Origin of the sequence: Streptomyces justiciae (assembly GCF_015163075.1) — a bacterium.
GTDB lineage: Bacteria > Actinomycetota > Actinomycetes > Streptomycetales > Streptomycetaceae > Streptomyces > Streptomyces justiciae.
In genome coordinates this window covers 449,354-505,750 of the sequence record NZ_JADDXU010000003.1, presented here as the reverse complement: position 1 = coordinate 505,750, position 56,397 = coordinate 449,354, and the positions used below count along the sequence as shown (strand labels likewise).

51 protein-coding genes are annotated in these 56,397 nt (G+C 70.4%); 31 read left to right on the top strand and 20 right to left on the bottom strand.

Features of this window, described 5'->3' with window-relative positions:
- Window positions 1-85: 85 nt before the first annotated feature.
- From IQ210_RS10630 to IQ210_RS10620, 3 genes are all read left to right on the top strand, one after another.
- The gene (locus tag IQ210_RS10630; RefSeq protein WP_194078662.1) at window positions 86-751 is read left to right on the top strand and encodes a response regulator; all 666 of its coding nucleotides are present in this window, start codon (window positions 86-88) and stop codon (window positions 749-751) included.
- A gap of 49 nt (window positions 752-800) precedes the next feature.
- Entirely contained in the window at window positions 801-1,223 is a 423-nt protein-coding gene (locus tag IQ210_RS10625; RefSeq protein ID WP_194078661.1) for a pyridoxamine 5'-phosphate oxidase family protein, read from the top strand.
- A 92-nt stretch (window positions 1,224-1,315) separates the two neighbouring features.
- The gene (locus tag IQ210_RS10620; RefSeq protein WP_194078660.1) at window positions 1,316-2,332 is read left to right on the top strand and encodes a phosphotransferase; all 1,017 of its coding nucleotides are present in this window, start codon (window positions 1,316-1,318) and stop codon (window positions 2,330-2,332) included.
- 108 nt (window positions 2,333-2,440) lie between these two features.
- On the opposite strand, the gene IQ210_RS10615 is transcribed toward IQ210_RS10620, so the two are convergent.
- Window positions 2,441-4,006: a protein kinase domain-containing protein gene (locus tag IQ210_RS10615; protein ID WP_194078659.1), complete on the bottom strand. Its 1,566-nt coding sequence runs from the start codon at window positions 4,004-4,006 to the stop codon at window positions 2,441-2,443.
- A gap of 336 nt (window positions 4,007-4,342) precedes the next feature.
- Here IQ210_RS10615 and IQ210_RS10610 point away from each other — a divergent pair, with 336 nt between their 5' ends.
- Both IQ210_RS10610 and IQ210_RS10605 read left to right on the top strand, forming a co-directional pair.
- Window positions 4,343-5,962, top strand: a complete 1,620-nt coding sequence (locus IQ210_RS10610) for a protein kinase domain-containing protein (protein WP_194078658.1) — start codon at window positions 4,343-4,345, stop codon at window positions 5,960-5,962.
- An 87-nt stretch (window positions 5,963-6,049) separates the two neighbouring features.
- Window positions 6,050-6,469, top strand: a complete 420-nt coding sequence (locus tag IQ210_RS10605; RefSeq protein ID WP_194078657.1) for a hypothetical protein — start codon at window positions 6,050-6,052, stop codon at window positions 6,467-6,469.
- 97 nt (window positions 6,470-6,566) lie between these two features.
- Here IQ210_RS10605 and IQ210_RS10600 read toward each other — a convergent pair whose 3' ends face one another.
- Window positions 6,567-7,547, bottom strand: a complete 981-nt coding sequence (locus tag IQ210_RS10600) for a BRO-N domain-containing protein (RefSeq protein WP_194078656.1) — start codon at window positions 7,545-7,547, stop codon at window positions 6,567-6,569.
- A 118-nt stretch (window positions 7,548-7,665) separates the two neighbouring features.
- On the opposite strand from IQ210_RS10600, the gene IQ210_RS10595 reads away from it, so the two are divergent.
- Complete coding sequence (locus IQ210_RS10595; RefSeq protein WP_194078655.1) at window positions 7,666-8,124, top strand: GNAT family N-acetyltransferase; 459 nt, start codon at window positions 7,666-7,668, stop codon at window positions 8,122-8,124.
- 51 nt (window positions 8,125-8,175) lie between these two features.
- On the opposite strand, the gene IQ210_RS10590 is transcribed toward IQ210_RS10595, so the two are convergent.
- Entirely contained in the window at window positions 8,176-9,075 is a 900-nt protein-coding gene (locus IQ210_RS10590; RefSeq protein ID WP_228047430.1) for a D-alanyl-D-alanine carboxypeptidase family protein, read from the bottom strand.
- Window positions 9,076-9,260: 185 nt separating this feature from the next.
- Here IQ210_RS10590 and IQ210_RS10585 point away from each other — a divergent pair, with 185 nt between their 5' ends.
- Both IQ210_RS10585 and IQ210_RS10580 read left to right on the top strand, forming a co-directional pair.
- A complete protein-coding gene (locus tag IQ210_RS10585; RefSeq protein ID WP_194078654.1) occupies window positions 9,261-9,944 on the top strand; it encodes a GntR family transcriptional regulator in 684 nt (227 codons plus the stop codon).
- Window positions 9,941-11,236, top strand: a complete 1,296-nt coding sequence (locus IQ210_RS10580) for an MFS transporter (protein WP_194078653.1) — start codon at window positions 9,941-9,943, stop codon at window positions 11,234-11,236. The genes IQ210_RS10585 and IQ210_RS10580 overlap by 4 nt, the downstream gene beginning before the upstream one ends.
- 126 nt (window positions 11,237-11,362) lie before the next feature.
- Here the strand turns inward: IQ210_RS10580 and IQ210_RS10575 are convergent, their stop codons facing one another.
- Window positions 11,363-12,187, bottom strand: coding sequence for a maleylpyruvate isomerase family mycothiol-dependent enzyme (locus IQ210_RS10575; RefSeq protein ID WP_194078652.1), 825 nt, complete (start codon window positions 12,185-12,187; stop codon window positions 11,363-11,365).
- Between the two features lie 182 nt (window positions 12,188-12,369).
- On the opposite strand from IQ210_RS10575, the gene IQ210_RS10570 reads away from it, so the two are divergent.
- A complete protein-coding gene (locus IQ210_RS10570; RefSeq protein WP_194078651.1) occupies window positions 12,370-13,167 on the top strand; it encodes a carbon-nitrogen family hydrolase in 798 nt (265 codons plus the stop codon).
- A 10-nt stretch (window positions 13,168-13,177) separates the two neighbouring features.
- On the opposite strand, the gene IQ210_RS10565 is transcribed toward IQ210_RS10570, so the two are convergent.
- Together IQ210_RS10565 and IQ210_RS10560 are read right to left on the bottom strand one after the other, a co-directional pair.
- Entirely contained in the window at window positions 13,178-13,675 is a 498-nt protein-coding gene (locus tag IQ210_RS10565) for an LURP-one-related/scramblase family protein (protein WP_194078650.1), read from the bottom strand.
- On the bottom strand, window positions 13,672-14,664 hold the full coding sequence (locus tag IQ210_RS10560; protein ID WP_194078649.1) for a GlxA family transcriptional regulator: 993 nt from the start codon (window positions 14,662-14,664) through the stop codon (window positions 13,672-13,674). Before IQ210_RS10560 ends, IQ210_RS10565 begins: the two co-directional genes overlap by 4 nt.
- A gap of 52 nt (window positions 14,665-14,716) precedes the next feature.
- Here IQ210_RS10560 and IQ210_RS10555 point away from each other — a divergent pair, with 52 nt between their 5' ends.
- Both IQ210_RS10555 and IQ210_RS10550 read left to right on the top strand, forming a co-directional pair.
- Entirely contained in the window at window positions 14,717-15,103 is a 387-nt protein-coding gene (locus tag IQ210_RS10555) for a cupin domain-containing protein (RefSeq protein WP_194078648.1), read from the top strand.
- Window positions 15,104-15,132: 29 nt separating this feature from the next.
- On the top strand, window positions 15,133-16,971 hold the full coding sequence (locus tag IQ210_RS10550) for a thioredoxin-like domain-containing protein (protein WP_194078647.1): 1,839 nt from the start codon (window positions 15,133-15,135) through the stop codon (window positions 16,969-16,971).
- A 13-nt stretch (window positions 16,972-16,984) separates the two neighbouring features.
- On the opposite strand, the gene IQ210_RS10545 is transcribed toward IQ210_RS10550, so the two are convergent.
- The 6 genes from IQ210_RS10545 to IQ210_RS10520 all read right to left on the bottom strand — a co-directional run bounded on the left by IQ210_RS10545 (window position 16,985) and on the right by IQ210_RS10520 (window position 23,334).
- A complete protein-coding gene (locus tag IQ210_RS10545) occupies window positions 16,985-17,149 on the bottom strand; it encodes a hypothetical protein (protein WP_165951232.1) in 165 nt (54 codons plus the stop codon).
- A gap of 35 nt (window positions 17,150-17,184) precedes the next feature.
- On the bottom strand, window positions 17,185-18,312 hold the full coding sequence (locus IQ210_RS10540) for a glycosyltransferase (protein ID WP_256783140.1): 1,128 nt from the start codon (window positions 18,310-18,312) through the stop codon (window positions 17,185-17,187).
- Between the two features lie 176 nt (window positions 18,313-18,488).
- Window positions 18,489-18,722, bottom strand: a complete 234-nt coding sequence (locus IQ210_RS10535) for a DUF6458 family protein (protein ID WP_194078646.1) — start codon at window positions 18,720-18,722, stop codon at window positions 18,489-18,491.
- A 59-nt stretch (window positions 18,723-18,781) separates the two neighbouring features.
- A complete protein-coding gene (locus IQ210_RS10530; RefSeq protein ID WP_194078645.1) occupies window positions 18,782-20,077 on the bottom strand; it encodes a M18 family aminopeptidase in 1,296 nt (431 codons plus the stop codon).
- Window positions 20,078-20,176: 99 nt separating this feature from the next.
- The gene (locus IQ210_RS10525) at window positions 20,177-22,003 is read right to left on the bottom strand and encodes an acyl-CoA dehydrogenase (RefSeq protein WP_194078644.1); all 1,827 of its coding nucleotides are present in this window, start codon (window positions 22,001-22,003) and stop codon (window positions 20,177-20,179) included.
- A gap of 161 nt (window positions 22,004-22,164) precedes the next feature.
- Window positions 22,165-23,334, bottom strand: coding sequence for an RNA-guided endonuclease InsQ/TnpB family protein (locus IQ210_RS10520; RefSeq protein WP_194078643.1), 1,170 nt, complete (start codon window positions 23,332-23,334; stop codon window positions 22,165-22,167).
- A 321-nt stretch (window positions 23,335-23,655) separates the two neighbouring features.
- Between IQ210_RS10520 and IQ210_RS10515 the strand changes: the two genes are divergently transcribed.
- From IQ210_RS10515 to IQ210_RS10505, 3 genes are all read left to right on the top strand, one after another.
- The gene (locus IQ210_RS10515) at window positions 23,656-24,120 is read left to right on the top strand and encodes an SseB family protein (protein ID WP_194078642.1); all 465 of its coding nucleotides are present in this window, start codon (window positions 23,656-23,658) and stop codon (window positions 24,118-24,120) included.
- A gap of 179 nt (window positions 24,121-24,299) precedes the next feature.
- On the top strand, window positions 24,300-26,249 hold the full coding sequence (locus IQ210_RS10510; protein WP_194078641.1) for an Ig-like domain repeat protein: 1,950 nt from the start codon (window positions 24,300-24,302) through the stop codon (window positions 26,247-26,249).
- A gap of 115 nt (window positions 26,250-26,364) precedes the next feature.
- A complete protein-coding gene (locus tag IQ210_RS10505; RefSeq protein ID WP_126273168.1) occupies window positions 26,365-27,336 on the top strand; it encodes a pirin family protein in 972 nt (323 codons plus the stop codon).
- An 86-nt stretch (window positions 27,337-27,422) separates the two neighbouring features.
- Here IQ210_RS10505 and IQ210_RS10500 read toward each other — a convergent pair whose 3' ends face one another.
- Window positions 27,423-28,073, bottom strand: a complete 651-nt coding sequence (locus tag IQ210_RS10500) for an HAD family hydrolase (protein ID WP_194078640.1) — start codon at window positions 28,071-28,073, stop codon at window positions 27,423-27,425.
- Window positions 28,074-28,166: 93 nt separating this feature from the next.
- Here IQ210_RS10500 and IQ210_RS10495 point away from each other — a divergent pair, with 93 nt between their 5' ends.
- Entirely contained in the window at window positions 28,167-29,237 is a 1,071-nt protein-coding gene (locus IQ210_RS10495; RefSeq protein WP_194078639.1) for an AI-2E family transporter, read from the top strand.
- Here the strand turns inward: IQ210_RS10495 and IQ210_RS10490 are convergent.
- Window positions 29,198-31,345, bottom strand: coding sequence for a SpoIIE family protein phosphatase (locus tag IQ210_RS10490; RefSeq protein ID WP_194078638.1), 2,148 nt, complete (start codon window positions 31,343-31,345; stop codon window positions 29,198-29,200). The genes IQ210_RS10495 and IQ210_RS10490 overlap by 40 nt on opposite strands.
- Before the next feature lie 183 nt (window positions 31,346-31,528).
- Here IQ210_RS10490 and aspS point away from each other — a divergent pair, with 183 nt between their 5' ends.
- From aspS to IQ210_RS10470, 4 genes are all read left to right on the top strand, one after another.
- Window positions 31,529-33,292, top strand: coding sequence for an aspartate--tRNA ligase (gene aspS, locus IQ210_RS10485; protein ID WP_194078637.1), 1,764 nt, complete (start codon window positions 31,529-31,531; stop codon window positions 33,290-33,292).
- 118 nt (window positions 33,293-33,410) lie between these two features.
- Window positions 33,411-34,289 carry an intradiol ring-cleavage dioxygenase gene (locus tag IQ210_RS10480; RefSeq protein ID WP_194078636.1) on the top strand — a complete coding sequence of 293 codons (879 nt, stop codon included), beginning with the start codon at window positions 33,411-33,413 and terminating at the stop codon, window positions 34,287-34,289.
- A 179-nt stretch (window positions 34,290-34,468) separates the two neighbouring features.
- A complete protein-coding gene (locus IQ210_RS10475) occupies window positions 34,469-35,791 on the top strand; it encodes an MFS transporter (RefSeq protein ID WP_194078635.1) in 1,323 nt (440 codons plus the stop codon).
- 86 nt (window positions 35,792-35,877) lie between these two features.
- A complete protein-coding gene (locus tag IQ210_RS10470; RefSeq protein WP_194078634.1) occupies window positions 35,878-36,813 on the top strand; it encodes an intradiol ring-cleavage dioxygenase in 936 nt (311 codons plus the stop codon).
- A gap of 64 nt (window positions 36,814-36,877) precedes the next feature.
- Here IQ210_RS10470 and IQ210_RS10465 read toward each other — a convergent pair whose 3' ends face one another.
- The 5 genes from IQ210_RS10465 to IQ210_RS10445 form a co-directional block, all read right to left on the bottom strand.
- Window positions 36,878-37,480 carry a DinB family protein gene (locus tag IQ210_RS10465; protein WP_194078633.1) on the bottom strand — a complete coding sequence of 201 codons (603 nt, stop codon included), beginning with the start codon at window positions 37,478-37,480 and terminating at the stop codon, window positions 36,878-36,880.
- Between the two features lie 37 nt (window positions 37,481-37,517).
- Entirely contained in the window at window positions 37,518-38,759 is a 1,242-nt protein-coding gene (locus IQ210_RS10460; protein WP_194078632.1) for an MDR family MFS transporter, read from the bottom strand.
- A gap of 13 nt (window positions 38,760-38,772) precedes the next feature.
- Entirely contained in the window at window positions 38,773-39,003 is a 231-nt protein-coding gene (locus IQ210_RS10455; protein WP_194078631.1) for a hypothetical protein, read from the bottom strand.
- 147 nt (window positions 39,004-39,150) lie between these two features.
- On the bottom strand, window positions 39,151-40,431 hold the full coding sequence (locus IQ210_RS10450) for an MFS transporter (protein ID WP_194078630.1): 1,281 nt from the start codon (window positions 40,429-40,431) through the stop codon (window positions 39,151-39,153).
- On the bottom strand, window positions 40,424-40,960 hold the full coding sequence (locus IQ210_RS10445) for a DUF3291 domain-containing protein (protein ID WP_228047428.1): 537 nt from the start codon (window positions 40,958-40,960) through the stop codon (window positions 40,424-40,426). The genes IQ210_RS10450 and IQ210_RS10445 overlap by 8 nt, the downstream gene beginning before the upstream one ends.
- 194 nt (window positions 40,961-41,154) lie before the next feature.
- Between IQ210_RS10445 and IQ210_RS10440 the strand changes: the two genes are divergently transcribed.
- The 12 genes from IQ210_RS10440 (at window position 41,155) to IQ210_RS10385 (ending at window position 55,002) form a co-directional block, all read left to right on the top strand.
- Window positions 41,155-42,447: an ATP-grasp domain-containing protein gene (locus tag IQ210_RS10440; protein WP_194078628.1), complete on the top strand. Its 1,293-nt coding sequence runs from the start codon at window positions 41,155-41,157 to the stop codon at window positions 42,445-42,447.
- Window positions 42,444-43,748, top strand: coding sequence for an ATP-grasp domain-containing protein (locus tag IQ210_RS10435; RefSeq protein WP_194078627.1), 1,305 nt, complete (start codon window positions 42,444-42,446; stop codon window positions 43,746-43,748). Before IQ210_RS10440 ends, IQ210_RS10435 begins: the two co-directional genes overlap by 4 nt.
- Window positions 43,745-45,238 (top strand): ABC transporter substrate-binding protein, encoded by a 1,494-nt coding sequence (locus tag IQ210_RS10430; RefSeq protein ID WP_194078626.1) that lies wholly within the window; start codon window positions 43,745-43,747, stop codon window positions 45,236-45,238. Before IQ210_RS10435 ends, IQ210_RS10430 begins: the two co-directional genes overlap by 4 nt.
- Entirely contained in the window at window positions 45,235-46,560 is a 1,326-nt protein-coding gene (locus tag IQ210_RS10425) for a lysine N(6)-hydroxylase/L-ornithine N(5)-oxygenase family protein (protein ID WP_194078625.1), read from the top strand. The genes IQ210_RS10430 and IQ210_RS10425 overlap by 4 nt, the downstream gene beginning before the upstream one ends.
- 89 nt (window positions 46,561-46,649) lie before the next feature.
- Complete coding sequence (locus IQ210_RS10420; protein WP_194078624.1) at window positions 46,650-48,041, top strand: diaminobutyrate--2-oxoglutarate transaminase family protein; 1,392 nt, start codon at window positions 46,650-46,652, stop codon at window positions 48,039-48,041.
- A complete protein-coding gene (locus IQ210_RS10415) occupies window positions 48,038-49,342 on the top strand; it encodes a SidA/IucD/PvdA family monooxygenase (protein ID WP_194078623.1) in 1,305 nt (434 codons plus the stop codon). Before IQ210_RS10420 ends, IQ210_RS10415 begins: the two co-directional genes overlap by 4 nt.
- Before the next feature lie 15 nt (window positions 49,343-49,357).
- A complete protein-coding gene (locus IQ210_RS10410) occupies window positions 49,358-49,816 on the top strand; it encodes a cupin domain-containing protein (RefSeq protein ID WP_194078622.1) in 459 nt (152 codons plus the stop codon).
- Window positions 49,816-51,024, top strand: a complete 1,209-nt coding sequence (locus IQ210_RS10405; protein WP_194078621.1) for an NAD(P)/FAD-dependent oxidoreductase — start codon at window positions 49,816-49,818, stop codon at window positions 51,022-51,024. Before IQ210_RS10410 ends, IQ210_RS10405 begins: the two co-directional genes overlap by 1 nt.
- On the top strand, window positions 51,011-51,616 hold the full coding sequence (epsC, locus tag IQ210_RS10400; protein WP_194078620.1) for a serine O-acetyltransferase EpsC: 606 nt from the start codon (window positions 51,011-51,013) through the stop codon (window positions 51,614-51,616). Before IQ210_RS10405 ends, epsC begins: the two co-directional genes overlap by 14 nt.
- Before the next feature lie 14 nt (window positions 51,617-51,630).
- Window positions 51,631-53,274: a methionine--tRNA ligase gene (locus IQ210_RS10395; RefSeq protein WP_194078619.1), complete on the top strand. Its 1,644-nt coding sequence runs from the start codon at window positions 51,631-51,633 to the stop codon at window positions 53,272-53,274.
- Window positions 53,275-53,486: 212 nt separating this feature from the next.
- Complete coding sequence (locus IQ210_RS10390; protein WP_194078618.1) at window positions 53,487-54,575, top strand: hypothetical protein; 1,089 nt, start codon at window positions 53,487-53,489, stop codon at window positions 54,573-54,575.
- Window positions 54,523-55,002, top strand: coding sequence for a rhodanese-like domain-containing protein (locus IQ210_RS10385; RefSeq protein WP_194078617.1), 480 nt, complete (start codon window positions 54,523-54,525; stop codon window positions 55,000-55,002). The genes IQ210_RS10390 and IQ210_RS10385 overlap by 53 nt, the downstream gene beginning before the upstream one ends.
- A 49-nt stretch (window positions 55,003-55,051) precedes the next feature.
- Here the strand turns inward: IQ210_RS10385 and IQ210_RS10380 are convergent, their stop codons facing one another.
- The gene (locus IQ210_RS10380; protein ID WP_194078616.1) at window positions 55,052-56,035 is read right to left on the bottom strand and encodes a helix-turn-helix transcriptional regulator; all 984 of its coding nucleotides are present in this window, start codon (window positions 56,033-56,035) and stop codon (window positions 55,052-55,054) included.
- Window positions 56,036-56,397 lie beyond the last annotated feature (362 nt).

Below are 56,397 nucleotides of genomic sequence, written 5' to 3'. Positions count from 1 at the left end.
TCACAGCCTTGCAGGAGGCCGGAGCAACGGCACGTTATCCCGGCTACCCAGGTCACCGGAAGACTTTCTGTGTTTGACTTGCTGCGTGCGCGAAGACGGAAAAATCACCGTATTTCTGCTCGACGACCATGAGGTGGTCCGGCGAGGCGTCCATGAACTGCTCTCGGTCGAGGACGACATCGAGGTGGTGGGCGAGGCCGGTACGGCGGCCGACGCGCTGGTGCGGATTCCGGCAACCCGGCCCGACGTCGCGGTCCTCGACGTACGGCTGCCGGACGGCAGCGGGGTGGAGGTCTGCCGGGAGATCCGCTCGCGGGACGAGGACATCAAGTGCCTCATGCTGACCTCGTTCGCCGACGACGAGGCGCTCTTCGACGCGATCATGGCGGGCGCCGCCGGCTACGTCCTGAAGGCCATCCGCGGCAACGAGCTGCTGTCGGCGGTACGGGACGTCGCGGCCGGCAAGTCCCTGCTCGACCCGGTGGCCACCGCGCGCGTGCTGGAGCGGCTGCGCGACGGCGGCAGCGCCAAGAGCGACGACAAACTCGCGCACCTCACCGACCAGGAGCGCAAGATCCTCGATCTGATCGGGGAGGGGCTCACCAATCGCGCGATCGGCGAACGGCTGCACCTCGCGGAGAAGACGATCAAGAACTACGTGTCGAGTCTTCTTTCGAAACTCGGAATGGAGCGGCGCTCGCAGGCGGCGGCGTACGTGGCGCGCATGCAGGTGGAGCAGCAGCGGCATTGAGGACCAAAGACCCCTGCATTCGGCGGCGCCGAGGTCCGACATTGGTTACATGCCCTCCGACGAACAGCTCGCCGTCGACCTGCTTGCCCGCACCGACTACGGCCGGGTGGCCACCAGCATGCGCGCGCTGCCCTTCCTCGCCTTCGCCCGCCACATCGTGGTCGACGGCCGCATCCTGCTGCGGCTGCCGAGGAGCGTCGGCTATCACCGGGCGTGCGTCGGCCATGTCGTCGCGTACGGCGCGGACAACCTGAGCTCGGCCCGGCCGGGCGAGGGGCTGTGGTCGGTGCAGGTGGTCGGCGCGTGCACGAAGCACGAGCCCACGCCCGCCGAACTCGCACGGTTCGGTCCCGCGCCCCGCGTCGTGGACGGCGAGCCGTACGAACCCGTCTATCTGCGCGTCGAGCCGCAGTTCGGGACCGTGCACTCCACCGACGGCGCCCTGGAAAGTCACTTCGCGCACATGCCGTGATCGATTGCGACTGTCTGTGACAACGCCCAGCTCACGGGCGCGTCGCTTGCCCTAGCATCTGGCGCGTGCCGCGCCCTTGTGTACCACCCCTAGTGCCCCACACGCCCCCGCTGAGCGCCCTGTTGAGCCAGTACGCCGCCGGCTCCGCCGTCACCTGCGAACCCGTCGAACAAGGGCTGCTGAACCGCGGCTACCGGCTCCGCACGACCCGCGGCCGCTACTTCCTCAAGCACCACTTCGACCCCGACACCGCCGACCCGGCGGCCATCGAGCGCCGGCACCGCGCCACCCAGCGCCTGGCCGACATCGGCGTCCCCGTGGCCCCTCCGCTGGCCGGCCGTGACGGCCGTACGGTCGCGGTCGTCGGCGGCCACGCCTACGCCCTGCACCCCTGGATCGAGGGCCGGCACCGCCACGGCGGCCAGCTCACCCCGGAGCAGTGCGCACGGCTCGGGGCGCTGCTGGGCGCCGTGCACGCCGCCCTGGAGCGCGTCATGCCGCCCAAGGGGCGCACCCGCCCCGCCACGAGCCCCCACCCCGTCCGCAGCGCCGACCCCACCGCCACCTTCGCCCTCATCGACGAGCTCCTCACGCGCGTGCGCCGCCACCGCCCCGCCGACTCCTTCGACGAGCTGGCCCGCCACCGCCTCCTGGAGCGCCGCGCCCTGCTGGAGCAGCACGCCCATCGACGGCCGCCGCGCGGGGCCTGCGTGGGCTGGGTGCACGGCGACTTCCACCCGTTCAACCTGCTCTACCAGGGGGACGCCCCCGCCGCGATCGTCGACTGGGACCGGCTCGGCGTGCAGCCCCGCGCGGAGGAGGCCGTACGCGCCGCCGCGATCTTCTTCGTACGGCCCGCGGGGGCGCTCGACCTGCCGAAGGTGCGGGCGTACGCGCGCGCGTACCGGCGCGCGGCCGGGGCCACGCCCTCGGAGCTGGCGGCGGCCGTGCACCGGGTGTGGTGGGAGCGGCTCAACGACTTCTGGATGCTGCGCTGGCACTACGAGCGCGGCGACACCCGCGCGGACCCCCAGTTCCCGGCGGCGTCGGCGCTGGCGGTGTGGTGGACGCGGGAGTACGAGACGGTGTGCGACGCGTTCGCCGGATGAGGGCCGCGCGCGGGGCCCGGGAAGCAGCACGCGCGCGTACGGTCCGTTTCCGGTCCGCACGCGCGCGTGGAGGTCAGGTCACAGGCCGCCGGTCGGCAGGCCCGGCCTTCAAGTGCCGTCGTTGCCCGCCGTGTCGCCGCCCGTCTCGCCGCCGCTCGTGTCGGTCGGCTGCGCGGTGTCGGTCGGCTCGGCGGTGTCCGTCGGCTCGTCCGTCGGCTCCTCGGTCGTCGGCTCGCCCGTGGGCTCCGTCGCCGTCTCCGAAGGCGTCGCCGAGGGCGTGTACGACGGCGTCGACGACGGGGTCCAGGAGGAGCCGCTGCCCGTGCCGTCGTCGGTCTGCTCCTCGGTGGCCTCGTCCGTCGGCTCGTCGCTCGGCGACTCGCTGGCCGTCTCGTCGTCCTTGGTCTGCGAGGTGGTCGGCGACTGTGTGGTGCCGTCCCCGCCGCCGCCTCCGCCACCGCCGTTCAGCGCCAGCGCGACGCCCGCCGCGATCGCGATCACCGCGAGGACGGCGAGGATCCACAGCTTGCCGCGGCCGCTGCCCCGGTTGCCGTGCCCCTCGAAGCCGCCGTCGTCCCCGCCGCCGTAGCCCTGGGGCAGGATCGGCTGCGGGATCTGGGTGGTACCGGGGGCGCCGCCGTCCGGGTGCCCCATGACCGTGGTGTTCGCGAAGCCCGCAGCCGGGGTGTGCCGGCCCTCGTGCACCGCGACCGGCCCGGTGTTCCAGGTGCCGGTGTGGCCGCCCTGCTCGTAGAGCATCTGCAGCCCGTACTGGACGAGCCCGCGCATCTCCTCGGCCGTCTGGAAACGGTCGTCCGGCTCCTTGGCGAGCGAGCGCATGACCAGGCCGTCGAGCTCCGGGGGCGTGGCGTCGGAGACCTCGGAGGGCGGCGTCGGGATGTCCTGGACGTGCTGGTAGACCACCGACAGCGGGGTCTCGCCCGTGAACGGGGGCCGCAGCGCGAGGAGTTCGTAGAGGAGACAGCCCGTCGCGTACAGGTCGGAGCGGTGGTCGACGGCCTTGCCGAGGGCCTGCTCCGGCGACAGGTACTGGGGCGTGCCCATGACCATGCCGGTCTGCGTCATCGTCGACTGCGCGCCGTGCAGGGCGCGGGCGATGCCGAAGTCCATCACCTTGACGGCGCCGTTGTTGGTGATGATGACGTTGGCCGGCTTGATGTCGCGGTGCACGATGCCGTGCTGGTGCGAGTAGGCGAGCGCCTCCAGGACACCGGAGACGATGATCAGGGCCTGCTCCGGGCCCGGCGCCTCGGCGTTGATCAGCAGATCGCGGATCGTCCGCCCCTCGACGATCTCCATGACGATGTACGGAACGGACTGGCCGTTCACATAGTCCTCGCCGGAGTCGTACACGGCGACGATCGCGTGGTGGTTGAGACCGGCGACCGACTGGGCCTCGCGCGTGAAGCGGGCCTTGGAGACCGGGTCCTCGGCGAGATCGGCGCGCAGCAACTTGACCGCGACGGTGCGGCCCAGCCGTACGTCCTCGGCGGCGAACACCTCGGCCATGCCGCCGCGGCCGAGTCTGCGTGTCAGTCGATATCGGCCGTCGCCGACCAGTCCGCCGTTACCCCACAGCTCCGGCGCATCTGACATCCCGCCGCCAGTCGCCTCGGGGTCGGACGGGCCCTGAGCGCGCTGCTGCTGTGCCATCAGTCCTCGCCGTCGTTTCTGCCCGCGGTGCGCGCGGTGTTGTTACGGTCTCCGTCGGCCACGCTACAGCCTCCGCGCAAGCCTCCGGTCCGGGATGAGCCCGGGGACCGGTCCGAGACGGACCGGCCATCAAAGCGGTAGCACGCGCTGTCGTGCAAATTCTGTGTACCGGCCGTACGGCCCCTGTAACGCTTCCGCGACGCTTCTTTCGCGTACGGTCACGGAACGGGCACCCGGCTTGACCTGTCAGTGCCGTGGGGCAGACTTGGCCGGGAATGAGCCATTCGATCAACGACAGTCGGGCCGGCGCCTGATGGCCGATGGGGGACGCGGAAGATGAGCCAGGACGGCGCACAGGGCCGGTACGCGGGGCGGGCGCTCGCCAACAACCGCTATCAGCTGCGCGACTTGCTCGGCGAAGGCGGCATGGCCTCGGTGCACCTGGCGCACGACACCATGCTGGACCGCCCCGTCGCGATCAAGACGCTGCACACCGAGCTGGGCCGGGAACAGGCCTTCCGGGAGCGGTTCCGCCGCGAGGCCCAGGCCGTGGCCAAGCTCACGCACACCAACATCGTCTCGGTCTTCGACACCGGCGAGGACAATCTCGACGGGTCGACGATGCCGTACATCGTCATGGAGTACGTCGAGGGGCGGCCGCTGGGTTCGGTGCTCGACGAGGACGTACGGCAGTTCGGCGCGATGCCCGCCGACAAGGCGCTGAAGATCACCGCGGACGTGCTGGCGGCGCTGGAGATCAGCCACGAGATGGGGCTGGTGCACCGCGACATCAAGCCCGGCAACGTGATGATGACCAAGCGTGGCGTGGTCAAGGTGATGGACTTCGGCATCGCGCGCGCCATGCAGTCGGGCGTGACGTCGATGACGCAGACCGGCATGGTGGTCGGCACCCCGCAGTACCTCTCCCCCGAGCAGGCCCTGGGCCGTGGCGTGGACGCCCGTTCCGACCTCTACTCGGTCGGCATCATGCTGTTCCAACTGGTCACCGGGCGGCTGCCGTTCGAGGCGGACTCGCCGCTGGCGATCGCGTACGCGCACGTCCAGGAGGAGCCGGTCGCTCCTTCCTCGATCAACAGATCGCTGCCGCCGGCCGTGGACGCGCTGGTCGCCCGCGCGCTGAAGAAGAACCCGAACGAACGGTTCCCGAGCGCCGAGGCCATGCGCGACGAGTGCCTGCGGGTGGCGGCCTCCTTCCAGGCGGCGCCGCCGAGCATCGTGCCGGGGGCGCAGACCGCGAGCGGCGCGGGCGTCGGCTCGGCCGTGTTCCCGCCGGTCGGCCAGACGCCCCCGCCGCCCACGAACAACGTCCAGACCCCGTACCAGCCGGCCCCGACGCCGAACCCGTACGGCACCCCGACCCCGACGCCCGCCCCCGCGTACGGCTACCCGCAGCAGGGCGGCTACCAGACGCCGGCGCCGAACGGGTACGCGTCGACTCCGCCGCCGTACAACATCACCCCGCAGCAGGCCCCCGCCTCATCGGGCGGCGGCGGCAAGAACAACAAGCCGGTGATCCTCGGCTCGATCATCGTCTCGGTCATCGCGGTCGGCGGCCTCATCGCGGCCCTGCTGATGAACGGCGGCTCGGACGACGACGCCAAGGGGAGCGACGGGGCGAGCACGTCGGCCTCGTCGCATCCGACGGGGTACCGGACCGGGGACGCGAACCGGACGATCGAGACGACCGAGTGCACCGAGCCGCTGGAGTCGAGCAACGACCCGGACAAGGTGCAGGTGCCCGACTTCACCTTCAAGAGCTGGGATTCGGTCCTCTCCTGTCTGAAGGCCGCCGGCTGGAACTACGACAAGACCCCCGTGGACGAGAACACGTGGGGCGACGGCATCGTGATCCGGCAGTCCCCCAAGGCCGGCACGGACGTCGACCCGAAGGACGTGGACATCCAGTTCGACATCTCCACGGGCAACCCGGCTTAGTCGGCGAGGAGTTGGCGTTCGTGGCATGGTCATGATCGCCGTAGAATCCCCCCGTCGAACAACCGATCTTGAGCCCAGGGGGAATTCTTGAAGAAGCAGCTCGGCCGTGCCCTCGCCGTGGGGGCCGCCGCACTCGGCGCCCTCGCCTTCTCCGTGAGTCCGGCGGCGGCCGGTGACGTCGGTGAGTCGATCTCCGGCGCCAAGGGAAGCGGGAGCTTCTACTACAACAGCAAGACCGTCGCCGGCGACATCTACCTGACGCTGACCGACACCGCTCCCGACGGCCACCACGTCCGCATCCGGGTGCAGTCCCTCACGCCGGACCGCGTGGTGACCAGCTACGCCTGGCGCAAGGTCACCGACGGCTACGGCACCTCCCAGACGTGGGTGACCTCGCTGACGGACACCCGCGGCATCTGGGCGCTGCGCATCCAGGTCTGCGTGTACGAGGGCGAGACGCAACTCGGCTGCGACGAGTCCGACTGGGACGGCAACACCTACTACTAGGCCGCGTTCATCGACGTGCCGAGACGGTAGGTTGAAAACCGAAGGGACGGCCGCAAGTTCGGATTGCGGCCGCCCCTTCATCCATTCCTGAGGCCGGTCAGGACCGCTTGAGGACGTAGACCGGCGTTCCGTCCTCCGTGCCGCCCCGGGCGTGGATGCAGGCGTGCTTGCGCAGCAGGCGCAGGCATTCGTTGACGCGCTGGACCGAGAGTCCGGTGCGGGCGGCGATGGAGGCGAGCGGCTGTCGCAGCTCGCCCTCCTCGACCAGCACGGGGGCGATGACCACGGCCACGGACCAGACGTCCGACGTCACGGAGAGCCGCTGCCGCCAGTCGGCCAGTACGGCTTCCGTGGTCGGATGCGCGACGAGGTCGGTGGTGGGGGCCGGACGGTCGACGGCGAGGACGTCGAGGCGGTTCGCGATACGGTCCATGGCCTGCGCGATGGCCTGCTGCGCGGTGAGCGTGGCCCGCTGCATCTCCAGCATCTCCCTTTGCATCTCCAGCGTCTGCCTTTGCAGCGCCAGAGATTCACGCTGTGCGTTCGCGAGGTCCTCGTCGACTTGAAGGTTGTGCGCCTCCAGCCGGACGATCGCTTCTGCGACCTGTTCCGGCATCGCGTATGCGATCGGGGCGCCCGGTTCGGTGGGTTGCACCTCGGCCTCTTCGAGCGTGTAGGAACCCTCTCGCTGGATGGTCTCGATCACCTCGGCCGCCCATTGCTTGAAGGGGGCGCAGGCCGGCTTCGTGCAGGCGTTGACGAGGAGGATGAGACCCTGCAGAGAGATGACATTCAGGTCTCGGCGCCACTCTCTACCTGCGGGAACGCTGAGACCGTAAGCTCCAGTTACGGTCTCGAGAATCTCTCGATGGTCGTCCGGGACGTGGTCGGCGAGTGCCTGACGCGAGTTGGTGTGCCCCAATTGCTTGCAGACGTCCACCGCCGGGAACCAATGCGCCCCGTCCGGCATCGTCAGCCTCCGGATGCGAGCCCCTGTGGCCGCGTACACGAAGTCGCTGACATCGATCGCGTCGCGCTGTGTCCGAGGGTCGGGCTGGTGCTTGCTGGGTTCGATCATTTGAACCACCTCCGCTGCGGAACGTAGAGCGGAGAAAGTCGAATTTGCAGGCGATATGTGGATGTTCACGATTGCGAGCGATGGATCGAACGTCTATCCGGCCAGGCATCATGGTCCGATGACCAACGTCAGGCGGGCGCGTGTTGATGATCTTCCGGAAGTTGTCGCCCTCATCGCCGAGCATGCCGTGTATGAGAAGGCCGATCCGCCTGCCAAGGGGCTGGCCGAGCGGCTGGGGTTTTTGTTGTTCGGGGAGCCCGAGCCTCGACTGATCGGGCTGGTCGCCGAGTTGAGGGAAGGCGGGCCCCTTGTCGGGTACGCCACCTGTTCCGCTGAGGTGTCCACCTGGGACGGGGAGGAGTACCTGCACATGGACTGCCTGTACCTGCGGGACGGGCATCGGGGGCTTGGTATCGGGGAGTTACTCATGGATGCCGTGCGTGGGGAGGCGCGGCGGCTGGGGCTTGGGCAGGTGCAGTGGCAGACGCCCGTGTGGAACGACGGGGCCATCCGGTTCTACGGGCGGATCGGGGCCACCTCCAAGGACAAGCGGCGGTTCTTCCTGCCGGTGCGGTGACATGCGTGAGGGGGCCCGCTGTCGCAGGCCCCCTCGTTACGTCCCTACGCGTCAGCTGATCTTCGCGTAGCCGTAGTTGATGAGCTTCTTCACGTCCGCCGTGCGGTTGTCCGCCGAGGAGGCGGTGAGGACGGCGCCCATCACCGACTCTCCGTTGTACGTGGCGGCGAAGACGAGGCAGTACTTCGCCTCGGTGCCGGAGCCGGTCTTCACGCCGAGCGTGCCGTTCCAGCCGAGCAGGGTGTTGGTGTTCTTCCACGCCGACATGGTGCGGGTGGAACCGCTGCTCGTGATCGTCTTGGCCGTGTACGACTTGGTCTTGACGACCGACTTGAACGTGGAGCTCTTCATCGCGCTGCGGGCGAGGATGGTGAGGTCCTTCGCCGACGAGTAGTTCGAGCCGTTGCTGATGCCGTCGAACGAGTCGAAGTGCGTGTTCGTCATGCCGAGGGCCGCGGCCTTGTTGTTCATCTTGGCGATGAAGTTCTTGGTGCGGGCCGCGACCGTCGTACCGCTGCCGAACTTGTCGGCCAACGCCATCGCGGCGTCACAGCCGGACGGCAGCATCATCCCGTAGAGCAGCTGACGGACGGTGACCTTGTCGCCGACGATGAGGTGAGCCGACGAGGCGCCCTTGGAGACGATGTAGTCGCTGTACGCCTTCTTGATCGTGACCTTGGCGTCCAGGTTCAGGTTCGACTGCGTGAGCACGACCTTCGCGGTCATGATCTTCGTCGTCGAAGCGGTGAGGCGGTGGGTGCCGGCGTTCTTGCTGAAGAGCGTTGTTCCCGTGGCGCTGTTCATCAGGTACCCGCTCTTGGCGGTGATGGTGGGCGTGGTGACGGCCTGCGCCGGCGCCGCGGTGAGAGCCCCGGTGGCGAGCATCGCGCCGGTCGTGAGGGCGACGGCAGCGGCTCTGCGGACACGGAGGCCCTTAGTAGCGGTTGTCAACTGAAATACCCCGAATACGTCGAATTCGCCTGTGATGCGGCCGAGTTGGAGGGGAAAGGCGAGGGGGCCGCAAGTGTGTGACACGTAAGTAGCACAGAAGGTTGTGCGGCGACTGGGGCGAGTGTTGCGGTCCGCATGATGGAACGGGATCCCTCATGCACACGTGTTGTATCTATGCTGTGCGCATGCCTTCCGCCCCACCCGCAGCCACCGACCAGCCCGCCGCCCCCACCAAGCAACCGCCCGCCGCCGACCGCGTCTACGCCCACGTCAAGCAGGGCGTCCTGGAGCGCCGCTACGAGGGCGGGACGCTGCTCACCGAGGGCGAGCTCGCCGAGGCCGTGGGGGTGTCCAGGACGCCGGTGCGCGAGGCACTGCTGCGGCTCGAGGTCGAAGGGCTGATCAAGCTCTATCCCAAGAAGGGCGCGATGGTCCTGCCGGTCTCCGCGCAGGAGATCGCGGACGTGGTGGAGACCCGGCAGCTGGTCGAGGAACACGCCGCGCGGAAGGCCGTACCGGCGTCACCGCAGCTCATCGCGCGCCTGGAGGAACTGCTCGCGCGGCAGAAGGAGCAGGCCGCCGCCGGGGACCTGGCGGGCGCCGCGGTCACCGACCGTTGCTTCCACGCCGAGATCGTCCGCAGCGGCGGCAACGAGATCCTCTCCCGGCTCTACGACCAGCTACGCGACCGGCAGCTCAGGATGGGCGTCGCGGTCATGCACGCCCACCCGGACCGCATCACCAAGACCCTCACCGAGCACGAGCAGATCCTCGAAGCGCTGCGCTCCGGCGACGCGGAGGCGGTCGTCGGGCTCATTCACGGACACGTCGAGTGGTTCTCCCACCTCGCGCGGGGTGAGGTCCGATGAGGTCCGAGGCCCTGCCCGGTGATCCTCCGGGCGGCCGCCGTGCCATGGCCGTCTGGGGCATCGGCGTCTCCGTCTACTTCGTCGCCGTCATCTTCCGCACGTCGCTCGGCGTCGCCGGCCTCGACGCCGCCGACCGCTTCCACGTCAACGCCTCCGCGCTGTCGACGTTCTCGATCCTCCAGCTGCTGGTCTACGCGGGCATGCAGATACCCGTCGGCCTGCTCGTCGACCGGCTCGGCACCAAGAAGGTGCTGACCATCGGGGTCGTGCTGTTCACGGCGGGACAGCTGGGCTTCGCCTTCTCCCCCTCGTACGGCATGGCCCTCGCCTCGCGCGCGCTGCTCGGCTGCGGTGACGCGATGACGTTCATCAGCGTGCTGCGGCTCGGCAGCCGCTGGTTCCCCGCCCGGCGCGGCCCGCTGGTCGCCCAGCTCGCGGGACTGGTCGGCATGGCCGGCAACCTCGTCTCCACCCTGGTGCTGGCCCGGCTGCTGCACGGCATCGGCTGGACGGCCGCCTTCGCGGGCAGTGCGCTCGCGGGCGTGGTGGTGCTGGTGCTGCTGCTCCTCTTCCTCAAGGACCACCCCGAGGGGTACGAGCCCGAGCCCGTCCCGCACCAGGGCGCGGCCTACGTGCGCCGTCAGATCGCCGCGTCCTGGCGGGAGCCGGGGACACGGCTCGGGCTGTGGGTGCACTTCACGACCCAGTTCCCGGCGATGGTGTTCCTGCTGCTGTGGGGCCTGCCGTTCCTGGTCGAGGCACAGGGGCTGTCCCGGGCGACCGCCGGTGAGCTGCTGACCCTCGTGGTGCTGTCCAACATGCTCATCGGGCTCGTCTACGGCCAGGTCGTCGCCCGGCACCACGAGGCGCGGCTGCCGCTGGCGCTCGGGACCGTGGGTGCGACGGCGCTGCTGTGGGCGGTGACGCTGGCGTATCCCGGTGAGCACGCGCCGATGTGGCTGCTGGTGGTGCTGTGCGCGGTGCTGGGGGCTTGTGGGCCGGCCTCCATGCTGGGCTTCGACTTCGCGCGGCCGGCGAATCCGCCGGAGCGGCAGGGGACGGCGTCCGGGATCACCAACATGGGCGGGTTCGTCGCCTCGATGACGACGTTGTTCGCGGTGGGGGTGCTGCTGGATGCGACCGGGGACAACTATCGGATCGCGTTCTCCGTGGTGTTCGTGCTCCAGGCGGTGGGTGTCAGTCAGATTCTGCGGTTGCGGAAGCGGGCGATTCGCCGGGAGCGGGAGCGGCTTGTCGCGAGCCGGGTGGAGGCAGTGCACGTTCCTGCGTGAGCGGGGCGCGTTGGTGCGGGCGGCCCTGGGGGCTCTGCCCCCAGACCCCCGGGCCTTCGCCCATCCACCACCCGACTCGCTGGGTCAAGAAGTCCTGCTCCGACTCGGTCGGCTGAAAAAGTGCCGTTACGGCGTCACCGCGAAGTTCCTGAGGATCGCCGTCGTCAGCTGGGGTTCGCCCTCCGCCTTCACCCGGTCCGCCACCTGCTCCGGCGTCACCCGGCCGCAGGCCAGGCGGACGTACGTCTCCCAGTCGAGGGTGAGGGTGGCGGCGGGGCCGAGGGCCGGGGCCGTTTCGAGGGTGCCGCGGCCCTGGATGTCGACGCGGATCGTGCGCAGGAACTCGATGGGGCCGTGGACGTCGAAGACGACCGCCGAACTGCGCGGGGCGTCGGCCTTCTCCGCGACCACGGCGGGGAGTTCGGCGAGCAGATAGTCGCGCGCGATGTGCGCGCCGGGCGAGTCGAGGTTGCCCGGGCGGCCGAGGGCGGCGCGCAGGTCCTGCTCGTGGACCCAGACGTCGAAGGCATGGCGGCGCATGGACTCCTCGAGCGTCAGTTCGCTGCCGTAGGGGCCACGCACCTTGGTGCCCGGGTCACGCGACTCGTTGCGGAGCTGGCGGTTGCGGCGGATGATCACGTACTCCAGCTCGGACGTCATCTCCGGCGCCGTGTGGTGACGGCGGACGTCGACCTGCATCTCCGTGTACCGCTGCTGTTCGTTCGTCACGTGGTACAGGTCGCGGGGCAGGGTGTGGATCGGGCGCGGGTCGCCGAGCATCTCGCAGTCCAGACCGATGACATGGGAGACCACGTCACGGACCGACCAGCCCGGGCACGGGGTGCGCCGGTTCCACTCTCCTTCCACGAGCGGGGTCACCAGCTCGGATATCGCTTCGATGGAGTGGGTCCAGGCGTCGGCGTAGGGCTGGAGGGTGGGATGCAGACTCACGGAACGGGACCCCTCGGCGGTCGGTACACGGGCAGGTGGTGGCGGCGTTGCCAGCGGGAGGTGGCTGCACTGAGCGGGTGTCTTGGGACGCTAAGTTACGCTGCTGTGAGGCACCCCGGCAGTGCTTTCGTGTGACGATCGTAGGCCCGTGTGAACGGCTCGAATGCCAGGACGGTGGTAGTGTGCGCGCCTCTCTGATCCAGATCGACGTGAACGAGGACGAATCGGTCGAGTCGCGTCGACGGCGGGTGGCTTCCCTGGTGCGGGCGCAGGCGGGCGCCGATCTCGTCGTCCTCCCCGAGCTGTGGACCACGGGCGCCTTCGCCTACGAGGGGTTCGGCAGCGACGCGGAACCGGTGGACGGGCCGACGCACGAGGCGATGGCGAAGGCCGCGAGCGACGCGGGCGTGTGGCTGCACGCGGGCTCGATCCCCGAGCGCGCCGACGACGGGACGCTGTACAACACCTCGCTCGTCTTCTCCGCCTCCGGTGATCTGATCGCCGCCTACCGCAAGATCCACCGCTTCGGCTTCGACAAGGGCGAGGCCGTGCTGATGGGCGCGGGCCGGGAGCTGGTGACGGTCCGTCTGCCCGAGACGACCCTCGGTCTGGGCACCTGCTACGACCTCCGTTTCCCCGAACTGTTCCGCGGCCTCGTCGACGCCGGCGCCGAGACCCTGGTCCTCCCCGCGGGCTGGCCGGAGCGCCGCCGGGCGCACTGGACGCTGCTGGCTCAGGCGCGGGCGGTGGAGAACCAGGCGTTCGTGCTCGCGTGTGGAACGGCCGGGACGCACGCGGGAGTTCCGCAGGCCGGTCACTCGATCGTGGTCGATCCCTGGGGCGAGGTGCTGGCGGAGGCGGGGGCCGGCGAGGAGGTCCTCACGGTCGAGTTCGACCCCGGGAAGGTCGCGACGACCCGCGAACAGTTCCCGGCCCTCAAGGACCGCGTCCTGGGCCTGGAGCCCCCGCGCAGGCCGTAGACGCCGGTCGTCAGTCCTCCTCGCGTTCCTTCTCCGCCAGGTGGATCACGCAGACCGCCACCGCGATCAGCAGCGCCGGGTCCGCGTCCTCCCGTACGACGTCCACGCCGTATGTCTCCCGGACGTGCAGCCAGCGGCGCGAGACGACGGCGAGGAGCTCCTCGTCGTACTCGATGGCGAACTCGCGGTCCAGGATCTTGCCGCTGACGTCGAGTTCGGTGCTGCCGTCGGCCAGGGAGACGCGGTAGTGGTTGCGGAGCAGGGACAGGCGTTTGCGTTTGATGCGGGCCAGGGGCTCGCCGTCCCGTTCGATCACCATCGTGTCGCGCAGGGCGAACATCTTCTGGCGGATGTCGATGAGGACGCGCCCGCGCGTGTCCTTCAGCTCGAAGGTGTCGCGCAGCCGCATGGCCTTGCCGTCGACGAGGAAGACCTTGTTGCCCTGGTCGTCCTCGATCCAGTAGTCGTCGCCGAAGCCGAGCAGCCGGTCGCGTACGAGGAATCTCATGCCATGACCGGTTCCCCGGACGCCGGGCCGAAACGCCGCCGGTACTCCGACGGGCTGAGCCCGGTCTCGCGCCGCACGCGCGCGCGGAGGTTGGCCGCCGTGCCGAGTCCGCTCCGCGCGGCCACGACATCGAGGCGCTCCTCGCCCCGCTCGATCAGCCGGCAGGCCAGCGCCACCCGCTCCCCGGTCAGCCAGGCGAGCGGCGTCGTCCCCAGCTGGGCCTGGAAGCGGCGGTGCAGCGTGGCCGGTGAGACGGCCGCGCGGGCCGCCAGGTCCGCCACGGTCAGGGGCTCGCCCAGCCGCTCCTGCGCCCACGCCAGCAGCGGCCCCAGCGACTCGTCGGCCACCTCGGGGATGGGCCGCTCCACGAACTGACGCTGCCCGCCGTCGCGGTGGGCGGCGAAGACGAGGCGGCGGGAGACGGCATTGGCGATCTCGGCGCCGTGGTCGCGTCGTACGACGTGCAGCCCGAGGTCGAGTGCGGAGGCGCTGCCGGACGCGGTGAGGATGTCCCCGTCGTCGACGAAGAGCACGTCCGGCTCCAGCCGTACCTGCGGAAACCGGGCCCGGAAGGAGTCGGCCCACATCCAGTGGCAGGCCGCCCGTCGCCCGTCGAGCAACCCGGCCTCCGCCAGCGTGAACGCCCCCGAGCAGAAGCCGAGCAGACGGGCGCCACGCGCGTGTGCCCGGCGTACGGCGTCCAGGACGCGGGGTGAGCGTGGGGTGGCGGTGTCGGGCCGGTTCGGCACGACCAGGGTGTCCGCCTCCTCAGCGGCTTCCAGTCCGGCAATGTCGGTGAGGGTGAAGAAGCCGTCCCGCATCCGGGTGCGCGGCTCGGCGGCGCACAGGGCGAAGTCGTAGAGGGTCCGCCCGAGTTCGGGCCGCCGGAGTCCGAAGATCTCGATGGCGCAGCTCATTTCGAAGGGGTTGGAGTTCTCGTCGACGACGAGCACCACCCGATGTGGACGCTGAGAGAATCCTTGCGGCATATGCGATTCCTAGCACTCGTGAACCGCCCCGGCCACCCCGGACGATGACGTCATGGAACCCATCGCGCTCTCCGCCGCCCTCGCCTCCTTCACCGAGCCGTGGAGCCCCCGCATCGTCACGGCCGTCAACGACTACGACGTCCGTGTCGCCAAGGTCGAGGGCGACCACGTCTGGCACGTCCATGACCACACCGACGAGTTCTTCCTGGTCCTGGACGGCGAACTGCACATCTCCCTGCGGGAGCCGGCCGGTGAGCGCACGGTGGTCCTGCCGAAGGGCTCGGTCTTCACCGTCCCGCGCGGCATCGAGCACAAGCCGTACGCCCCCGCACCCACCGCGATCCTCCTGTTCGAACCCACCGGCACCCTCACCGTCGGGGACCGCCATGACGACGTACCGGACCATGTGGACGCGACGACCGGGCATGCGCTGAGGTGACTGTCGGTGGCGGGTGGCACCCTTGATCCATGAGCGACTCCGCACCCCGCCGCGTCCGTGTCCGCGCCCCCGAGCTGATCGGCAAGGGCGGCTGGCTGAACACGGGCGAGAAGCAGTACAGCCTGGCCGACCTGCGGGGACGCATCGTCATTCTGGATTTCTGGACCTTCTGCTGCATCAACTGCCTGCATGTCCTCGACGAGCTGCGCGAGCTGGAGGAGAAGCACCGCGACACCGTCGTCGTCATCGGCGTGCACTCGCCCAAGTTCGTGCACGAGGCGGAGCACGGGGCGGTGGTGGACGCCGTGGAGCGGTACGGGGTCGGGCATCCGGTGCTGGACGATCCCGAGCTGGCCACCTGGAAGCAGTACGCGGTACGGGCCTGGCCGACGCTCGTCGTGATCGACCCGGAGGGGTACGTCGTCGCGCAGCACGCCGGTGAGGGCCATGTGCACGCCATCGAGCGGCTGGTGACCGAGCTGGAGGCGGAGCACGAGGCGAAGGGCACGCTGCGGCGCGGGGACGGGCCCTATGTGGCGCCGGAGCCGGAGCCGACCGTGCTGCGGTTCCCGGGGAAGGCGCTCGTGCTGCCCTCGGGGAACTTCCTGGTCAGCGACACCACCCGGCATCAGCTCGTCGAGCTGGCGGCGGACGGGGAGAGCGTCGTACGGCGGATCGGGTCCGGGCGGCGCGGCTTCGAGGACGGGTCCGCCGGCGCCGTCTCCTTCAACGAGCCGCAGGGACTCGCGCTGCTGCCGGACGGCTCCGTCGTCGTCGCCGACACCGTCAACCACGCCCTGCGCCGGCTCGACCTCGCCACCGGCGCGGTGACCACCCTCGCCGGCACGGGGCGGCAGTGGATGCAGGCCGACGCCACCTCGGGTCCCGCGCGTGACGTCAACCTCTCCTCCCCCTGGGACGTCGCCCACTGGAACGGCAAGGTGTGGATCGCCATGGCCGGCGTCCACCAGCTGTGGACGTACGACCCGGAGGAGGGGACGGTCTCGGTCGCCGCCGGCACCACCAACGAGGGACTTGTGGACGGGCCCGCCGAAGAGGCCTGGTTCGCCCAGCCCTCCGGGCTCGCCGCCACCCCGGAAAGGCTCTGGCTCGCCGACTCCGAGACGTCCGCCCTGCGCTGGGTCGACCCCGGCGGCACCATCCACACCGCCGTAGGCACCGGGCTGTTCGACTTCGGTCACCGCGACGGCGCAGCCGAACAGGCCCTCTTCCAGCACCCGTTGGGCGTCACCGCGCTCCCCGACGGCTCGGTCGCCGTCAGCGACACCTACAACCACGCCCTGCGCCGCTTCGACCCGGCGACCGGCGAGGTCACCACCCTCGCCACCGACCTGCGCGAGCCCAGTGACGCCGTGCTCGTCGGCGAGGACATCGTGGTCGTGGAGTCCGCCCGGCACCGGCTGACCCGGCTGCGGCTGCCGGAGGAGGCCGTGAAGGTGGCCTCGGTCGCTCATCGCACGCAGCGGGCCGCCACCGAAGTGGCCCCCGGCGAGCTCCGGTTGGACGTCGTCTTCCAGGCGCCCGCCGGACAGAAGCTCGACACCCGCTACGGCCCCTCGACCAGGCTGCTGGTCTCGTCGACCCCGCCCGAGCTGCTGCTCGACGGAGAGGGAGAGGGCGCGGGCACCGATCTCTCCCGCACCCTGCGCCTCGATCCGGCCGTCGGGGAGGGTGTGCTGCACGTCTTCGCGATGGCGGCGAGCTGCGACGACGACCCGGAGAACGAATACCCGGCCTGCCATGTCCACCAGCAGGACTGGGGCGTCCCGGTCCGCCTCGTCGAGGGCGGGGCGGACCGGCTGCCCCTGGTGCTGGCCGGGATGGACCCCGACCAGCGCGACCAGTAGGCCGATAAGGCCACTACCGGCGACGCGGGCGCGGGGCCAGCTTGTAGAGGGCCACGCCCGCGGCCGCCAGGGTGGTGGCCGTGACGACCAGGGCCATGCTGTTCATCCACAGGCCGGTCGCGGCCAGGGTGGCGCCTCCGGCACCGGTGGTGCCCGCGCCGATCACTCGTCCGTACATCGTGCTTCTCGCTTCTCTCGGTTGAGGGTTGAGGGTTAGGTTGCGACCCACTTCTCCTCGCTGCGGCGCAACATCCCCCACAGCGAGGTGAAGTAGACGGCGTGCTGAAAGAGGTCGTAGAGCATCTCCGGGACCATCAGCGCCGCGACCAGGACGGCCCTGGGGCCGGCCCGCCGTACGGAGACCGTCTTCTCGACGACGAAGATCAGGCCGATCCCCGTCCAGAACGGGGAGAAGCCCGGCCAGCCGTACAGCGTGGTGAACGTGGTCATGTAGACGAGGTAGACCAGGAACGACAGCGCGCCGAAGCCCATCAGGACCTGCTGGGCGAAGTAGCGGGCGGTGACCTTGGTCCAGCCGTAGTCGCGCAGGTTCTCCAGGGCGCCGCGCTGCCAGCGCAGCCGCTGGTGCCAGAGCTTGCCCAGCGTCGGCATGACCTCGGTGGTGACCGCGCAGCCGGCCGGGGACATGGCCCGGTAGCCGAGGGTCTTGACCGCCTTGGTCATCTCGTCGTCCTCGGTGAGCGAGGCGAGGCTGTAGTAGCCGCTGCCGCCGCCGATCACCCCGGCGCGGCGGGCCGCCCGCACCTCGCGCAGCACCCGGGCGCGGAACATGGTGCCGGTGCCGGTGAGGACCTGGGCCTTGCCGCCGGTGCGTTCCAGTTCCCAGGCGTAGCGGTGGAACTCCATGCGCTGGAGCAGACCGAGGAGGCCGCCGCCCTCCTCGCCGTAGAAGACCCCGCCGACGGCGCCGACCTTGCGGTTGAAGGTGGCGAGGGCGGTCTCGGCGAACCAGGGGTCGAGGACGGTGTCGGCGTCCTGGACCAGCAGCAGGTCACGGTCGTCGAGGTGGGGCAGCATCCAGGCGATGGCCTGGTTGAGGGCGCCGGCCTTCTTGTGGGTGTTGCCCTGGGTGTGGAACACCTGGGCGCCGTGCGCGACGGCGATCTCGGCGGTGTCGTCGGTGCAGTTGTCGCAGACCACCACGACGAGGTCGGGGCGCCGGGTCTGGTCGCGCAGGCCGTCGATGGCGGCGCCGATGCGGTCCGCCTCGTTGTGCGCCGGGATCAGGACGGCGAGCCGGGGGCGGGTCGGCGGCTCCTCGGGGGCCGCGTGGGCACGGCGGGCCGCGTGGCGACCGCTGGGCGCCGCGAGGTCGAGCACTGCGGGCCCCCTGGTGCGAAGTCTTGCGAGGACGAGACCCGGTAACGCTCACCCCCCGGGACCTCTGAGTCCTCACAAGTCTTCACGAAATCACTACAAGCAGACAAGCAGTCCGGTGTAACGGACTGCTCACGGTTGTCTGGATATTTCCTGTGAGACCCGTTTGTGACGGGCTGTCAGTAAGGCGGCTCCCTCCGGGTCCGCCCCTCCTCGTCGATGACCGGCGTGGTGGGCGGCACCACGACCCGCCTGCGCCGCGCGATGCTGCTGAAGGTGCTGACGCCGATCAGCCCGACGATCATCAGGATGATGCCGACCAGATCGAGGTTGACCCCCTGCATGTCCCAGTCGGTCGCGAACGTGAGGATGGCTCCCGCGGCGATGAGGATGATGCATCCGCCGAGGCCCATGAGTGTCGCCTCCCCTGCATGAAGTTTCCGTCAGGGGCGGGTAACCAGGCGTGCGGAAACTATCCCTCCAGGAACGCCACCAGCGCGTTCGCCAGCAGGTGCGGGTCGTCCGCGCCGCACAGTTCGCGGGCGCTGTGCATCGACAGGATGGCGACGCCGATGTCGACCGTCTTGATGCCGTGCCGGGCCGCGGTGATGGGGCCGATGGTGGTGCCGCAGGGCATGGAGTTGTTGGAGACGAAGGACTGGAAGGGGACGTCGGCCTTCTCGCAGGCGGCGGCGAACACCGCGCGGCCCGAACCGTCCGTCGCGTACCGGTTGTTGACGTTGACCTTGAGGATCGGGCCGCCGTTGACCCGCGGGTGGTGCGTCGGGTCGTGCCGCTCGGCGTAGTTGGGGTGGACCGCGTGGCCGGTGTCGGAGGACAGACAGACGGTGCCCGCGAACGCTCTCGCCCGGTCCTCGTACGACCCTCCGCGCGCGAACACCGAACGCTCCAGCACACTGCCGAGCAGCGGCCCGTCCGCACCGGTGTCGGACTGCGAGCCGTTCTCCTCGTGGTCGAAGGCGGCGAGTACGGGGATGTAATCGAGGTCCGAGCCGGCCGCGACCGCGGTCAGCGCGGCCACCCCGGCGTGCACGGACAGCAGGTTGTCCATGCGTGGCCCGGCCACCAGCTCCTTGTCGCGGCCCAGGTAGGCGGGCGGTTCGACGGAGTGGACCATCAGGTCCCAGCCGGTGACCTCGCCCGCGCCGAGCCCTTCCTCCTCCTCCAGGAACGCGATCAGATCGCCCTCGCGGACGTCGTCGCCGAGCCCCCAGATGGGCTGCAGATGCCGCTGCTTGTCGAGCTTGAGCCCCTCCGCCGACACCGAGCGGTCCAGGTGGATGGCGAGCTGCGGCACCCGCAGCAGCGGCCGGCCCACGTTCACCAGCCGCGTCGAACCGTCCCGCAGGGTCAGCCGGCCGGCCAGGCCCAGGTCGCGGTCGAGCCAGGAGTTCAGCAGCGGCCCGCCGTAGATCTCCACCGCCACCTGCCGCCAGCCGTGCGCCCCGGCGTCCGGCAGCGGCTTGACCCGCAGGTTGGGGGAGTCGGTGTGCGCGCCGACGATCCGGAACGGCGTGTGCGCCTCGGCGCCCTCGGGGACGTACCAGGCCACGATCGCGCCACCGCGCAGCACGTACTTGCCGCCGCTGGTCCCGTCCCAGGCGTCCGTCTCGGCGACCTGCCGGAAGCCGGCCTTCTCCAGCCGCTCGGCGGCGTTCGCCACGGCGTGGTACGGCGACGGGCTCGCCGCCAGGAAGGTCATGAGGTCGTCGGTGTGGCCGCGGTCGAAGCGGGAGGGTTCGCTCATGGGGTTCACCTTAACGACGAAGGGATTCACCTGGACGACGTACGAGAGCCCGCTCCCGGTGCGGGGAGCGGGCCCTCAGGAGAGCTGTGCTGATGTGTCCTAGAACGCGGCCTCGTCCAGCTCCATCAGGTCCAGCTCGACGTTCTGGGCGAGCTTGCGCGCACCCGTGACACCCGGCAGGACGTTGGCCGCGAAGAACTTCGCAGCCGCGATCTTGCCGGTGTAGAACGCCTTGTCCTTGGCGGAGGCGGTCTCCAGCTTCTCGGCGGCGACAGCCGCGCCCTTGAGGAGCAGGTAGCCGACGACCACGTCACCGGAGGCCAGCAGCAGCCGGGTGGTGTTCAGGCCCACCTTGTAGATGTTCTTGACGTCCTGCTCGGTGGCCGCGAGGTCGGTCAGCATCAGACCGACGATGGCCTCCAGCTCGACGGCCGCCTTCGCGAGGTGCTCGCGGGCGCCGGCCAGCTCCTCACCGCCGGTGCCGAGCGCCAGGAACTTCTTGATGTCCTCGGCGAGACCGTTCAGGGCCGCGCCCTGGTTGCGGACGATCTTCCGGAAGAAGAAGTCCTGGCCCTGGATCGCGGTCGTGCCCTCGTACAGGGTGTCGATCTTGGCGTCCCGGATGTACTGCTCGATCGGGTACTCCTGGAGGAAGCCGGAGCCGCCGAAGGTCTGGAGCGACTGGGCGAGCTGCTCGTAGCCCTTCTCGGAGCCGTAGCCCTTCACGATCGGCAGGAGCAGGTCGTTGAGCGCGTGCTCGGCCTTGGCGTCCTCGCCCGCGGCCTCCTTCACCGCGATCGCGTCCTGGATCGAGGCGGTGTACAGCACCAGGGCGCGCATGCCCTCCGCGTACGCCTTCTGCGTCATCAGCGAGCGGCGGACGTCCGGGTGGTGCGTGATGGTGACCTTGGGCGCGGCCTTGTCACCGAAGGCGGCGAGGTCGGAGCCCTGGACGCGCTCCTTGGCGTACTCCAGCGCGTTCAGGTAACCGGTCGACAGCGTCGAGATCGCCTTCGTGCCGACCATCATGCGGGCGAACTCGATGATGCGGAACATCTGGCGGATGCCGTCGTGCTTGTCGCCGATCAGCCAGCCCTTGGCGGGGTGCTGGTCGCCGAAGGTCATCTCGCAGGTGTTGGAGGCCTTCAGGCCCATCTTGTGCTCGACGTTCGTGGCGTAGACGCCGTTGCGCTCGCCCAGCTCGCCGGTCTCGAAGTCGAAGAGGTACTTCGGGACGAGGAAGAGGGACAGGCCCTTGGTGCCCGGACCGGCACCCTCGGGACGCGCGAGGACGTAGTGGAGGATGTTCTCCTCCATGTCGTGCTCACCGGACGTGATGAACCGCTTCACGCCCTCGATGTGCCAGGAGCCGTCCTCCTGCTGGACCGCCTTGGTCCGACCGGCGCCGACGTCCGAACCGGCGTCCGGCTCGGTCAGCACCATGGTCGAGCCCCAGGTCTTCTCCACGGCGATCTGGGCGATCTTCTTCTGTACGTCGTTGCCCTCGTCGTAGAGGATGCCGGCGAACGCCGGACCGGAGGAGTACATCCACACGGCCGGGTTGGCGCCGAGGATCAGCTCCGCGTACGACCAGATCAGCGACGGCGGGGCCACCGTGCCGCCGATGCCCTCGGGCAGGCCGAGGCGCCAGTACTCGGAGTCCATGAAGGCCTTGTAGCTCTTCTTGAAGGACGCGGGGACCGGCGCGGTGTTGGTCTCCGGGTCGAAGACCGGCGGGTTGCGGTCGGCGTCCGCGAAGGACTCCGCCAGCTCGTTCTCCGCGAGGCGCGTCAGCTCGTCGAGGATGCTCTTCGCGGTCTCGACGTCCATCTCCTCGAAGGGGCCCGTGCCGTACAGCTTGTCGCGGCCGAGTACTTCGAAGAGGTTGAACTCGATGTCGCGGAGATTCGACTTGTAGTGCCCCATGGCGACGGCTCCCTGGAGAGACGGGCGAGGCACTGGATCCTCGCGCTAGTTCACGTACCGACAAGTAGCTTCGATACGATGATGCTACCCGCCGGTAATAAATCGCAACCCCGATCCGGCCATCTTTGACTCCTCACCCTGCTGAGCAGGGGATTCCTGGCTCAGGCGGCCTCTGGGAGCGGCGCTCCCAGAGGTCTTACGCCCTCGGCGCCAGCCGGGGTGAGACCAGCCCGGACCAGCATCACGCGGGCGGAGTTCTTGTCTCTGGGAGAGACGGCTCCGCACGCGGTGCAGGTGTAGGTGCGTTCGGACAGCGGCAGGGCGTGCTTGGCTCTCGCTCCGCACCGTGCGCAGTCCATGGTGGTGTGGGCCGGGTGCACCAGGTGCACGATCCGGCCGTGCTTGCGGGCCATCTCCAGCAGGGCCTTCTTAGTGGCGCCGATCGCCGCGTCGGCGGCCTTGCGCGCCATGGACGACCTCGCCAGGAACCTGGGCTTGAAGTCCTCGACCGCGATCGCGTCGTGGTCCGCCACGACCTTCCTGGCCCATTTGCGGGCCGTGTCCTGCCGCTGCCGGGCGATTTTGGCGTAGGTCTTCGCCCGACATTGTTTCGCCTGGCGGTAGCCCTTGGAGGCGGCCTGGCCCTTCTTCGGCTTGCGGCGGGCCATCATCCGGTCGTATCGGCCCAGTTTGGCGCGGGCCTTCGTACCGTGCTGCGGGTGGGGGAGGTCGTGGCCGTCGGAAGTGGTGGTCGCGATCTCGCGTACGCCCCAGTCGATGCCGAGCACCTGGCCGGTCCCGGGCAGCGGCTGCACCTCGGCCGGGACCACGAAGCTTGCGTACCAGTGCCCCAGGCTGTCCTGGTACACGCGCACGCTGGACGGGGCGGCGGGCAGCTGCCGCGACCACACCGGCGTCACGACGATGCCGCCCGCGAGGTGCAGGCGGCCGTCCTTGAGCCGGAACCCACGCCGGGTGTAGTTCAGGCTCGGCAGCGCCTCGCGCTTGGTCTTCCAGCCCGGCATCCCGGCCCGCTGCCGCTGCGGCAGACGTTCCTTGATGTCTTTGAGTGACTTCGCCCTCGACTTGCCGAAGTCGCGGATGATCTGCTGCTGCGGCACCGAACTGCCCTCGGCCAGCCACGGCGTGCTGCGGCGGGCCTCGGTCAGCATCCTGTCCAGCTGGGCCGGACCGCACGTCTGCTTGCCGGTGCCGTCGGGCCGGGTCCTGTTCTGGGCGTGGACCTGCTTGGACTTGGCCACTGACTCGTTCCACAGCCACCGGCACCGGTCCCACTCCGCCCGCAGCGCGACGAGCGCGGTCGACGACATCCGCAGCCGGAACGTCCACCGCGCATGCCGGGCCTCCTCTGCGACCGCTCCCGTCGAACCCTCACCCCCTCCGCAACCCCGGACCGAGCATCCGCGGCCTGCCGACATCTTGGAATGAGACCGTAGGTGCGACAGCCGCACACCCGTACCCCGATCGCGCGACCGCCACTCCGACCAGCGATCATTGGTACGCGCGTTCGCATTCTCTGACCCCGGCGGACAGGGATTCGGGCGCTCTACGCACGAGCCTGAGGCGGCGGCACCAGGTGAACCCCCTCCGTACCGGACCACTCGCCCCGGCCGCTCGGTACGCTTGCGCCCATGTACGGCTACGACCAGAGCGCGGGTACGCAAGCGCAGTACGCCACGCCACAGCAGCAGATGCCGGGCGGGTACGGCCAGCAGCCGCCGCTGTACCCCGAGCCGTCCCCGCCGTCCCTCGCGGACGCGGTACGCGCCTTCACCACCGGCCAGCTCGCCGCCGAGGACTTCCAGCAGGTCTTCGCCACGTCCAAGGTGTACTGCCCGCGCGGCGACAACCCCGGCTTCCTCGCCCTGCACAACACCCAGCAGCCGGTGATCCCGATGTTCACCTCGCTCAAGGAACTGCGCCGGTACGCGGGCAAGGAGTCCAAGTACTTCGTGATCACCGGCGCCGAGGTGATCGACCTCCTGCCGACCGGGTACGGCTTCGTCCTCGACATGGAGGGCGAACACCGGATGGTGTTCGACGCGAAGGCCGTCGAGCAGATGGTGGAGTTCGCGATGCGCCGGATGTACGGCTAGCCGCTGCCCGGCGGAGGAAAAACCTCCACTGGATTGTCACAGTCATGCCATAGAGTGCCCCTGGCAGCCGCGCCCCGCACGCCACACCGCCCTCCGGGCGGTCCGCGTCCGGGTGCCGCGCGGCGCTCTCAGTCTCCCGGCGACCCCGGGATCTCTTGTGGGGGTTCACACCTGTGCGCATGCGCAGCACATCCACCGCGACGGCGCTCGCGGTCCTCTTCAGCTCCGTCGCGCTGACCGCCGTGACGGCCGGGACGGCCTCGGCCGCCACCACCACGGTCGGCTCGCCCGGCGGCCTCGCCGTCAGCGACTCGCTCAAGCGGGTCTTCGTCGGCGACAGCGCCAACGGCCGGATCTTCGCCGCCGACTACAACGGCAACCAGGTCGACTCCGTGACCGCCGGCGTCGAAGGCGTCTCCGAACTGGCGCTCTCCGACGACGGCACCACCCTGTACGCCGCCCTGCGCGGCACGCACGAGATCGTGGCCCTCGACCCGGCCACCCTGGACATCAAGACCCGCTACCCCGTCGCCACCGGCACGGGCCCCACGCACCTCGCGTTCGCCGGCGGCAAGGTCTGGTTCTCCTACGGCGACCAGTGGGACGGCGACCTGGGCTCCGTCGACCCGGCCGTGGACCCCGCGAGCGGCACCGACCCGGTGGCGCTCGCCCAGCTCCCGACCGAGGGCACCGGCTCCGGACTGTGGGGCCAGGCCCTCCTCGACACCGACCCGCTGCGCCCCGGCCTGCTGGCCGTCGGCGAGACCGGTGACTCCTCCGGCACCCTCGCCGTCCTCGACGTATCGGGCGCGACCCCCAAGGTGACCGCCTGGCACGACACCTCGTACGCCCTGACGAACGGCGTCTACGACGTCGACCTCGTCCCCGGCGGCGACCAGGTGCTCGTCAACGGCACCGACCGGGACGCCTTCGCCAACGGCACCTTCACCAAGGCCGGCGCCTACCCCGCCGGACAGGGAGCCGACATCGGGCCCGGCGGCCTGATCGCCCAGACCTCTGGCACCCAGGTCGCGATCTACCGGCCGGACGCAACCAAGCCGGTCCGCACCTACACCCCGGGCACCGGACCCGTGAACGACGTGGCCTGGGCCCCGGACAGCTCGCGCGTCTTCGCCCTGGTCAACTTCAGCAACGGCTACACGCTCAAGGTGTTGACCCAGCCCACGCTCAGCGTGCCGACCCTCACGGTCAGCGCCCCCGCCACGGCCCCCCGAGCCAAGCAGCTCACCGTCAAGGGCAAGATCTCGGCCTCGGTGCCGCTGCCGGCCGGCGCGCAGCTGTCGGTCACCCGCACCGACCTGGAGAGCCCGAACGGCAAGGCGCTGCCGTCGGTGACGGTCAAGGCGGACGGCACGTACTCCTTCACCAACACCCCGCCCGCCGGCGGCAAGGTGAAGTACACGGTGAAGTACGCGGGCGACACCGCCCACACGGCCGTCAGCGCCTCCGACACCGTCGACGTCTCCCGCGCCTCGACCTCGCTGAGCCTGAACAACAACGGCAAGCTGTACTCGTACGGCGCCGACGTGAAGTTCACCGCGCACCTCGGGACGACGTACAAGAACCGCTCCGTCTCGATCTACGCCGACCCCTTCGGCAGCGACAAGGGCAAGAAGCTGATCAAGACCGGCACGGTCAACTCCGACGGCAACATCAGTGCCTGGGTGGACATGACCCGGGACACCGCCGTCACCGCGGTCTTCTCGGGCGACTCCCGCTACAAGCCGAAGACCGTCAAGTCCACGGCCTACGCCAAAGTCAAGATCTCCACCGCCGTCTCCAAGCACTACAAGACGGCGAAGATCGGCTCGACGACGTACTACTGGTTCCACAAGAGCACCGACCCGCTGCTCACGACGACGATGACCTACTACCCGGGCCGCCAGCAGCGCTTCGACCTCCAGGTCTACTACCAGGGCACCTGGTACTCCTCGGACTCGGAGTACTTCCCGCTCGGTACGAGCGGCAAGTCGGCCGTGTCCCTCGGGGCACCCGGTGAGTCGGGCATCCGGGCGCGGATGCGGTCGGTGTACGTCAACGGCTCGTCCGGCGACACCGTGAACTCGACGACGTACGGGTCCTGGAAGTACCTGTACTTCAGCAACTGACGCGGGTCAGGCCCGCGTGGTGGAGCCCGGAGGGAATGTCCTCCGGGCTTCTGCCGTTAGGGGTGGCAGAAAGTTCAATGCTCAACTAAACTGGTCGCACCAAGGAGGTACCGACATGCCTGCAGTGACCGTCGAGAACCCACTGACGCTTCCCCGCGTCGCCGCCCCCGCGGACGCCGTGGCCCGTCCCGTACTCGCCGTCACGACCGCGCCGAGCGGCTTCGAGGGCGAGGGCTTCCCGGTGCGCCGAGCGTTCGCCGGGATCAATTACCGGCATCTGGATCCGTTCATCATGATGGATCAGATGGGAGAGGTGGAGTACGCGCCGGGCGAGCCGAAGGGGACTCCCTGGCACCCGCACCGGGGCTTCGAGACCGTCACCTACATCATCGACGGGATCTTCGACCACCAGGACAGCCAGGGCGGTGGCGGCACCATCACCAACGGCGACACCCAGTGGATGACCGCCGGCTCGGGCCTCCTCCACATCGAGGCGCCGCCGGAGTCGCTGGTCATGTCCGGAGGGCTCTTCCACGGCCTCCAGCTGTGGGTCAACCTCCCGGCCAAGGACAAGATGATGGCGCCCCGGTACCAGGACATCCGCGGCGGCAACGTCCAGCTGCTGACGACGCCCGACGGCGGCGCGCTGCTCCGGGTCATCGCCGGTGAGCTCGACGGCCACCAGGGTCCCGGCATCACCCACACCCCGATCACGATGATCCACGCGACGCTGGCACCGGGCGCGGAGATCACGCTGCCGTGGCGCGAGGACTTCAACGGCCTCGCGTACGTGCTGGCGGGGCGTGGTTCCGTGGGTGCCGAGCGGCGTCCGGTCCAGATGGGGCAGACGGCCGTCTTCGGTGCCGGCGGTTCCCTGACGGTCCGTGCGGACGAGAAGCAGGACTCCCACACGCCGGACCTCGAGGTCGTCCTCCTCGGCGGACAGCCGATCCGTGAGCCGATGGCCCACTACGGCCCGTTCGTCATGAACACCCGCGAGGAACTCCAGCAGGCGTTCGACGACTTCCAGAAGGGCCGGCTGGGGACGATCCCCGCCGTGCACGGAATGTCGGAGGGCGGCCTGTAAGGCGCACCGGTTCCCCGGCTCTCCAGGGCCCGAATCCGCAAGCTCGGTCTGCGGATTCGGGCCCTTGCCGTACTACGAGAAGTGATTCAGCCCTGCTCAGCGAACGCCAGGATGTCGGGGAGCGCTTCGCGGAGGGTGGGGAAGCGGCGGTGGGGGCCTTCGGGGGCGGTTGCGGTGTTCACGCTCCATACCTGCATTCCGGCGTTCAGGCCTGAGCGGATTCCGGAGGGGGCGTCCTCTATGACCAGGCAGTCCTCGGGGGGTGCGCCCAGGTGGGTGGCGGCCTGGAGGTAGGGGGTGGGGGACGGTTTGCCCTCGGGCACCGCTGCCGCGTCCACTATCAGGGACGGTAGAGGGAGGCCGGTGCGCTGGAAGCGGCCGCGGACTCGGTGTTCGTAGTTCGAGGTGACCAGGGCCCAGGAGTCCGGGGGGAGGGCGTGGAGGAGTTCGGAGGCGCCGTCGAAGGCTGAGTAGACGCCGGATCTGACGTCGGCGTCCTCCAGTTCGTGCAGAGTCGCCAGGCAGTGTTGGGGGTTCTGGTTCGGGGCGACCTGGGCGAACGTTTCCAGGGGGCGGGTGCGCAGGGCCACCTCGTAGACCTCGGTCGGGTTCAGGTCGTAGCGCTCCGCCCAGGTGGCCCAGACCCGGCGTTGGTTGTTCACCGCGTCGATCAAGGTGCCGTCCACGTCGAACAGGACGTACTTCCGGCGGCCGGGGTGGGAGGGTTCGCTCGTCACCTGTTGATCATGGCAGGTGGCCGTGGGCCGGTTCGAGGGCTCGTTCGGCTGCTTCTGCGCGACACCGGAACTGACGTATGGCCAGATGGGAGCATGCAGGAACCGTCGACTGCGCTGCTCCCGGCCCCGATTCGTCGTATCGCCGCCTGGTGTGCCGTGGTGCTGCTTGTTGCCGGGGTCGTGTACGTCGGCATCCGGCTGTGCGCGGAGTTCCGTACCGCTGTCGTGCCGGTGCTGCTCGCGCTGCTCGGGACCGCGTTGCTCGGGCCGTTGCACCGGTGGCTCATCAAGGTCAGGGTCGGGCGGTCGCTGGCCGCCGGGCTCACCTGTGTGGCGGTGGTCGGCGTGGTCGGTGGGGCCGTCTACATCGTCGTCGCGGCGCTCATCGACACCGGCGACGAGATCGTCGCCTCGCTCAAGGACGCGGCTCAGGGGATCGCCGATCACTTCGGGGCGGCCGGGACCTCGCTCGATGATCTCGCCTCCAACGCCAAGGAGTTGCTGAGCAAGTTCGGGGGGACCGCCGCGTCCGGGGTCATCAGCGGGGTGAGTGTCGTCGGGGAGGCCCTGGCGATGGCCGTCCTCGCGCTTTTTCTCGTCTTCTTCTTTCTGCGGGATTCGCATCGGGCCGTGGGTGCGCTGCGGTCGGTGGTTCCCGCCTCCTCCGGTGATCTCGTCGAGGCCATGGCGCGGCGGGCCTTCGAGGCGATGGAGGGGTTCATGCGGGGGACCACCCTCATCGCGCTCATCGATGCCACCTGCATCGCCGTCGGGCTGCTGATCCTGGACGTGCCGGGTGCCGTGGGGCTCGGGGCGCTTGTGTTCGTCGGGGCGTACATCCCCTATCTCGGCGCGTTCATCTCGGGGGCCGTCGCGGTGCTCGTCGCGTTGGCCGACCGTGGGTTCGTCATCGCCTTGTGGGCGTTGGGAGTCGTGCTCGCCGTGCAGGTGCTGGAGGGGCATGTGCTGCAGCCCGTCATCCAGAGCCGTACCGTGCAGATGCATCCGGCGGTGGTGATGCTTGCCATCACCGCGGGGGCGTCCGTGTCCGGGATTCTCGGGATGCTGCTCGCCGTGCCGCTGACCGCCGCCGCGTTCGGGATCGCGCACGAGCTGAGGGAGCGTTACGCGGGCGCGGAGGACTCGTCCGCCGTCGACTCGTAGAGCTCGAACCAGATGCTCTTGCCCTCGCCCCGCGGGTCGACTCCCCAGGCGTCGGCGAGGAGTTCGATGAGCATCAGGCCGCGGCCGGAGGAGGCGAGTTCGCCGGGGCGGCGTTTGTGGGGGAGGTCGTCGCTGGTGTCGGTGACCTCGATGCGCATACGGCGGCTGCCGGGGCCCTCGCCGTGGACCTCGGCGAGGAGGAGCGCGTCGGCGTCCGTGTGGACGAGGACGTTCGTCAGCATCTCGGAGAGGAGCAGGACGGCGGAGTCGATCTGGTCCTGGGAGGGCCAGTCGTGGAGGAGTTCCCTGAGCTGTTCGCGGGCCACTCCCACGCGTTCCGGTTCCGCCTGGGCCACCGAGAGCATCGTGCGGCGGACCTGGGGCGGGGTGACCGTGTCGCCGCAGCCGCAGCCGTCTCCCTCGCGGTGCAGGAGCAGGACCGCTATGTCGTCCTCGCGGCGGTCGGTCAGGGGGCCCGGGGTGTGGTGGGAGGAGGGGCCGTGGACCGCCTGGACCAGGGCGTCGGCGAGTTCCTCGAGGTCGTCGCCCTTGTGTTCCTCCAGGATGGTGCGGACCCGCTGCCAGCCCGTGTCGAGGTCGTGGCCGCCGGTCTCCAGGAGGCCGTCCGTGCAGACCATCATCGTCTCGCCGGGTTCGAGGGTGAGCCGGGTGGTGGGGTAGTCGGCGTCCGGGTCGATGCCGAGGGGGAGGCCGCCGTCGGTGCGGCGGGCTATCACCGTGCCGTCGGCCATGCGGATCGCCGGGTCGGGGTGGCCGGCGCGGGCGATGTCGAGGGCGCCGGTCCTGGGGTCGACCTCGGCGTAGAGGCAGGTCGCGAAGCGCAGGTCGCCGGGGTCCTGGTCGTCGTCGTACGTCATGCCGTGCAGGAACCGGGAGGCGCGGGAGAGGACGGCGTCGGGGCGGTGGCCCTCGGAGGCGTAGGCGCGCAGCGCGATGCGGAGCTGGCCCATCAGGCCCGCCGCGCGGACGTCATGGCCTTGTACGTCGCCGATGACGAGGGCGAGGCGGCCGTTGGGCAGCGGGATCATGTCGTACCAGTCGCCGCCGACCTGGAGGCCGCCGCCGGTGGGGACGTAGCGGGCGGCGACGCTCATGCCGGGTATCTCGGGGCCCAGCTTGGGGAGCATGGAGCGCTGGAGGCCGTCCGTCAGCTCGCGGGCGGATTCCGCGGCCTCGGCGCGGGAGAGGGCCTGGGCGAGCATGCGGGCGACGGTGGTGAGGACCGAGCGCTCGTCGGGGGTGAAGGCCACCGGGTAGGTGAAGGCCGCCATCCAGGCGCCCATGGTGCGGCCGGCGACCGTCAGCGGCAGGAACGCCCAGGACTGGCGGCCGAAGTGGGCGGCCAGCGGCCAGGTGACCGGGTAGCGGTCGCGGTAGCGCTCGGGGCTCGACAGGTACACCGCGCGGCCGGTGCGGACGACCTCCGCCGCCGGGTAGTCCGTCTCCAGGGACATGTGGGAGAAGGGGCCTTCGTCGCCGGGCTGCTGGCCGTGGTGGCCGATGATCTTCAGGCGGTCGCCCTCGACGCCGAAGACCGCCAGGCCGTCGGGGGAGAAGCCGGGCATGGAGAGGCCGGCGGCGACGCGCAGGACCTCTTCCGTGGAGCGGGCCTCGGCCAGGGCGCGGCCCGCGTCCAGCAGGAACGCCTCGCGGGAGCGGCGCCAGTCGCCGGTGATCGCGGTGCTGCTGCGGGCCGCCGCGGTGGTCGGCGAGGGCTCGGTGACCTCCTGCATCGCGCCGATCAGGACGAAGGCGCGGCGCTCGGCGTCGTACGACGGCTTGGAGCGGCTGCGTACGACGCGGATCACCCGGTTCTGCTCGTCCATGATCCGGATGCGGACCTCGGCGAGGGTGCCCTCGGCGACGGCGAGCTGGATCACGCCCGTGATCTCGTTCCAGTCCACGGGGTGCATGCGCGCGCGTGCCTGGACCTCGGTGAGGGTGGTGGCCTCGGCCCGCAGTCCGAGCAGCCGGGCTGCCTCGGCGTCCACGGTGACCAGGCCCGTCGCGGTGTCCCAGTGCCACAGGCCGGTAGCGAGGGCGGAGAGGACCTCCCCCACGGCGGGCAAGGGCTCACCAGTGCGCATTGCCCCACTGTAAGAAGAGGTGATCGCACCGTGCCACTGATGGCCCATGCATGCATACGACGTAAATGGTGGAGAGGCGATCTTGGGGCGGCCGGTACCCTTGGGAGGTCCGGGCACCATGGCCCGTTCCTGTCGGGGAGTGACCCTCGGCACACGCCCACACTGTAAGGACGATGAACGACGATGCATCGGTACAGGTCCCACACCTGCGGCGAGCTCCGCTCCTCTGACGTCGGCACCGACGTCCGGCTGAGTGGCTGGCTGCACAATCGGCGCGACCTGGGCGGCATCCTCTTCATCGATCTGCGCGATCACTACGGCATCACGCAGCTGGTCGCCCGCCCGGGCACCGAGGCCTACGAGGCGCTGGACAAGGTCTCCAAGGAGTCCACGGTCCGTATCGACGGCCGCGTTGTTTCACGTGGAACCGAGAACGTGAACCCGGATCTGCCGACCGGTGAGATCGAGGTCGAGGTGAGCGAGGTCGAGCTGCTCGGCGCCGCCGCCCCGCTGCCGTTCACGATCAACACCGAGGACGGGGTCAACGAGGAGCGGCGTCTGGAGTACCGCTTCCTCGACCTGCGCCGCGAGCGCATGCACAAGAACATCATGCTGCGGTCGTCGGTCATCGCCTCGATCCGCTCCAAGATGGTGGCCCTCGGCTTCAACGAGATGGCGACGCCGATCCTGTCCGCCACCTCCCCGGAGGGCGCGCGTGACTTCGTGGTGCCGTCCCGTCTGAACCCGGGCAAGTTCTACGCCCTCCCCCAGGCTCCGCAGCAGTTCAAGCAGCTGCTGATGATCTCGGGCTTCGACCGCTACTTCCAGATCGCGCCCTGCTTCCGTGACGAGGACGCGCGCGCGGACCGCTCGCCGGGCGAGTTCTACCAGCTCGACGTCGAGATGAGCTTCGTCGAGCAGGAGGACGTCTTCCAGCCGATCGAGAAGCTCATGACCGAGCTGTTCGAGGAGTTCGGCAACGGGCGTCATGTGACCTCGCCGTTCCCGCGGATCCCGTTCCGCGAGGCGATGCTGAAGTACGGCTCCGACAAGCCGGACCTGCGCGCCCAGCTGGAGCTCGTCGACATCACCGACATCTTCGAGGGCTCGGAGTTCAAGGCCTTCGCCGGCAAGCACGTGCGCGCGCTGCCGGTGCCGGACGTCTCCGCCCAGCCGCGGAAGTTCTTCGACCAGCTCGGCGACTTCGCCGTCACGCTGGGTGCGAAGGGCCTGGCCTGGGTGCGTGTGGCCGAGGACGGTTCGCTCACCGGCCCGATCGCGAAGTTCCTCACCGAGGAGAACGTCGCCGAGCTGACCAAGCGGCTGTCGCTGGCTGCCGGACACGCGGTGTTCTTCGGCGCGGGCGAGTTCGACGAGGTCTCGAGGATCATGGGCGCGGTGCGGGTCGAGGCCGCCAAGCGTGCCGGGCACTTCGAGGAGAACGTCTTCCGGTTCTGCTGGATCGTCGACTTCCCGATGTACGAGAAGGACGAGGACACCGGCGCGATCGACTTCTCGCACAACCCGTTCTCGATGCCGCAGGGCGGTCTCGAGGCCCTGGAGACCCAGGACCCGCTGGACATCCTGGGCTGGCAGTACGACATCGTCTGCAACGGTGTCGAGCTGTCCTCCGGCGCGATCCGGAACCACGAGCCCGAGATCATGCTGAAGGCCTTCGAGATCGCGGGCTACGACCGGGAGACCGTCGAGGAGAAGTTCGCGGGCATGCTCCGCGCGTTCCGCTTCGGCGCCCCGCCGCACGGCGGCATCGCCCCCGGCGTCGACCGCATCGTGATGCTCCTCGCCGACGAGCCGAACATCCGCGAGACCATCGCCTTCCCGCTCAACGGCAACGCCCAGGACCTGATGATGGGCGCGCCGACGGAGCTGGAGGAGGCGCGGCTGAAGGAGCTGCACCTGACGGTGCGCAAGCCGCAGCCGAAGTAACAAGCGGACAGGAAGGGCTCGAAACCGGCGTCGGTTTCGAGCCCTTTCGCTTGCGCCCCCTGATTCACAGCTCCCTCCGATGTTCCTGCCGGATCTCCCGCCCCTAGCGTCCCGGGGCATGACGGGAACTCAGAAAGCAGACGACAGAGGGCAGTTGAGGCGCAGGACCGTCCTGGCGGCCGGTGGTGTGACGGTGACCGCGGTGGGGGTGGGCGGCGCCTTCACCGCTACTGCGTCCGCGGGCGAGGAGACGGCCGGGGCCGACGCCTGCTACAAGCTGACCTCGGAGACCACCGAGGGCCCCTACTACATCGACGCCGACAAGATCCGCAGGGACGTCACCGAGGACCGGGAGGGCATTCCGCTGCTCCTCGCCCTCAGGGTGATCGACAACGAAACGTGCCGGCCGATCCGCGATGCCGCGGTGGACATCTGGCACTGCGACGCGGTGGGTGTGTACTCGGGGTACGAGGACATGGGCAACGGGGGTGGCGGGGGCGGCGGGCCGGCGCCGACGGAATCGCCGACCGGTACGCCCACCGACGCCCCCACCGGTCCTCCCCCGGGCGGTGGCGGCGGGCATCAGGAGCCGACCGACGACACCCGCTATCTGCGCGGCACCTGGCGGACCGACAGGCACGGGCGGGTCGCCTTCCGGACGGTGTTCCCGGGCTGGTACCGGGGCCGTACCGTGCACATCCATGTGAAGGTGCACGTCGACGGCGCGTGGACGGACGCCGGGTACGAGGGCGGGCACACCTGCCACACCGGGCAGTTCTTCTTCGACGAGGAGTCGGTGCTCGCCTCGGCGGCCGTGGAGCCGTACGCCTCCAACACGGCGGAGCGGACCACGCTCGACGAGGACACCATCTACGACGGCAGCGGCACCCAGGGTGGCCTGCTGAAGCTGCGGTACCGCAAGGACGACATCGCGAAGGGCGTGCGCGGGTCGATCACGGTCGGCGTGGACCCCGAGGCGACGAACGACGGCACCTGAGCCGACCGGGCCCCGCTTCCCCGGCCCGTCTGCGGCCGTGAGGGGGCGGGGCTCTCCTCATTGTGTCCATACATGTGGACGTCTGAACAACCCATTGACCCGCACTGTCGCCCTTCGTAAGGTCGCGCAGATACGTGAAGGCAGTTCATGTATGTGTACAACCATCGTGGGAGACAACGATGTCAGAACCCGAGAGCCGCGCCGTCGGCAAGTTCCTCCGCCGGATGATGCCGCTGCTGGTGCTGATGCTGCTGGTCAACAATCTGGACCGGACGAACATCGGGTTCGTCCAGGACGAGCTACAGGCCGATGTCGGGGTCAGCGCCACCGCCTACGGGCTCGGCGCGGGCCTGTTCTTCATCGGGTACGCCCTGTTCGAGGTGCCCAGCAACATGCTCCTCGAACGCTTCGGGGCCCGGGTCTGGCTGACCCGGATCATGATCACCTGGGGGCTGGTGATCGTGGCGATGTGCTTCATCCACAACGTCACGATGTTCTACGTCCTGCGCTTCCTGCTGGGCGTCGCGGAGGCCGGGTTCTTCCCCGGCGCCATGCTCTACATGACCCAGTGGCTGCCCGACGCCCATCGCGGGCGGGCCGGCGCGATCTTCCTGGGCGGGTCGGCCGCGGCCGGCATCGTGACCGGGCCGATCACCGGGGCGCTGCTGGAGCTGCACGGGGCGCACGGGATCGCCGGCTGGCGGTGGATGTTCGCTCTGGAGGGCGTCTTCTCGGTCGTCGTCGGGATCGTCGCCGGGTTCTTCCTCGTCTCCCGCATCGAGGACGCGCGCTGGCTCGCCGCCGACGAGAAGGCGGCGCTGCGCGCGGCGGTCGCCCGCGACGAGGACGTCCGCAGCCGGGCCCCGCGCACCTCCCGGCTCCGGCTCGTCCTCCACCCCCAGGTCGCCCTGCTCACCGGGGCGTTCTTCGCGATGACGCTCACCGGGTACGCGATCACGTTCTGGCTGCCGAGCCTCATCGAGGAGATCGGCGGGCTGTCGTCCTTCGAGGTCGGGCTGCTGTCGGCGATCCCGGCGGTGTGCTCGATGATCGCCATGTACGCGATGAGCCACTTCACCGACCGGGCACCCGACCGGCGCCCCTATCTGGCGGTCACGCTCGTCCTCGCCGCGATCGGCACGTTCCTCGCCACGCTCGGCTCGCCGTGGTTCGGGCTCGCCGCCGTCACGCTCGCCGGGGTCGGCTCCAAGTGCGCGGCCACGTTGTTCTGGCCGATGGCACAGTCCGGCCTCGATCTCAGGATCGCCGCGCCGGGGCTGGCACTGATCAACTCCATAGGAAATCTCGGCGGGTTCGTCTCGCCCTTCCTCTTCGGCTATCTCAAGGACACGACCGGCAGCACCAACGGCGGCCTCTACACGCTGTCGGCGGCGTCGCTCCTCGCGGTGGTCGCGGCGCGCTACCTCCGCGGTGCGCGGGCCGCGGACGCGACCGCGGGGACGGTCGGCGCCACCGTCGTAGCGGGACCGACTCCCAAGTAAGGCAAGGCTCACCTGGTGTTTCCCTGTGAGGGGGTCACAGCTCTCGCCTGTGGCCCTCCCAGTCTTCTTACCTAACTTCGGTGCCCATGACGGGAAACCAGCAGGGCAACGAACCGAAGCACAGGCGGGATCTGACGCGGCGCAAGGTCGTCGTGGCGGGTGCGGGTGCCGCCGTCGCGGTGGGGGCGGGCGCGGCGCTCGCCTCGGGTGCGTTCGCCGACGAGACCACGGACAGCGCCTCCGCCTCCGCGAGCAGCACCGGTTCCGCCGCCGAGACGTGCTACAAGCTGACCTCGGAGACCACCGAGGGGCCGTACTACATCGACGCCGACAAGATCCGCCGGGACATCACCGAGGACAAGGAGGGCATCCCGCTCGTCCTGAACCTCAAGGTGATCGACGCCGAGACGTGCAAGCCGATCGCGAACGCGGCCGTGGACATCTGGCACTGCGACGCGCTGGGCATCTACTCGGGGTACGAGAGCATGTCGTCCGGCGGTGGCGGTGGCGGCATGCCGACCGACGCCCCCAGCGACGGCGCCACGCCCACCGGTGAGCCGCCGTCCGGCGCGCCCTCCGGTGGCACCGGCGGCTCCATCCACGAGGAGCCCACCGACGACGAGCGCTATCTGCGCGGTACCTGGAAGACGGACAAGCACGGCAAGGTCACCTTCAAGACCATCTTCCCCGGCTGGTACCAGGGCCGCTGCGTGCACATCCACACGAAGGTGCACGTCAACGGCGAGTGGACGGACGCCGGTTACGAGGGCGGCAACACCTGCCACACCGGCCAGTTCTTCTTCTCCGAGGAGTCCGTGCTCGCCTCCGCCGAGGTCGAGCCGTACTCCACCAGCACCACCACCCGCACCACGCTCACCGAGGACACCATCTACGACCAGAGCGGCACCGCGGGCGGTCTCCTCAAGCTGAAGTACGACAAGAAGCACATCGCCAAGGGCGTCGTCGGCTCCATCACCATGGGCGTCGACCCGGACGCGGAGAACGACAACACCACCATGTGACACCGCGCGGATGACAGGGCGCCCGGGACGGTCAAGTCCCGGGCGCCCTTTGCGCGGTGGCCCCTTACAGGCCCAGCGACAGGTAGGTCGCGTCCAGTTCCGCCACGTCCAGGCCGGCCGCCTGACGGACCAGGCGGATCGCGCGGTAGATCTGGTTGATGTGGGCGATGTCGTGGCCGACCACCTTCTTGATCATGACCTCCATGGTCTCGCCGCCCTGCTCGCCGTGGTGGCCGGTGCGCTGCCAGTCCTCGGGCGGCAGGGCCGCGAGCAGGGCCACGTTGGAGGCGCGCAGGCCGGTCCAGGCGTCGAGCATCTGGCGGAACGGGAGGCGGGGCAGCGGGGCCCACTTCTCCTCGTCGTAGCCGGGGTAGACCGGGGCGTCCTCGGTGGCGACCAGGCGCCAGCGGAAGCCGTAGACGATGTCGACGTCGAAGAGGTGCCCGACGGTGAACGCGGCCGGCCACTCCCCCTCCTCCGGGACCGTCTCGGCGAGCTCGGTCGGCAGGTCCGCGAAGAGCCGCGCGGCCCACACCGGGGTCTTGGCGAGGACGTCGAACGGGTCGCGCTCGGCGGCGACTTCGAGGAGCGCGGTGACGTATGCCGCCGGGTCCTCGGTCGCGGAGGGGATGTCAATGCGGGGAACTTCGGTGCTGCTGACGGTCATCGGGGTCTCTCTGGTGTGAAGTGACGGGTGGTGCGGATCAGTTGGTGGTGGCGGACACGGGCTCGGGCGTCTGGGCCGCCGGAGTCTCCGTCTGCCGTACGCCGGGCTTGGCGCCCAGCACCAGGACCGCGCCGAGGACGGCGACGGCGGCACAGACGGTCCAGTGCAGCGGGGCGTTGATGCCGTAGAGGAGGCCGCCGACGGCCGGGCCGAGGGTGCCGCCGAGGGTGTGGGCGAGGCCTTCGGCGCCCTGGTAGCGGCCACGCAGGTGGGCCGGGGAGAACTCGGCCGGGTAGGCGTTGGCGATCGGGGTGTAGATGGTCTCGGCGACCGTCCACAGGACGACCGTCAGGGCCAGCAGCCACACCGCGTTCATCGCGCCCGTCAGCCCCATGCCGGCGCCGAGCAGCAGCAGGCCGAGGGCGATGACGCGGCGCGGGTCGCGGCGCTCGGTGTGCCGGGTGAGGGGCAGCTCGATGACCACGCACAGCAGGGCGTTCAGCCCGAGGAGCAGGCCGTAGACGGTGTTGGAGAAGCCGGCGTCGGTGACGTGCAGGGGGAGCGTCGCAGTCGTCTGGCCGTAGACGAAGGTCGCGGCGACCATCGACAGCAGGAACAGCACGTACGGGCGGTCGGTGAAGACCTCGCGGTAGCCGCCCTTGCCCGCCGCCTCGGAGGCGGTGACCGGGGCCTGTGCCGGGCGGCCGGCCGGCAGGAGCAGCAGGGCCAGGGTGCCGAAGGCGACGGAGAACAGGGCGTCGCCCGCGAAGACGTACGTGTAGGAGTGGCCGCTGAGCAGACCGCCGACCAGCGGGCCGACCGCCATGCCGACGTTGACGGCGAGGCGGAGCACCGCGAACGCCATGACCCGCTGCTCGCCGTCGACGACGTCGACGAGGAGCGCGCCGGCCGCCGGGCGGTACAGCTGGGCGAAGACGCCGACCAGGCAGACCAGGGCGGTCGTGGTGACCAGGCCGTCCGTGAAGGGGACCGCGGCGGTGGCCGCAGCCGAGCCGAACATCGACACCGCGATGGCGCTGCGGCGGCCGAACCTGTCGGCGACCGTGCCACCGATCATGTTGCCGACGAAGGTGCCGAGGCCGACCGCGGCGACCGCGAGGCCCGCCTGTGCGGTGGAGTAGCCGCGGGAGACGAGGAAGAGCACGAGGAAGACGTTGAGGAAGTTCCCGAACTTGATCAGGAACATCCCCGCGAAGATCACCCAGGCGCTGCGCGGCAGTTGGCGCAGGCGCTGGTGAAGGGGGGCGGTGTCCGCCATGGGTGGGGCTCCTTCAGGAGGGGAGGTCGGAAGGGGCGTCGGCCGCCGGTACGCGCCGCGCCGCCACCAGCACGCAGACCAGCAGGGCGTAGGCGGCGGCGGTGGTGACGGCGAAGAACGTGGCCGCGCCGTCGAGGAAGGCACCGGCGCCTTCGGTGGTCTCACCCATGGGCACGACGTAGGCCTCGAGGGTGATCTTCAGTCCCGCTCCGATGAAGGTGAGCAGGAAGGCGGCGGTGGTCATCACCAGAAGGAACTGACGAGTACGGGGCTCATACATGGCGGGCTGGTCCTTGGGGGATTGGTGACTTTGTTTCACGCCGGGCGACGGCGACCTGCGGTTTTACGGCACCCAGGTGACACAAACTCACCAATCACCTGGGCTTGGGCGTCAGCCGGCTGCCGGGGCCAGCTCCTTTTCCTCCAGCGGGGCTTCGGGCGCCGCCGTGGTGTCCGTCGGGGGTACGCGGCTGGCCAGGACCAGGACGCAGGCCGCCGCCGCGAGGGCCGCGCAGCCGAGGGTGACCGGGGTGTAGCTGTGCGTCGAGTCGGCCATCAGGGCGCCGACCTCGCTGGTGAGGGCGGTGCCGAGGGCGTGGACCGTCCACACCAGGCCCATGCCGAAGCCGCGCACCTCGACGGGCAGGACCCGGGCCGCCCACATGGTGGTGGCGATGACCGTGGCCAGGTAGCTGATGCCGAAGACGATGCCGAAGGCGATCGCGACCGTGCCGGTCGGCGTGAGGGCGACCAGCAGCATCGCCACCCCGCGCACCGCGTACGCGCTCAGCAGCACCGCCTTGATCCGGCCCCGGTCGCACAGCCAGCCCGCGAGCAGTCCGCCGGCGATCTCGAAGACGCCGAGCAGGGCGACGGCGGTGGAGGAGACGGTGTGGCCCAGGCCGTGGTCGTGCATCAGCGGGATGAAGTGCACGTCGATGAAGGCCATCGTGGCGCCGCAGGCGAACATGGCGAGCGCGAGCCGGCGCAGGTCAGCGTTGCGGGTGGTGAGCCGGAACCGCTCGGCGAAGGACAGCCGGACCGGCGACTCGTCCGGCACGGCGGCTTCCGCGTCCGCCGACGTCACCTTGCCCGACGCCCGCGCCACCAGCAGCGCGACCGGCGCCAGCACGAACAGGAAGACCAGGCCGACCACGAGCAGCACGTTCTCCCAGCTCGCCCAGGTGCCGAGCCAGGACCACAGCGGCACCAGGACGACGAAGCCGACGGCCGCGCCGTTGGTGAGCAGCGCGTACATCAGGCCCTTGCGGCCGTCGCGGAAGAGCTCGTCGACGAGGACGCCGAGCGGGACGTACGACAGCATCGTCGAGGCGAGCGCGGCGACGACGGCGTACACCGCGACGAACAGCCACAGCCGGCCGGCAAGCGCGCAGCCGACGAGGGCCGCGCCGGACAGGGCGGTGCCGACGGCGAGGGTGGCGGCGCCGCCGATGCGGTCGGCGATCGCGCCGACCAGCGGGGAGGCCACGGCGACGGTGACGGCGAAGAGCGTGGTCGCCCAGGCGAGGGCGCCGCGCGAGCCGCCGAAGGTGTCGGCCATCGGCACGAAGTAGACCTGGACGGTGTTCTTCAGCGCCGAACCGGCGAGGGTCAGCAGGAAGGCCGCGGCGCTCAGCACCAGCAGCAGAGCCCGGACGTTGGGCTTAGACATGGGTCACCTCGGGGGCGGAGGACGAGGACACGGGGCGGCCCTCGGGGTCGAAGGGCTGCCTGAAGTCGAAGGCGTGCGCGCTGGGACCGTGCGTGTCCAGGTGCTCGAGGCGCCGGCAGGCCTCGGTCCAGGTGGGGATCTCGGTGTCGGCCACCCACCAGGCCGCGTACAGCTTGTGGGGGATCTGGGCGAACCAGCGGCGGCGGTCGCGCAGCGCCTGCCGGTGCAGACCGCCGTACGCGTACGCCTTCACGGAGGCGAGGTCGGTCCACAGCGAGAGGGTGGAGGCGCGGGTGTCGGTGTCGTCGGTGCGGCCGCCGGTGTAGAAGGCGGGCGCGTCGAAGAACCCCCAGTCGCCGTAGTCCCGGCCGAAATTCGTCCACTTGGTGTCGACGACGTCGATCGCGGTGGCGCGGGCGATGAAGCCGGGGCTGGTTTCCGAGGCGCCGAAAACCAGTGGTTCGAGTGCGTTGAAGTCGTCGTTCGACAGGTGCGGATACGGCTGCTTGAGCACGGCGAACGTAGTCATGGCGATCCTTGGCATGACCTCGATGTTCCCGGTGCGGCAGCGGCGTAGGAAGGGGAACGGGCGGGCACCAAAGTGCGTGGCACAAACGTGCCAGGGGGGCTTTTCCGGTGGCCTGCTGGATCAATTGTGCCGGGCATTCTTGTGCCACCTGGAAAGTATTTTCCCGGCGGAATTCATGGACCAGAGTTTTCGCCATGACCCAGCAATCAGCGACCTCGCGATCAACCGGTGACCCCACGCTGCTCGTCGTCGGCGGCCGGATCCAGACCCTGCGCAAGGCGGCCGCCCTCGGGATCCGTTTCGTGCTGATCCAGCACCAGGACCACTTCGTGCCGGAGGCGGCGAAGCTCGCCGAGGCCGTGATCATCGCCGACTACACCGACTGGGAGACCACCCGCCCGCTGATCGAGGCCGCGCACACCGCGTACGGCTTCACGCGGGTGGTGTCGATCACCGAGCCCGGTCTGGTGCCGGCCGCGCGGATCAGCGACCACCTGGGACTCGGCGGGACGACCGAGCGGACGGCCGAACTCCTGCGGGACAAGCGGGCGATGCGTGAGCTGCTGGCCGCCTCGGAGGACACCCGGGACCTGTCGGTCGCCGCCGCCGAGGTGACGAACGCGGAGGACCTCGTCGCCTTCGGCGCCGCGCACGGCTACCCGTTCGTGCTCAAGCCCGCCGACGCCACCGCCAGCCTCGGGGTCGAGCGCATCGACGGGCCCGAGCAGGCCGCCGCCGCGTGGGCCGGAGTAGAGGCACTGCGGGCCCGCACCGACCTTCAGTGGGGGAACTTCTTCCACATCGAGCGCTTCCTCGTCGAGCAGTACATCTCCGGCCCGGAGTTCAGCGTGGAGTCGTTCTCCTTCGCGGGCCGGCACGTGGTCCTCGCGATCACGGAGAAGCTGACCGGCGGCGAGAACGGGTTCATCGAGTTCGGGCACGCCCTGCCGGCCCGGCTCACCCCCGAGCAGGAGCGGAGCGTCGAGGACACGGTCGCCCGCTTCCTGGACGCCCTCGGCCTCACGGACGGCGCCGCCCACACCGAGCTGCGGCTCACCCCCACCGGCCCGAAGATCATCGAGAGTCACAACCGCATGGGCGGCGACCGCATCTTCGACCTGCTGAACGCCGCCTACGGCATCGACGTCGAGGAGTGGATCGTGGCCTGGCAGTTCGGGCTGATCCCGGCCCTGGACGCCCGCCCGGTGCCGGGGCGCTCCGCCGCCACCCGCTTCCTGTCCGCCCGCCCCGGCACGGTCGTCGAGGTGCAGGGCGTCGAGGAGGCCAAGCAGCTGGCTGACGTCATCGACGTCGAGACCACCGTCAAGCCGGGCGACGTCCTCGGGGAGCTGCGCGGCAACTGGGACCGCGCGGGACAGGTGCTGACCACCGGTCCGGACACCACGGCGGCGATCGAGACCGCCGAGGCCCTGCTGGAGCAGATCACCGTCGTCACCGTCGAGCTGTCGCAGGAGGTCGCGGCATGAGCGGCGCGAAGATCCTGCTGATCATGCGGAACACGTACGCGTGGCACCGCGAGCACATCGAGACCCTGGAGCGGATGGGTCTGGAGATCCACCTGGCGACCGGCGTGAAGCAGGCCGCCGCCGACGGCCGCTTCGCCTCCGTGATCCCGGTCCCGGAGGAGCTGGAGGGCGAGTCGATGGCCGCCTTCTGCGCCGACGAGGCCCGCAGGCTGGGCATCGCCACCGCGATCACCTTCTACGACAGCGACATCGCCGTCACCTCCCGCACCAACCAGCTGCTCGGCCACTCCTGGCCGCGCCCCGCCGCCGACGCGATCTCCCGGGACAAGAAGCTCCAGCGCACCTTCCTCACCGAACACGCCCTGCCCGCCCCGCAGTTCGCCGGGGTGAGCGGCGTCGAGGCCGGCCTGGAGGCGGCCGAGGACTTCTCGTACCCCTTCATCGTCAAGCCCAGCGCGCTCGCCGCGAGCATCGGCGTGAGCCTGGTCCGTGACCGGGACGAGCTGGAGCGGGCGCTGACCGACGTGGCGCGGCTCGCCGAGGAGTGGGGCGGCTACTTCCCCAGCGACGGCCCCGAGATCGCGCTGATCGAGGAGTTCCTGCCGGGCAAGGAGGTCACCCTCGACGGGGTCGTCGTCAACGGCGAGTTCCACCTCGTCGGCGTCACCAACAAGATGCAGATGCCCGGCCCCTACTTCGAGGAGGACTTCTACACCCTGCCCTTCCGCACCCCGGAGGAGGAGCCGGAGCTGGTCGCGGTCGCCGAGGGCATCGTCGCCGGACTCGGCGTCGAGCACTGCCTGTTCAACGCCGAGTTCCGGCAGGACGCCCAAGGCCGGTACCGGGTCGTGGAGTTCGCCACCCGGATGAGCGGCGGCCAGAACTACCGCAACCTGCGCGAGGTGCACGGCATCGACGCGGTACGGCTGTACGCGAAGGCCGTGCTCGCCGGGGACGACGAGGCCAAGCGGGCCGCCGTCCTCGACGGCGAGGTCCGCAGGGCGGCCACGCCCCGCGCCGCGACCTGCATCAAGTTCGCCTACCGGACCGGCACGCTGGTCCGCAACAACCCCGGCGACGCCTACCACTCCCCGTACTTCCGCTCCTACATCCCCGCCTCCAAGCCCGGCGACCGGCTCCGCCGCGCCCCCGAGGGCTGGTACGAGATCGCGGGCTCCCTCGCCGTCGCCGCGCCCTACCGCAGCGTCGAGGACGTCGACCGGGTGGAGCGGATCGCCGCCGAACTCGACGAGCAGCTCGACGTCGTCATGGTGCCGCCCGTGGTCAGGGGCGCCGCGTGATCTTCCGCATGGGCATCACCGAGCCCACCGCCATCGACCCGTACAAGGCCCAGGAGGGCGAGGGGATCCTGGTCTGCAAGGCCCTGTTCACGGGCCTGCTCGCGCTCGACGAGGACGGCGGGCTGATCCCGGCCACGGCTCGGGAATGGGAGGCCGACCCGACCGCCACCACCTGGACCTTCCGGCTGCGCACCGACACCGTCTTCAGCGACGGCGAGCCGGTCACCGCGCACAGTTTCGTACGCGGCTGGCGGCGCGCCCTCGACCCCGAGGCCAACACCGAGACCGCCTACCACCTGGCGGGCGTCCGGGACTTCACGGCCGTGGACGACGCCACGCTGGTCGTCGAACTCACCGAGCCCGACGTCCAGTTCGACCTCAAGACGCTCCAGCCGGTCTTCTTCCCGGTGCCGTCCTGGACGCCGGCCGCGCTGGAGACGTCGTACAACGATCTCCCGGTCGGCAACGGCCCGTTCGTGATGGACGGACCCTGGCGGCACGGCGAGGCGATCCGGCTGCGGCGCAACGAGCGGTGGTTCGGGCCGCGGCCCGAGATCGACGAGATCCACCTCGACATCCTCGACCCGGTCACCGCCCTCGACGACGAGTACGCCCGCTTCGTCGACGGCACCTACGACTACGCCCGCATCCCGCCGGCCCGGACCAAGGAGGCTTCCGAAAAGGCCGGTTACCTGGAGCAGGAAGGCGCCGGGCTGTTCTACCTCATCCCCTTCTGCCACCAGACGCCCATGGGCTCGGTGGACGCCCGCCGGGCGGTCTCCGCCGCCATCGACCGGCAGGGGCTCATCGACACCCACTTCCACGGCAGCCGTACGGCCGCGCACTCGCTGCTCTCGCCGTGGTTCGGCAAGGCGCACACCCCGCGCGCGGAGATCGAGGACGACTGGACGGCGTACGACCCCTCCAGGGCCAGGGAAGCGGCCCGGCAGGCGGGGCTCGGGCCCGGTACCCGCGTCGACCTCGCCTACAACACCGGCGCCGGGCACGACGACTGGGTGATCGCTCTGGCCAACGGGTTGGAGCAAGTCCACGGCTGGCGGGTCGAGTTGCTGCGCACCGACGCGCGCGGACTCGTCGACCACCGCACGTCGATCGCGGCGGCAGGTCTGTGCCGCGCCGGGTGGGCCTGCGACTACCCCACCCCCGACAACATGCTCTTCCCGCTGCTGCACTCCTCGTGCACCGCCCCCGACGCCGAGGGCACCGCCCACGGCGACAACGAAGGGCGGTACGTCGACGCCGAGTTCGACGCCCTGGTGGCCCGCGCCCGCGCCGCCACCGACCCCGCCGAACGCGTCGACGCCTGGCGGCGGGCCGACCGGATCGCGATCCGCGACCTCGCCCTGATCCCCCTCTGGTACCGCACCGACCAACGCGTGTACGCGGCCGACCGCATCGGCGGCCTGCGCATCGACTTCGACGGCAACCCGACCTTCACGACTGTCACTTCAAGGAGCACTCAGCGATGACCAGCCGCACGTCCACTCCTGTCTACGACATCCTCGGCATCGGCTTCGGACCCGCCAACCTCGCCCTCGCCATCGCCCTGGAGGAGCGGAACTCACCGCTGACGGCACGCTTCCTGGAGGCCCGGCCGAGTCCGGAGTGGCAGCCCGGGATGCTGCTCGACGGCTCCGACATCCAGAACCACCCCAGCCGAGACCTGGTGACCCTGCGCAACCCGCGCTCCCGCTACAGCTTCCTCAACTACCTGCACGAGCAGGGCCGGCTGCTGCGCCACCTGAACCTGCCCTCGGAGTTCCCGCTGCGCAAGGAGTACGCCGGGTACATCCGCTGGGCCGCCGGCTTCTTCTCCCACCTCGTCGACTGCAACCAGCGGGCCGAGGGCCTGGAGGTCGTGGAGGAGAACGGGGAGCGGCTGTACGAGGTGACGACCATGTCGGGCCGCCGCTACCTCGGCCGCACGCTGGTCATGGGGCCGGGCCGGACGCCGTACATTCCGGCGCCTTACGACACGCTGCGCGGCGACCGGGTGTTCCACCTCACCCAGTACCTGCCGAAGCTGGCCTCGCTGACGGCTTCGGGCGAACCGGCCTCGGTCGCGGTCATCGGCGGCAGCCAGAGCGCGGTGGAGCTGGCGCTTGACCTCGGGCGGCGCTTCCCGCGGACGCGGGTCACGACGTACACCCGCTCCCACTCGCTGCGGCAGAAGGACACCAGCCCGTTCAGTGAGGAGGGGTACTTCCCCGAGTTCACCGACTACTACTTCCGGGCCTCGCGCGACGGCAAGAAGGCGCTCGACGCCTACATGCACCCGACGAACTACTCGTCCGCCGACATCGACGTGCTGCGGGAGCTGTACCTGGAGATCTACGAGCAGGAACTCGACGGCGACCAGCGGCTGTTCGTGCGCGGCAACCTGGAGGCCGTGTCGGTGGCCGAGGCCGACGGGCGGGTGAACATCGACTTCCGGGAGCGCAACACCGGAGAGACGGTGACGGACTCTGTCGACTTCGCCGTGCTTGCCACTGGGTTCCGGAACATGGGGCCGGGGGCGCATGAGGAGCTTTGCCCGCCGTTGATGGCCGGGCTGGCGTCGCGCTTCGCGAAGGAGAGCGACGGGCGGCTGGAGGTCTCCGGAGACTACGCGCTGATGCCGGTCGTCGACGGGACGCCGCCGCTGTTCCTCAACGGGCTGTGCGAGTCGAGCCATGGGATTGGTGACGCCGGGTCGTTCAGCTTGCTGTCGCTTCGGGCGGCGACGCTTACGGATTCGTTGAGTGCGGTGCTGTCCAGTAACGACCGGAGCGCCGTGCTGGCTGCGGCCTGATGCGCGTGTGCCGGTCCGTTGTGGCTGGTCGCGCAGTTCCCCGCGCCCCTAGGTATCCCTCACCGACGTAACTGGAGTGCTTGACCCTCATGACCGCAACCATTGATCACGCCGCTCCCACCTCCCCTGGCTACCCGGGACCCTTCGTTTCCGGCACCCTTCCCGGGCCCCGCAGCGCCGAGCTTCTCGACCGGCAGGCCGCTCGCGAATCCAACTCACGCTCCTATCCGCGAAAACTCCCCATAGCCATACGACGCGGCAAGGGGAGCTACGTAGAGGACCTCGACGGGAACGTCTTCCTCGACTTCCTCTCCGGGGCCGGCGTGCTCTCCCTCGGGCACAACCACCCCGAGCCGCTCGCCGCCGCGCACCGGCAGCTCGACGAGTTCGTGCACGGGCTGGACTTCCCGACCCCCATCAAGGACGAGTTCACCGAGCTGACCATCGGGATGCTGCCGGCGCCGATGCGGGAGCGGACACGTATCCACTTCTGCGGGCCCACCGGGGCCAACGCCGTCGACGCCGCGCTGAAGCTGTGCAAGACCGCCACCGGCCGCGAGGAGGTCATCACCTTCCAGGGCGGTTTCCACGGCGCCACGATGGCCGCGATGAGCGTGACCGGGCTCGTCGAGCAGAAGGAGCCGGTACGCGGCCGGATGCCGGGCGTGCACTTCTTCCCGTACTCCAACTGCCACAGCTGCCCCCTCGGCCTCAAGCGCGAGAACTGCGAGGTCAACTGCGCCACCTTCCTGGAGCGCGCCCTGACTGACGTCAACGGCGGCATCACCCTTCCCGCCGCCGTGATCATGGAGCTGGTCCAGGGCGAGGGCGGGGTCATCCCGGCCGACGTGGAGTTCGTGCGGCGGGTGCGTGAGGTCACCCGGCGGCTCGGCATCCCGATGATCGTCGACGAGGTGCAGAGCGGCTGCGGCCGTACCGGCACCTGGTTCGCCTTCGAGCAGTACGGCATCGAGCCCGATGTGGTGTGCGCGTCCAAGGCGCTGAGCGGCATGGGCCTGCCGGCCGCCGTCATCCTCTACGACGGGAAGCTGGACGCCTGGGCGCCGGGCGCCCACACCGGCACCTTCCGCGGCAACCAGCCCGCCTTCGCCGCCGCCGTCGCCACGATGAAGGTGGTCGAGCGGGAGCGGGTCCTGGAGAACGTCCGGGCGCGGGCCGAGCAGCTGATGGTGCACCTCCAGGGGCTGCGCGCGGTGAGCCCGTACGTCGCCGACGTGCGCGGGCTCGGGCTGATGACCGGTGTCGAGCTCAACGACCCCGTCACCGGGCAGCCCGCGACCAAGCTCGCCAAGCGCGTGCAGTGGGAGGCCGTCAGCCGCGGGCTGATCCTCGAACTCGGCGGCCGTGACGACTGCGTCGTGCGCATGCTGCCGCCCCTGAACTGCTCCGAGCAGGAGATCGACATCGCCGGACGCATCCTGCGCGAGGCCCTCACCGCCGCCGAGGAGGCCCTCCGATGAGCATGAGCCCGTACGACGTCCATGATCTCGTCGTCGCCGGGTTCGGGCCCTCCGGGATCGCGCTCGCCGCCGCCGTCGAGGACCACGACGACGCCCACGGCGGGGTGCTCAGCGCCCGCTACCTGGAGAAGGCCGCTGACTCCGCCTGGCAGCCCAACCTCGTCCTGCCCGGCACCGACATCCAGCACCACTTCCTGCGCGACTTCGCCACGCCCCGCGACCCGCGCTCCCGGTTCGGGTTCCCGAGCTATCTGCACCAGACCGGCCGCTTCTACCCGTTCACGCTGATGGGCGGCTACCCGAGCCGCCTGGAGTGGTCGGACTACGTGCAGTGGGCGGCCGGGCAGGTGCGCGGCCGGGTCGACTACCACCGCGAGGTGCTGTCGGTGGAGCCGGTGGTGGGGGACGACGGGCGGGTGCGCAGTGCCCGGGTCGTGGCGCGTGATCCCCGGGACGGTTCCGTGCACAGCGTCGAGGGCCGCAACATCGCCCTCGCCACCGGTCACGAGGCCTACGTCCCCGAGGTGTTCCGGCCCGCGCTCGGTGAACGTGTCTTTCACGCGAGCAAGTTGCTGCCCTCCCTGGCCGGACTCGGCCGGCTGGACCGCGTCGCCGTCATCGGCGCCGGGCAGACCGCCGGTGAGATCGTGCTGCACCTCGCCGGTCTCCACCCCGACGCCCACATCCACTCCCTGGTCCGGCACGCCGGCTTCCGGATGTACGAGCTGGGCCACTTCAGCAACGAGGTGTACTTCCCCGACGAGACCGACTACTTCTACGCGCTCGGCGACGAGGAGCGCGAGCGGGCTCTGAACCAGGCTCGGGCCACGAACTACGCCGCCGTGGACCCCGATGTCTCCACCGGGCTCTACCAGGCCGTCTACCAGGACCGGCTCACCGGGCGGCAACGGCTGCACATGCACCGCCGCACCGATGTGCGGGGGGTCTCCGTCATCGGGGACGTCGTACGGCTGGAGACCGAGGAGGTCTTCACCGGCGAGCGGAGCGTCATCGAGGCCGACGCCGTCATCGTCTGCACCGGCTACCGCGAGGCCGCCTTCCCCCGCCAACTGGAGGCGTTCAAGCCCTACTTGAAGTTCGACGCGCAGGGCCGCCCCGATGTCACCCGGGCCTACCGCGCCGAGACCACCGACGACTGCGAGGTGGGTCTCTACCTCGACGGCCTCACCGAGTGGCGGCACGGCATCGGCTCCGCCACCTCCTTCAGCCAGATGGCCGCCAAGGCCGACACCATCCACCGCGACCTGCGCAGCCGACTGCGGCAGCCCGTCGCCGCGTGAAACGGGGGAACCCATATGAGCGAGAAGAAGAGCTTGATGCACGTGTTCACCGCCCACGAGGACGACATGGTCTTCGAGGAGCCGTACAACGTCAGTGGCCGGCGCATCTTCCCCTGGCCCGGCGCGGTCGAGGAGCCCTTCTGGGGCGGTGCCTGGGTGGACGTGGCGCCCGGCGAGACGTCCACCGCGCACAACCACGACGAGAACGAGATGTTCTTCATCACCGAGGGCAGCGGTGTCATGCGCATCGGCGACGAGACGCGCCGGGTGCGGGCCGGGGAGACGGTGTTCATCACGCCGTACCAGGACCACGACCTCACCAACGACGGCGAGACCCGGCTGCGGTTCGTCACCATCTGGTGGGGCGGCGCCGAGGCGATCGCCCGCGAACGCGCCAAGTGGGCCGCCGTGTTCGAGATCGACGACCCGTCCGGTCCGGTCAACTCCCGTGTGGTGGCAGGGGTGTCCGCCTGATGAGTCCCATCGTGCACGCGCACGCCGACGCGGTGGTCGTCGGCGGCGGGGTGATCGGCGCGGCCATCGCGCACCAGCTCGCGCTGGCCGGACTCGGCCGGATCGTGCTGTGCGACCAGGGCCGGGTCAACGCCCAAGGCGCCACGTCCCGTTCGGGCGGGCTGCTGCGGCTGCACCACACCGCTGTGGCCGACACGCGGCTCGCCGCGCGCTCCCTGCCGGTGTTCGAGCAGTGGGCCGACGTCATCGGCGGCGACTGCGGCTACCGGCGCACCGGGTTCGTGATGATCGTCGGCGACAACCACGCCGAGGACCTGCGGCAGAACGCCGCCGCGACCACCGATGCCGCGGGGCATCGGCGGGTGGAGGTCGTCGACCCGTACGAGCTGAAGGAGATCTATCCCGGGCTCAGCACCGAGAACGTCGCGCTGGCCGCCTACGAGCCCGAGGGCGGCTACGCCGACCCGATGATGGCCTCCGGGGCGCTGCTGGCCGCCGCCTACCGGCTCGGGGTCTCCCCGTCCGAGGGCATCCGGGCGATGAAGGTCCTGGAGCACGCCGGTGTCGTCACCGGCGTCCTCACCTCCATCGGCCGCATCGACTCGCCGCTGGTGGTGCTGGCGGGCGGCGCCTGGGGCTCGGCCCCGGCCGAGTACCTCGGCGTGCACATCCCGGTGACCGCCCGCCGGATCGGCCTCGCGCAGGCCGAGCTGCCGGGGGCGGGGCGGCGCGGCTCGCGGGCCTCGGTGCCGACCTGCATCGACGACACCACCGGCTCCTACTTCCGGCCGGACGGCCTGGACCGCTTCTACTTCGGGGTGCCCAGCAAGCCGGACACCGAGCTGGGCCGGGACGTGGAGCCGCTCACGCAGGCCGAGTTGGAAGCGGCGATCAACGCGATCGCGGTCCGGGTCCCGCAGGCGGCCACCGCGCCCCTCGCCGGCACCCGCTCCGGCCTCGACGGCTACACGCCGGACAAGCGCCCGGTCGTCGGCGCCGCGGGCCCCGACGGGCTGTACCTCGCCCTCGGCTTCAGCGGCGGCGGCTTCAAGATGGCGCCCGCCGTGGCCGAGCTGGCGGCGAAGGAGATCATCGAGGGCGGCGCCGTACCCGGCAAGGCGATCCAGGAGCTCCTGGAGCCCTACCGTCCGCAGCGGTTCCTCGCGGGACGGCCGGTCAGACCGGAGGCGCCGTATGACCACATGTGAGAAGGGGCCGCGGCTGCGGGCGCTGCTCGCCGAGGACATCGCCACCGTCCTCGCCAAGGACCCCGCCGCCTCCTCCCGTGCCGAGGTGCTGCTCTACCCGCACATCCACGCCCTGTGGACGTACCGGGTCGCGCACCGCCTCTGGCAGCGCGGGCACCGCTTCACCGCCCGCGCCCTGTCGCTGCTGGCCCGCGCGGTCAGCGGCATCGAGATCCACCCGGGCGCGCGGATCGGCCGCCGCTTCTTCGTCGACCACGGCACCGCCGTCGTCATCGGCGAGACCGTCCGCATCGGCGACGACGTGATGCTCTACCACCAGGTCACGCTCGGCTCGGTCGGCTGGTGGAAGGACCTGCGCCGCCCGGCCGGGTCCCGCCGCCACCCCGTCGTCGGCGACCGCGTGATCATCGGCACCGGCGCCAGCGTCCTCGGCCCGGTCACCGTCGGCTCCGACTCCCGCGTCGGCGCCCACGCCATCGTCCTGGACGACCTCCCGCCGCACAGCCGCGTGGTGGCACCGACCTGCGAGGTGCTCCCGGCGCTCGACACGAGCGCCGTGCCGGAGCCCGCCCTCAACCAGCTCGCATCGTAAGGACTTCGAAGACCATGACCTCGTACGTCGTCACCAGCGCCCCGCCCAACCCCAACGGCGACCTCCACCTCGGCCACCTCTCCGGCCCGTTCCTCGGCGCCGACATCCTCAGCCGGCACCTCCGCCAGCGCGGCCACGACGTCCGGTACGTCGGCTACTCCGACGAGCACTCCTGCTACGTCCCGCGCCGCGCCGCCGAGATCGGCTCCACCGCGTACCCGACCGCGAAGCTGTTCGGCGACCGCATGGAGCAGACGCTGTCGCTGGGCTCCATGCACCACGACTGGTTCACCCGCCCGCTGACCGACACCACGCACACCGAGTTCGTGCAGCGCTTCTTCCTGGAGCTGTGGAACGCGGGCGCGCTGAAGGTCGAGGAGCTGCCCGTCTTCCGCTGCGAGCCCTGCGACCGCTACCTCTACGAGGCCGAGGTGCGCGGCGAGTGCCAGTTCTGCGCCGACCCCTCCGACGGCATCTACTGCGAGGCCTGCGGTCTCGCCCAGGACCCGGCGGGCCTGGCCAACCCCAAGTGCACGTCTTGCCGGCAGGAGCCGGGCCTGACCACCCTGCGCCGGATCGTGTTCCCGCTCGACGACTACCGCGACCGCCTCCAGGCCTACTACGCGGACGCCCAGTCGAAGGCGGAGTGGCGCCCGCGCCTGATCTCCTACCTGGACGGCCTGTTCGAGCGCGCCCTGCCCGACACCCCGATCTCCCGCGAGGCCGACTACGGCATCCCGGTCCCGCTGGAGGGCTGGGAGGGACACATCCTCGACACCTGGTTCAGCGGCATCTTCGGCTACGCCGCCGCCACCGCCCGCCTCTCCGAGGCCAACGGCGACAAGGCGGAGTGGGAGCGCCTGTGGACGAACCCCGACACGAAGATCGTCAACTTCATAGGCTTCGACTGCTCGTTCTCGCACGCGGTGCTCTGGCCGGCGCTGCTGCTCGCGCAGGGCACGCTGACCCTGCCGAGCCAGGTCGTGATCAACGAGTTCTACCGGCTGGAGGGCGACAAGTTCTCCACCAGCCGCGGCCACGCCATCTGGGGCGGCGAGTTCCTGCGCCGCGTCAACGCCGACGCGCTCCGCTTCCACCTCGCGCTGACCGGCCCCGAGCGGGAGCAGAACAACTTCTCCATGAAGGAGTTCGCCGACACCGTCAGCACGGTCCTGGCGGGTGGCATCGAGCGCTGGACGGACACGGTCCTGGACCTGCTCTCGCAGGACTTCCAGTCGGTGGTCCCGGAGACGGCCCTGTCCGTCACCTTCCTCGACGAGGACCGCGCCGAACTGCCCGCCCGCATCGCCGCCGCGCTCGGCGCGGAGACGTTCTCCCCGCAGAAGGCCGCCGCCGAACTGGCCGTGATCGTCGACCGCGCCGTCGACGACCTGCGCCAGCTGTCCCTGGTCCGGGCCGCCGGCCCGCGCGAGGAGTACGCTGCCCGCCTCGTCGCCCACCTCGAACTCCTCGCGGCGGTCGCGGTCACCTCGGCCCCCCTGATGCCGGGCTGGTCGGCCCACCTCGCCGGACAGCTGGGCGTACAGGTGGACATGACGACGCAGATGCCCAAGTGGGCGGCGCTGGACGACCGCTTGGTCCCGGCGGGCACGCAACTGCCGGACGCGGCACCGCTGTTCTTCCACGAGCTGTCATGAAGGGTGGGGGTGCGGGGGTGCGAGCGGCCGGTGCCGCACCGGACGCCGGGGCCGGATCGGCTGCCGGGCCCGGATCGGGTGCGGGCGCCGGGACGTCGGCTGCCGGGCCCGGATCGGGCGCGGGGGCCAGCTCGTCGGCTGCCGGGGTCGGATCGGGTGCGGGGGCCAGGACGTCGGCTGCCGGAAACGCCGCGGCCGGGGCGAGTTCCTCGGTGAGTGCCGGGTTCGGGGCGGGCGGCCCGATGGCCACCGACGCGGGTCTGCTCACTCCGTCCGCGGCCCCCGGCGCGGGCGGCCACGCACTCGCCGCGGCCGGTGCGCGTGCCCTCGGCGCGGCCGGGAGCCGTGCTCTCGTCGCCGTCCTCGGCGCGGGTGTTCTGCTGCTGCCCGCCGCTCTCGCTCCCGCGCCGGTCGGGTGGTCCGTGGTGGTCGCGCTCGTGGTGATCATCTGGTGTCTGCTCGTCGCGGGTGCCGGGGGTACCGCGCGAGGCGGGGCGGTCGGGTTCGTGCGGCGGCGGCTGGGGTTCCGGGCCGCGCGGGTCGTCACCGGGCTGTACTTCGCTGGGTTCGCCACCGGGCAGGCCGCGGTCGCGCTGACGGCCGGGGAGTTCGCGGCCCGGGTGTCGGGGGACGCCTTCGTGTGGGCCGTCGCCGCGCTGCTCGCCGCCGCCACCTGGGCCACCTACCGGCCCCGCCCGCTGTCGACGCCGGTACGGCGGCTGCGGCTGGCGGTCGTGCTGGCGACGGCCGGGGGATGGTGGGCGCTGGGCGGGGCCCCCGACGCGACCGCCTCCTGGTGGGTGCTGCTCCCGCTGCTCTTCGGCTGGGTCGGCATCGAGAGCGCCGTGCCCGCAGGCGCGGTACCGCAGCGCACCGCCCTCGCGGGCACCCTCCTCGGCGTCACGGCCGCCGCCGCCCTGTACGCCGTACTCCTGCGACCGCCCGCTCCCCTCGCCGACCTCCCCCTCGCCCCCCTCGCCCTGCTGAGCGCCCTCGTCCTCGCCCTCTACTGCCGCACCAACCTCCAGGCCACCGGCGCCCGTTGGCACGAACTGACCGGCCGGCCGCAGGCGGAGGGCACCGCCACCGCCGCCACCCTCGCCCTCGTCACCCTCACCCTCGCCCATCTCGCGGGCGGCACCACCGCCGTCCTGCTCCTGCTGCCCGGCAGCGCGACCGCGGCGATCCTCGCGGTCGTCGCCGTCGCCGCCGTACGCACCCTCACGAACCGACCCAAGGAGAAGTCCCATGACCACGACCACCACCGCCCCCTCGAAGGTGCTGCGCGTCCCCGCCGCTGATCCCGCCGAGGCGCTCGCCCACTTCCGTGGCCGGCTGTCCTTCGAGGCGGACGCCTCCGACGTGCACGCCGACATCGAGTCGGGCGCGAAGGGGTTCGTGCTGATCGACACGCGCAGCACCGAGGCGTGGGAGCAGGGGCACATCCCGGGGGCCGTGCATCTGCCGACCGACGAGATCGCCGAGCGGGCGGCCGAGTTGGTGCCGGCCGGGTCGCTGGTCGTCACCTACTGCTGGGGGCCCGGCTGCAACGGGGCCACGCGGGCCGCGTACGCCTTCGCCGGGTTCGGTTACCCGGTGAAGGAGATGCTGGGCGGCTTCGAGTACTGGTCCCGCGAGGGCTTCGAGGTCGAGGACGCGGCCGGCGTCCGCAAGCAGGCGGTCGACCCGCTGACGGCACCGGTCAGCGGGATCGCCTGCGCCTGCTGAAGACCCGATACCCAAGTCCCCTTACCCAAGTCCCCTTACCCAAGTCCCCTTACAACAGCCCGTGTTCGACGGCCCGCTGCCCGAGCTGGAAGCGGCTCTGCGCGTCCAGTTTCTCCATCAGCTCCGAGATCAGGCGCCGTTCGCTGCGCAGCGAGATGCCGAGGCGGCGGGCGGCGGCCTCGTCGGTGTAGCCCTGGGCGAGCAGGCGGAGCAGTTCGCGGGGCTGGGAGCCGGGGTCGTCGAGGCTGCGGCGGGCCGGTTCGCCGAAGGGGGTGGCCGTCGCCCACACGGCGTCGAAGAGGGCGCAGAACGCGGCCACGGCGCCCGGTTCGCGCAGCAGGACCGCGCCCAGGGAGCTGTCGGCGGGGTCGATCGGGACGAGGGCCTTCTGCCGGTCCAGGATGATCATCCGCATCGGCAGCGAGGGGACGGTGCGCAGCTCGCCGTTGTGCTCGGTGAGCCAGCGGGCGTGTTCGACGCTGACCGGGTCGTTGCGGAGGGAGTCCTGATAGACGCCCTTGACCTTGACCCCGCGGTCGAGGAGCCCGGTGGTGATCGGCTCGCTGGCCTCGAACTGGGCCGCGGGCTGGGGGCCGCCGGGGTGGAAGCTGATGATCTCCGTGCGGACGTCGGCGGTCAGCTCGGTGATCTTGGCGCGGACCGCGTCGACCCCGAGGAATCGTTCCGCCCCCTGCTCGGGCTCCTCCGGGTGCAGCTCGGCGTACTGGGTGAGCAGCGCGTCGGCGGCGGCCTGGCTCTCGGCGAGGGCGCGCTGCCGTTCGACGATCTCGGCCTGCTGGTGGGCGAGGAGGGAGTCGAGCGCCGCCTTGGGGGCGACCACGCGCAGCCGGCCGTCCCGGCGCCAGGTGGGGGTGAGGAGGGAGAGGCGGGTCAGTTCCTCCAGCTCCTCGCGGCACTTCTCCTCGGTGACCCCGAGTTCTTTCGCGGCATCCGCGACGGCCAGATCCGGCCGTCTGAGGATGGCCCGATACAGGCGGTCGGACTGCTCGGTCAGTCCGAGAGAAACCAGCACGCAAGCCCCCCAGCTTCGTGTCACGGAGCGACGGCGGGTCCCGACAACGCTGGCGGCACATGGGGGACGGGCCCGTCCCAGCCCCGGCGCGGCCACTCCGTGGGTCAAGTCATGCGGAGGGATTGTGCCGCTGGACGGGGTCCCACCACAAGCCTGTCCGGGGAGCGGACGCGCAGGTCAGCAGCATGACGTGATCATGCTCGTGGCGGGCTTCGCAAGATCGCCCCGGACGGCTGTGAAGATCCCGTGCCCGCGCATCCGACCCCGCGGGCCGTGCACTGGCACACATGTGCCAGATCGTTTCGTGCCACGGAAAACACGCGACTCGAGGATCACTCGAACCCCACTATGGAGTCACGCCG

What these genes read in the sequence shown, in the direction of transcription:
- IQ210_RS10510 (WP_194078641.1), top strand. Translation starts at nt 24,300, where the DNA reads ATGCGCAGCACATCCACCGCGACGGCGCTCGCGGTCCTCTTCAGCTCC.
- IQ210_RS10580 (WP_194078653.1), top strand. Translation starts at nt 9,941, where the DNA reads ATGAGGTCCGAGGCCCTGCCCGGTGATCCTCCGGGCGGCCGCCGTGCC.
- IQ210_RS10520 (WP_194078643.1), bottom strand. Translation starts at nt 23,334, where the DNA reads ATGTCGTCGACCGCGCTCGTCGCGCTGCGGGCGGAGTGGGACCGGTGC.
- aspS (WP_194078637.1), top strand. Translation starts at nt 31,529, where the DNA reads ATGCATCGGTACAGGTCCCACACCTGCGGCGAGCTCCGCTCCTCTGAC.
- IQ210_RS10600 (WP_194078656.1), bottom strand. Translation starts at nt 7,547, where the DNA reads ATGATCGAACCCAGCAAGCACCAGCCCGACCCTCGGACACAGCGCGAC.
- IQ210_RS10420 (WP_194078624.1), top strand. Translation starts at nt 46,650, where the DNA reads ATGACCGCAACCATTGATCACGCCGCTCCCACCTCCCCTGGCTACCCG.
- IQ210_RS10615 (WP_194078659.1), bottom strand. Translation starts at nt 4,006, where the DNA reads ATGGCACAGCAGCAGCGCGCTCAGGGCCCGTCCGACCCCGAGGCGACT.
- IQ210_RS10470 (WP_194078634.1), top strand. Translation starts at nt 35,878, where the DNA reads ATGACGGGAAACCAGCAGGGCAACGAACCGAAGCACAGGCGGGATCTG.
- IQ210_RS10415 (WP_194078623.1), top strand. Translation starts at nt 48,038, where the DNA reads ATGAGCATGAGCCCGTACGACGTCCATGATCTCGTCGTCGCCGGGTTC.
- IQ210_RS10475 (WP_194078635.1), top strand. Translation starts at nt 34,469, where the DNA reads ATGTCAGAACCCGAGAGCCGCGCCGTCGGCAAGTTCCTCCGCCGGATG.
- IQ210_RS10595 (WP_194078655.1), top strand. Translation starts at nt 7,666, where the DNA reads ATGACCAACGTCAGGCGGGCGCGTGTTGATGATCTTCCGGAAGTTGTC.
- IQ210_RS10505 (WP_126273168.1), top strand. Translation starts at nt 26,365, where the DNA reads ATGCCTGCAGTGACCGTCGAGAACCCACTGACGCTTCCCCGCGTCGCC.
- IQ210_RS10490 (WP_194078638.1), bottom strand. Translation starts at nt 31,345, where the DNA reads ATGCGCACTGGTGAGCCCTTGCCCGCCGTGGGGGAGGTCCTCTCCGCC.
- IQ210_RS10445 (WP_228047428.1), bottom strand. Translation starts at nt 40,960, where the DNA reads ATGACTACGTTCGCCGTGCTCAAGCAGCCGTATCCGCACCTGTCGAAC.
- IQ210_RS10395 (WP_194078619.1), top strand. Translation starts at nt 51,631, where the DNA reads ATGACCTCGTACGTCGTCACCAGCGCCCCGCCCAACCCCAACGGCGAC.
- IQ210_RS10585 (WP_194078654.1), top strand. Translation starts at nt 9,261, where the DNA reads ATGCCTTCCGCCCCACCCGCAGCCACCGACCAGCCCGCCGCCCCCACC.
- IQ210_RS10530 (WP_194078645.1), bottom strand. Translation starts at nt 20,077, where the DNA reads ATGAGCGAACCCTCCCGCTTCGACCGCGGCCACACCGACGACCTCATG.
- IQ210_RS10480 (WP_194078636.1), top strand. Translation starts at nt 33,411, where the DNA reads ATGACGGGAACTCAGAAAGCAGACGACAGAGGGCAGTTGAGGCGCAGG.
- IQ210_RS10625 (WP_194078661.1), top strand. Translation starts at nt 801, where the DNA reads ATGCCCTCCGACGAACAGCTCGCCGTCGACCTGCTTGCCCGCACCGAC.
- IQ210_RS10545 (WP_165951232.1), bottom strand. Translation starts at nt 17,149, where the DNA reads ATGTACGGACGAGTGATCGGCGCGGGCACCACCGGTGCCGGAGGCGCC.
- IQ210_RS10410 (WP_194078622.1), top strand. Translation starts at nt 49,358, where the DNA reads ATGAGCGAGAAGAAGAGCTTGATGCACGTGTTCACCGCCCACGAGGAC.
- IQ210_RS10435 (WP_194078627.1), top strand. Translation starts at nt 42,444, where the DNA reads ATGAGCGGCGCGAAGATCCTGCTGATCATGCGGAACACGTACGCGTGG.
- IQ210_RS10525 (WP_194078644.1), bottom strand. Translation starts at nt 22,003, where the DNA reads ATGGGGCACTACAAGTCGAATCTCCGCGACATCGAGTTCAACCTCTTC.
- IQ210_RS10385 (WP_194078617.1), top strand. Translation starts at nt 54,523, where the DNA reads ATGACCACGACCACCACCGCCCCCTCGAAGGTGCTGCGCGTCCCCGCC.
- IQ210_RS10495 (WP_194078639.1), top strand. Translation starts at nt 28,167, where the DNA reads ATGCAGGAACCGTCGACTGCGCTGCTCCCGGCCCCGATTCGTCGTATC.
- IQ210_RS10565 (WP_194078650.1), bottom strand. Translation starts at nt 13,675, where the DNA reads ATGAGATTCCTCGTACGCGACCGGCTGCTCGGCTTCGGCGACGACTAC.
- IQ210_RS10460 (WP_194078632.1), bottom strand. Translation starts at nt 38,759, where the DNA reads ATGGCGGACACCGCCCCCCTTCACCAGCGCCTGCGCCAACTGCCGCGC.
- IQ210_RS10405 (WP_194078621.1), top strand. Translation starts at nt 49,816, where the DNA reads ATGAGTCCCATCGTGCACGCGCACGCCGACGCGGTGGTCGTCGGCGGC.
- IQ210_RS10440 (WP_194078628.1), top strand. Translation starts at nt 41,155, where the DNA reads ATGACCCAGCAATCAGCGACCTCGCGATCAACCGGTGACCCCACGCTG.
- IQ210_RS10425 (WP_194078625.1), top strand. Translation starts at nt 45,235, where the DNA reads ATGACCAGCCGCACGTCCACTCCTGTCTACGACATCCTCGGCATCGGC.
- IQ210_RS10555 (WP_194078648.1), top strand. Translation starts at nt 14,717, where the DNA reads ATGGAACCCATCGCGCTCTCCGCCGCCCTCGCCTCCTTCACCGAGCCG.
- IQ210_RS10515 (WP_194078642.1), top strand. Translation starts at nt 23,656, where the DNA reads ATGTACGGCTACGACCAGAGCGCGGGTACGCAAGCGCAGTACGCCACG.
- IQ210_RS10450 (WP_194078630.1), bottom strand. Translation starts at nt 40,431, where the DNA reads ATGTCTAAGCCCAACGTCCGGGCTCTGCTGCTGGTGCTGAGCGCCGCG.
- epsC (WP_194078620.1), top strand. Translation starts at nt 51,011, where the DNA reads ATGACCACATGTGAGAAGGGGCCGCGGCTGCGGGCGCTGCTCGCCGAG.
- IQ210_RS10560 (WP_194078649.1), bottom strand. Translation starts at nt 14,664, where the DNA reads ATGCCGCAAGGATTCTCTCAGCGTCCACATCGGGTGGTGCTCGTCGTC.
- IQ210_RS10455 (WP_194078631.1), bottom strand. Translation starts at nt 39,003, where the DNA reads ATGACCACCGCCGCCTTCCTGCTCACCTTCATCGGAGCGGGACTGAAG.
- IQ210_RS10465 (WP_194078633.1), bottom strand. Translation starts at nt 37,480, where the DNA reads ATGACCGTCAGCAGCACCGAAGTTCCCCGCATTGACATCCCCTCCGCG.
- IQ210_RS10610 (WP_194078658.1), top strand. Translation starts at nt 4,343, where the DNA reads ATGAGCCAGGACGGCGCACAGGGCCGGTACGCGGGGCGGGCGCTCGCC.
- IQ210_RS10550 (WP_194078647.1), top strand. Translation starts at nt 15,133, where the DNA reads ATGAGCGACTCCGCACCCCGCCGCGTCCGTGTCCGCGCCCCCGAGCTG.
- IQ210_RS10535 (WP_194078646.1), bottom strand. Translation starts at nt 18,722, where the DNA reads ATGGGCCTCGGCGGATGCATCATCCTCATCGCCGCGGGAGCCATCCTC.